48 protein-coding genes, 1 tRNA gene and 1 pseudogene (1 of these 50 only partly in view) are annotated in these 57,261 nt (G+C 72.9%); 23 read left to right on the top strand and 27 right to left on the bottom strand.

Going from position 1 to position 57,261, the window contains the following annotated elements; all coding sequences use genetic code 11:
* Positions 1-1,043, top strand: partial view of a CocE/NonD family hydrolase gene (locus tag CPH93_RS05545; RefSeq protein WP_096215319.1) — the 3' portion only. 772 nt of this gene lie to the left of the window's left edge; only the last 1,043 of its 1,815 coding nucleotides appear in the window; its start codon lies beyond the left edge, outside the window; it ends in the stop codon at positions 1,041-1,043.
* A gap of 118 nt (positions 1,044-1,161) precedes the next feature.
* On the opposite strand, the gene CPH93_RS05540 is transcribed toward CPH93_RS05545, so the two are convergent.
* Complete coding sequence (locus tag CPH93_RS05540) at positions 1,162-1,353, bottom strand: ferredoxin (protein WP_006602133.1); 192 nt, start codon at positions 1,351-1,353, stop codon at positions 1,162-1,164.
* 34 nt (positions 1,354-1,387) lie between these two features.
* Positions 1,388-2,575, bottom strand: a complete 1,188-nt coding sequence (locus CPH93_RS05535; RefSeq protein ID WP_096212144.1) for a cytochrome P450 — start codon at positions 2,573-2,575, stop codon at positions 1,388-1,390.
* Between the two features lie 284 nt (positions 2,576-2,859).
* Between CPH93_RS05535 and CPH93_RS05530 the strand changes: the two genes are divergently transcribed.
* Complete coding sequence (locus CPH93_RS05530; RefSeq protein WP_093489372.1) at positions 2,860-3,411, top strand: GNAT family N-acetyltransferase; 552 nt, start codon at positions 2,860-2,862, stop codon at positions 3,409-3,411.
* A 13-nt stretch (positions 3,412-3,424) separates the two neighbouring features.
* On the top strand, positions 3,425-3,832 hold the full coding sequence (locus CPH93_RS05525) for a glyoxalase superfamily protein (RefSeq protein ID WP_096212143.1): 408 nt from the start codon (positions 3,425-3,427) through the stop codon (positions 3,830-3,832).
* On the opposite strand, the gene CPH93_RS05520 is transcribed toward CPH93_RS05525, so the two are convergent.
* Positions 3,813-4,148 (bottom strand): DUF6204 family protein, encoded by a 336-nt coding sequence (locus tag CPH93_RS05520; RefSeq protein ID WP_093486496.1) that lies wholly within the window; start codon positions 4,146-4,148, stop codon positions 3,813-3,815. The genes CPH93_RS05525 and CPH93_RS05520 overlap by 20 nt on opposite strands.
* 109 nt (positions 4,149-4,257) lie before the next feature.
* On the opposite strand from CPH93_RS05520, the gene CPH93_RS05515 reads away from it, so the two are divergent.
* From CPH93_RS05515 to CPH93_RS05505, 3 genes are all read left to right on the top strand, one after another.
* Positions 4,258-5,163 carry an arginase family protein gene (locus CPH93_RS05515; RefSeq protein ID WP_093486498.1) on the top strand — a complete coding sequence of 302 codons (906 nt, stop codon included), beginning with the start codon at positions 4,258-4,260 and terminating at the stop codon, positions 5,161-5,163.
* 108 nt (positions 5,164-5,271) lie between these two features.
* Positions 5,272-7,293: a DUF5107 domain-containing protein gene (locus CPH93_RS05510; RefSeq protein ID WP_096212142.1), complete on the top strand. Its 2,022-nt coding sequence runs from the start codon at positions 5,272-5,274 to the stop codon at positions 7,291-7,293.
* A 160-nt stretch (positions 7,294-7,453) separates the two neighbouring features.
* Positions 7,454-8,377, top strand: coding sequence for an NADP-dependent oxidoreductase (locus tag CPH93_RS05505; RefSeq protein ID WP_096212141.1), 924 nt, complete (start codon positions 7,454-7,456; stop codon positions 8,375-8,377).
* A 42-nt stretch (positions 8,378-8,419) separates the two neighbouring features.
* On the opposite strand, the gene CPH93_RS05500 is transcribed toward CPH93_RS05505, so the two are convergent.
* The 4 genes from CPH93_RS05500 to CPH93_RS05485 all read right to left on the bottom strand — a co-directional run bounded on the left by CPH93_RS05500 (position 8,420) and on the right by CPH93_RS05485 (position 12,649).
* Complete coding sequence (locus CPH93_RS05500; protein WP_040897981.1) at positions 8,420-8,779, bottom strand: VOC family protein; 360 nt, start codon at positions 8,777-8,779, stop codon at positions 8,420-8,422.
* A 36-nt stretch (positions 8,780-8,815) separates the two neighbouring features.
* Entirely contained in the window at positions 8,816-10,006 is a 1,191-nt protein-coding gene (locus CPH93_RS05495; RefSeq protein WP_096212140.1) for a CapA family protein, read from the bottom strand.
* Between the two features lie 234 nt (positions 10,007-10,240).
* On the bottom strand, positions 10,241-11,056 hold the full coding sequence (locus CPH93_RS05490) for a class I SAM-dependent methyltransferase (protein WP_093486506.1): 816 nt from the start codon (positions 11,054-11,056) through the stop codon (positions 10,241-10,243).
* A gap of 111 nt (positions 11,057-11,167) precedes the next feature.
* Positions 11,168-12,649 (bottom strand): bifunctional phosphatase PAP2/diacylglycerol kinase family protein, encoded by a 1,482-nt coding sequence (locus CPH93_RS05485; protein ID WP_096212139.1) that lies wholly within the window; start codon positions 12,647-12,649, stop codon positions 11,168-11,170.
* A gap of 118 nt (positions 12,650-12,767) precedes the next feature.
* On the opposite strand from CPH93_RS05485, the gene CPH93_RS05480 reads away from it, so the two are divergent.
* The 3 genes from CPH93_RS05480 (at position 12,768) to CPH93_RS05470 (ending at position 15,530) form a co-directional block, all read left to right on the top strand.
* Entirely contained in the window at positions 12,768-13,238 is a 471-nt protein-coding gene (locus tag CPH93_RS05480) for a GNAT family N-acetyltransferase (protein ID WP_096212138.1), read from the top strand.
* Between the two features lie 124 nt (positions 13,239-13,362).
* Positions 13,363-14,577 carry an aminotransferase class I/II-fold pyridoxal phosphate-dependent enzyme gene (locus tag CPH93_RS05475; protein ID WP_096212137.1) on the top strand — a complete coding sequence of 405 codons (1,215 nt, stop codon included), beginning with the start codon at positions 13,363-13,365 and terminating at the stop codon, positions 14,575-14,577.
* A gap of 239 nt (positions 14,578-14,816) precedes the next feature.
* Complete coding sequence (locus CPH93_RS05470; RefSeq protein ID WP_096212136.1) at positions 14,817-15,530, top strand: hypothetical protein; 714 nt, start codon at positions 14,817-14,819, stop codon at positions 15,528-15,530.
* An 83-nt stretch (positions 15,531-15,613) separates the two neighbouring features.
* Here the strand turns inward: CPH93_RS05470 and CPH93_RS05465 are convergent, their stop codons facing one another.
* Positions 15,614-16,258 carry a DedA family protein gene (locus CPH93_RS05465; RefSeq protein ID WP_096212135.1) on the bottom strand — a complete coding sequence of 215 codons (645 nt, stop codon included), beginning with the start codon at positions 16,256-16,258 and terminating at the stop codon, positions 15,614-15,616.
* Positions 16,255-17,034 (bottom strand): MBL fold metallo-hydrolase, encoded by a 780-nt coding sequence (locus CPH93_RS05460; protein ID WP_096212134.1) that lies wholly within the window; start codon positions 17,032-17,034, stop codon positions 16,255-16,257. Before CPH93_RS05460 ends, CPH93_RS05465 begins: the two co-directional genes overlap by 4 nt.
* A 190-nt stretch (positions 17,035-17,224) precedes the next feature.
* On the opposite strand from CPH93_RS05460, the gene CPH93_RS05455 reads away from it, so the two are divergent.
* Entirely contained in the window at positions 17,225-19,357 is a 2,133-nt protein-coding gene (locus tag CPH93_RS05455; protein ID WP_096212133.1) for a phage holin family protein, read from the top strand.
* A gap of 85 nt (positions 19,358-19,442) precedes the next feature.
* Positions 19,443-20,855, top strand: coding sequence for an amino acid permease (locus CPH93_RS05450; RefSeq protein WP_093486520.1), 1,413 nt, complete (start codon positions 19,443-19,445; stop codon positions 20,853-20,855).
* On the opposite strand, the gene CPH93_RS05445 is transcribed toward CPH93_RS05450, so the two are convergent.
* Both CPH93_RS05445 and CPH93_RS05440 read right to left on the bottom strand, forming a co-directional pair.
* Positions 20,785-21,846: a fatty acid desaturase family protein gene (locus CPH93_RS05445; RefSeq protein ID WP_096212132.1), complete on the bottom strand. Its 1,062-nt coding sequence runs from the start codon at positions 21,844-21,846 to the stop codon at positions 20,785-20,787. The genes CPH93_RS05450 and CPH93_RS05445 overlap by 71 nt on opposite strands.
* 198 nt (positions 21,847-22,044) lie before the next feature.
* Positions 22,045-22,521: an SseB family protein gene (locus CPH93_RS05440; RefSeq protein ID WP_096212131.1), complete on the bottom strand. Its 477-nt coding sequence runs from the start codon at positions 22,519-22,521 to the stop codon at positions 22,045-22,047.
* Between the two features lie 450 nt (positions 22,522-22,971).
* Between CPH93_RS05440 and CPH93_RS05435 the strand changes: the two genes are divergently transcribed.
* Positions 22,972-25,431, top strand: a complete 2,460-nt coding sequence (locus CPH93_RS05435) for a SpoIIE family protein phosphatase (protein ID WP_096212130.1) — start codon at positions 22,972-22,974, stop codon at positions 25,429-25,431.
* 248 nt (positions 25,432-25,679) lie between these two features.
* Here CPH93_RS05435 and CPH93_RS05430 read toward each other — a convergent pair whose 3' ends face one another.
* The gene (locus tag CPH93_RS05430; RefSeq protein WP_096212129.1) at positions 25,680-26,273 is read right to left on the bottom strand and encodes a TetR/AcrR family transcriptional regulator; all 594 of its coding nucleotides are present in this window, start codon (positions 26,271-26,273) and stop codon (positions 25,680-25,682) included.
* A gap of 101 nt (positions 26,274-26,374) precedes the next feature.
* Here CPH93_RS05430 and CPH93_RS05425 point away from each other — a divergent pair, with 101 nt between their 5' ends.
* Positions 26,375-27,601 (top strand): alpha/beta hydrolase family protein, encoded by a 1,227-nt coding sequence (locus CPH93_RS05425; protein WP_096212128.1) that lies wholly within the window; start codon positions 26,375-26,377, stop codon positions 27,599-27,601.
* 494 nt (positions 27,602-28,095) lie between these two features.
* On the opposite strand, the pseudogene CPH93_RS37555 reads toward CPH93_RS05425, so the two are convergent.
* Positions 28,096-28,325: pseudogene (locus CPH93_RS37555) on the bottom strand (IS630 family transposase); the annotation flags it as partial.
* Positions 28,326-28,708: 383 nt separating this feature from the next.
* On the opposite strand from CPH93_RS37555, the gene CPH93_RS05410 reads away from it, so the two are divergent.
* On the top strand, positions 28,709-29,125 hold the full coding sequence (locus tag CPH93_RS05410) for a nuclear transport factor 2 family protein (protein ID WP_096212127.1): 417 nt from the start codon (positions 28,709-28,711) through the stop codon (positions 29,123-29,125).
* Positions 29,126-29,220: 95 nt separating this feature from the next.
* On the opposite strand, the gene CPH93_RS05405 is transcribed toward CPH93_RS05410, so the two are convergent.
* Entirely contained in the window at positions 29,221-30,054 is an 834-nt protein-coding gene (locus CPH93_RS05405; RefSeq protein ID WP_096212126.1) for a helix-turn-helix transcriptional regulator, read from the bottom strand.
* A gap of 223 nt (positions 30,055-30,277) precedes the next feature.
* On the opposite strand from CPH93_RS05405, the gene CPH93_RS05400 reads away from it, so the two are divergent.
* Positions 30,278-30,589 carry a 4a-hydroxytetrahydrobiopterin dehydratase gene (locus CPH93_RS05400; protein ID WP_093486543.1) on the top strand — a complete coding sequence of 104 codons (312 nt, stop codon included), beginning with the start codon at positions 30,278-30,280 and terminating at the stop codon, positions 30,587-30,589.
* A gap of 12 nt (positions 30,590-30,601) precedes the next feature.
* Here CPH93_RS05400 and CPH93_RS05395 read toward each other — a convergent pair whose 3' ends face one another.
* From CPH93_RS05395 to CPH93_RS05385, 3 genes are all read right to left on the bottom strand, one after another.
* A complete protein-coding gene (locus tag CPH93_RS05395; protein WP_096212125.1) occupies positions 30,602-31,546 on the bottom strand; it encodes a YihY/virulence factor BrkB family protein in 945 nt (314 codons plus the stop codon).
* A 247-nt stretch (positions 31,547-31,793) separates the two neighbouring features.
* Positions 31,794-33,173, bottom strand: coding sequence for a cryptochrome/photolyase family protein (locus tag CPH93_RS05390; RefSeq protein WP_096212124.1), 1,380 nt, complete (start codon positions 33,171-33,173; stop codon positions 31,794-31,796).
* Positions 33,174-33,231: 58 nt separating this feature from the next.
* Entirely contained in the window at positions 33,232-34,311 is a 1,080-nt protein-coding gene (locus CPH93_RS05385) for a DUF1266 domain-containing protein (protein WP_231977190.1), read from the bottom strand.
* Positions 34,312-34,411: 100 nt separating this feature from the next.
* Here CPH93_RS05385 and CPH93_RS05380 point away from each other — a divergent pair, with 100 nt between their 5' ends.
* The 3 genes from CPH93_RS05380 to CPH93_RS05370 all read left to right on the top strand — a co-directional run bounded on the left by CPH93_RS05380 (position 34,412) and on the right by CPH93_RS05370 (position 39,395).
* Positions 34,412-35,326 (top strand): class I SAM-dependent methyltransferase, encoded by a 915-nt coding sequence (locus CPH93_RS05380; protein ID WP_231977189.1) that lies wholly within the window; start codon positions 34,412-34,414, stop codon positions 35,324-35,326.
* Between the two features lie 164 nt (positions 35,327-35,490).
* Complete coding sequence (locus CPH93_RS05375; RefSeq protein ID WP_231977188.1) at positions 35,491-37,584, top strand: hypothetical protein; 2,094 nt, start codon at positions 35,491-35,493, stop codon at positions 37,582-37,584.
* A 110-nt stretch (positions 37,585-37,694) separates the two neighbouring features.
* A complete protein-coding gene (locus tag CPH93_RS05370) occupies positions 37,695-39,395 on the top strand; it encodes a hypothetical protein (RefSeq protein WP_093486553.1) in 1,701 nt (566 codons plus the stop codon).
* Between the two features lie 55 nt (positions 39,396-39,450).
* Here CPH93_RS05370 and CPH93_RS05365 read toward each other — a convergent pair whose 3' ends face one another.
* The 5 genes from CPH93_RS05365 to CPH93_RS05345 form a co-directional block, all read right to left on the bottom strand.
* On the bottom strand, positions 39,451-40,242 hold the full coding sequence (locus tag CPH93_RS05365) for a VOC family protein (protein ID WP_096212121.1): 792 nt from the start codon (positions 40,240-40,242) through the stop codon (positions 39,451-39,453).
* Between the two features lie 204 nt (positions 40,243-40,446).
* Positions 40,447-41,271 (bottom strand): aldo/keto reductase, encoded by an 825-nt coding sequence (locus CPH93_RS05360; RefSeq protein ID WP_096212120.1) that lies wholly within the window; start codon positions 41,269-41,271, stop codon positions 40,447-40,449.
* A 58-nt stretch (positions 41,272-41,329) separates the two neighbouring features.
* On the bottom strand, positions 41,330-41,602 hold the full coding sequence (locus CPH93_RS05355; protein WP_093486559.1) for a hypothetical protein: 273 nt from the start codon (positions 41,600-41,602) through the stop codon (positions 41,330-41,332).
* Positions 41,603-41,850: 248 nt separating this feature from the next.
* Positions 41,851-43,677 carry an AMP-dependent synthetase/ligase gene (locus CPH93_RS05350; protein ID WP_173909722.1) on the bottom strand — a complete coding sequence of 609 codons (1,827 nt, stop codon included), beginning with the start codon at positions 43,675-43,677 and terminating at the stop codon, positions 41,851-41,853.
* A gap of 309 nt (positions 43,678-43,986) precedes the next feature.
* Positions 43,987-44,850 carry a LysR substrate-binding domain-containing protein gene (locus tag CPH93_RS05345; protein WP_096212119.1) on the bottom strand — a complete coding sequence of 288 codons (864 nt, stop codon included), beginning with the start codon at positions 44,848-44,850 and terminating at the stop codon, positions 43,987-43,989.
* A gap of 164 nt (positions 44,851-45,014) precedes the next feature.
* On the opposite strand from CPH93_RS05345, the gene CPH93_RS05340 reads away from it, so the two are divergent.
* The gene (locus tag CPH93_RS05340) at positions 45,015-46,082 is read left to right on the top strand and encodes a bile acid:sodium symporter family protein (protein WP_096212118.1); all 1,068 of its coding nucleotides are present in this window, start codon (positions 45,015-45,017) and stop codon (positions 46,080-46,082) included.
* A 53-nt stretch (positions 46,083-46,135) separates the two neighbouring features.
* Here CPH93_RS05340 and CPH93_RS05335 read toward each other — a convergent pair whose 3' ends face one another.
* Together CPH93_RS05335 and CPH93_RS05330 are read right to left on the bottom strand one after the other, a co-directional pair.
* Positions 46,136-48,100, bottom strand: coding sequence for a sialidase family protein (locus tag CPH93_RS05335; RefSeq protein WP_173909721.1), 1,965 nt, complete (start codon positions 48,098-48,100; stop codon positions 46,136-46,138).
* Between the two features lie 242 nt (positions 48,101-48,342).
* A complete protein-coding gene (locus CPH93_RS05330; protein WP_096215317.1) occupies positions 48,343-49,284 on the bottom strand; it encodes a quinone oxidoreductase family protein in 942 nt (313 codons plus the stop codon).
* A 155-nt stretch (positions 49,285-49,439) separates the two neighbouring features.
* Here CPH93_RS05330 and CPH93_RS05325 point away from each other — a divergent pair, with 155 nt between their 5' ends.
* A complete protein-coding gene (locus tag CPH93_RS05325) occupies positions 49,440-49,883 on the top strand; it encodes a MarR family winged helix-turn-helix transcriptional regulator (protein WP_096212117.1) in 444 nt (147 codons plus the stop codon).
* Positions 49,884-49,910: 27 nt separating this feature from the next.
* Here CPH93_RS05325 and fdhD read toward each other — a convergent pair whose 3' ends face one another.
* Entirely contained in the window at positions 49,911-50,777 is an 867-nt protein-coding gene (fdhD, locus tag CPH93_RS05320) for a formate dehydrogenase accessory sulfurtransferase FdhD (protein WP_096212116.1), read from the bottom strand.
* A gap of 189 nt (positions 50,778-50,966) precedes the next feature.
* Positions 50,967-52,316: an FAD-dependent monooxygenase gene (locus tag CPH93_RS05315; protein ID WP_096212115.1), complete on the bottom strand. Its 1,350-nt coding sequence runs from the start codon at positions 52,314-52,316 to the stop codon at positions 50,967-50,969.
* A gap of 558 nt (positions 52,317-52,874) precedes the next feature.
* On the opposite strand from CPH93_RS05315, the gene CPH93_RS05310 reads away from it, so the two are divergent.
* Together CPH93_RS05310 and CPH93_RS05305 are read left to right on the top strand one after the other, a co-directional pair.
* A complete protein-coding gene (locus CPH93_RS05310) occupies positions 52,875-53,252 on the top strand; it encodes a chorismate mutase (protein WP_040899731.1) in 378 nt (125 codons plus the stop codon).
* 377 nt (positions 53,253-53,629) lie between these two features.
* Positions 53,630-55,225 carry an aldehyde dehydrogenase family protein gene (locus CPH93_RS05305; RefSeq protein WP_093486573.1) on the top strand — a complete coding sequence of 532 codons (1,596 nt, stop codon included), beginning with the start codon at positions 53,630-53,632 and terminating at the stop codon, positions 55,223-55,225.
* A gap of 236 nt (positions 55,226-55,461) precedes the next feature.
* Here the strand turns inward: CPH93_RS05305 and CPH93_RS05300 are convergent, their stop codons facing one another.
* Positions 55,462-56,796 carry a DUF2254 domain-containing protein gene (locus CPH93_RS05300; RefSeq protein WP_096212114.1) on the bottom strand — a complete coding sequence of 445 codons (1,335 nt, stop codon included), beginning with the start codon at positions 56,794-56,796 and terminating at the stop codon, positions 55,462-55,464.
* 105 nt (positions 56,797-56,901) lie between these two features.
* Between CPH93_RS05300 and CPH93_RS05295 the strand changes: the two genes are divergently transcribed.
* Positions 56,902-56,989 (top strand) — tRNA-Leu (locus tag CPH93_RS05295).
* The last annotated feature ends 272 nt before the right edge of the window (positions 56,990-57,261 follow it).

Below are 57,261 nucleotides of genomic sequence, written 5' to 3'. Positions count from 1 at the left end.
TCGCGCGGGCCTGCGAGACCAAGCGGCTGCTGGACTCCGGCAGATACCCGGCCGAGCGGGCCCGGGCCGTGCTCAGCTATGCACGCAGCGTCTCCCCGGTCTCGTACCTGGCGTCGGTCAGGGCACCGACGCTGCTGGTCCAGGGCCAGGCGGACACCCTGTTCAACCTCAACGAGGCCGCGGCCACCTATCGGACCCTGCGCGACCGGGGCACCCCGGCGGGGATGATCTGGCAGGCCTGGGGTCACAGCGGCGGGATGCGCAAGCCGGCGGACGGGGAACTCGACCTCGCCCGGGGGAACCTGGACACCAGCTATGTCGGGCGGCGGATCCTGGCGTGGTTCGACCGGTATCTGCACCACCGTGCGGTCGCCACCGGCCCGGCGTTCGCGTACTACCGGGACTGGGCGGGCGACGGGCCCGCCTACGGCACCGCGCCCGCCTTTCCGGCCGGTGCCGGCCGGCGGCTGTATCTCTCCGGGGACGGCCGGCTCGTCGGCCGCCGCGGCGAGGTGGTGCGCGGCGACCGGGAGTACCGCAACCTGCGGATGCCCACCAGCCATTCGGAGAGCTCGCTGGCCGGGTTGCTCGGTGTGCCGGACGTGCCGCCGTACGACGCCCGCGGCACCTTTCTGGACTGGACGTCGAAGCCGGTGACGGGCGGGCCGCTGGAGGTGGTGGGTGCGCCCGCGCTGACGCTGCGGGTCGTGGCACCGGCGGCGGCGCGCCGACAGAGCTCCCCGGACGCGGCCGACCGGCTGGTGCTGTTCGCCAAGCTCTACGACGTCGCGCCGGACGGCGGGACGACGCTGCTGCACCGGTTGGTGGCCCCGGCCCGGGTGGCCGATGTGCGCCGGACGTTCACCATGGAACTGCCGGGCATCGTGCACCGCTTCGGGCCGGGGCACCGACTGCGCCTGGTCATCGCCGCGAGCGACGATGCCTATACGGGTAATCGCGAGGTGAATTCGGTGACGGTCAGCGCTGCGCCGGAGGACACCGGGGTCCTCGAACTGCCCGTCACCCGAGGGGTGTTGTCGTAGCGGATGGGTCGATGCCGTAGGGACAAGAGGGAGGGCGGAGAATCTCGGGCGCGTCGCGGGGGCCGGGTGCCGGCCGGGGACCGCGCGCGTCAGCCGGGTCGTCCGCGAGGGCGTCGGCTCAGTCGTCCGTGACCGTGATGGCCTGCACGGGGCAGGCGCGGGCGGCCTCCCGCACCAGCGGGTCGCCCGCGCCGTCCTCACGGCCGGGCAGCAGCTCGCTGTAACCGTCGTCGTCCTGGGTGAACACCCCGGGCGCGGTCAGCGCGCACTGGCCGGCACCGATACAGCTGTTGTTGATCGTGATCCGCATTCCGGAACCCCTTCGTTCGGCTGCCGGCACGGCGTTACCAGGCCAGCGGCAGTTCGATCATTCCTTGCAGAGTGTCCCCCGCCTTGAAGGGGATCTCGGCAGCCGGCACGGCGAGTCGCAGATCCGGGATCCTGGTGAACAGCGAGCGCAGCGCGATCTCCATTTCCGCCCGGGCGAGGTTCTGCCCCAGGCACTGGTGAATGCCGAACCCGAACGCCACGTGGTGGCGGGCGGACCGGCCGAGGTCCAGCTCGTCCGGGGCCGGATAGGCACTGCCGTCCCGGTTGATCAGCGAGGTGGGGAACAGCACGCCGTCGTCGGCACGGATGACCTGACCGCCGATCTCGATGTCCGCCGTCGCCACCCGCAGCACACCGTCCGCGATGGACAGGAACCGCAGCAGCTCCTCGACGGCGGCCGGCATCAGGTCCTCCCGGGCCTTCAGCTGTGCCAGCTGTTCGGGGTGCTCCAGCAGGGTGAAGGTGCCGAGCGAGATCATGTTGGCGGTGGTCTCATGGCCGGCCACCAGCAGGATCATGGCGAGCCGGACCAGGTCTTCGCGGTCCAGGGCGCCGGCCCGCAGCTGATCCTGGATCAGGTCGTCCAGCAGGCCGTCGCCCGGGTTCTTCTCCTTGTGGGTGATCAGTTCGCCGAAGTACTCCTCCAGCTTCATCCGGGCGTCCTCCGCCTCCTCGGCCGTACGGCCTTGCAGGATCCGGCGGGACTGCCCCTCGAAGAACTCGTGGTCGGAGTACGGGACGCCGAGCAGCGAGCAGATCACCATCGAGGGGACCGGCAGCGCGAAGGCGGAGACCAGCTCGGCGGGCGGCCCCTGCGCCAGCATCCGGTCGAGCAGCCCGTCGACGATCTGCTGGATCTCCGGCCGCAGCGCGGCGATCCGCTTGACGCTGAAGCTGGGGATCAGCATCCGGCGCTGGGTGTTGTGCTCCGGGTCGTCGACTCCGACCAGCGGTGCCCTGACCTGGCGGATCGCCGCGAAGCGCGCGAACGGGGCCGGGAAGGCCGGGTTCTGCCGGTCGGAGGACAGCCGCTGATCGCTCAGCAGCGCCCGGGCCTGGGCATGGCCGGTCACCGCCCACACCCTGCGGCCGTCGTAGAAGGTGACATGGGTCAGCGGGCCGGCGTCGCGCAGCGGCTGATAGGTGGCCGGCGGGTGGTAGGGACAGGTGCGGTCCCGGAAGTACGCGATGGCTTCGGTCACGAATTCCTCCCCGTACGAGCGGTTCGGCCCGCTCGCATGTGAGCTGCCAATGCGGAAGCGCGCCGTGTGGGCCGCGCCGATCTCACCTCATGCCTCGGATACCGGGCATGTCTACGCGTAGATCGGCCAACCTCGTTCAGGATCGGTCATGTTCGGTCTCGCCGCTCGCCCGTGGCGGCCGTACGAGGGTGTCGATCACGCCAGCTGAGGTCCCGCCGGTGCGCTACGCGGACACCCGCGCAATGGGCTGGCCCGCCGCCGCCACCCCTCCGTACGATCTGCCGATGACGACCAACGACCGCTATCTCGCGCGCGGCCGGCGGGTGGGCATCCGGCACTTCTCCGCCGCCGACCGGGACGAGTTCACCGCGCGGGCGCGCGAGAGCGCGGAGCTGCACCACCCCTGGCTCGCGCCACCGGCCACGGACGCCGCCTACGACGCCTATCTGCTCCGGCTCCAGGAGCCGCTGCGCGAAGGGTTCTTGATCTGTGAGCTCACCAGCGGCCGGATCGCCGGCTACCTCACGATCAACAACATCGTGCACGGCGCGTTCCGCTCCGGGGCGATCGGTTACGGCGCCTTCGCGCACGCCTCCGGGCGCGGCCTGATGAGCGAGGGCCTGCGGCTCGTACTGCACCACGCCTTCGGACCGATGGGCCTGCACCGCCTGGAGGCCAACATTCAGCCCGCCAACCACCTGTCGACCGCCCTGGTCGAACGGGCCGGCTTCCGCCTGGAAGGCTTCTCGCCGGACTTCCTCTTCCTCGACGGCGCCTGGCGGGACCACGAGCGCTGGGCGATCACGTCCGAGATGGTGCCGGGGACACCGGTGTGATGTCCTGCCGGGCATGGACATCCACTTCCACCGCACCGTCCCGGTCTTCAGGATCTTCGACGTGGCCAAGGCGCATGAGTTCTACCTCGACTACCTCGGCTGCACGGTCGACTGGGAGCACCGCTTCGAGGCCGGCATGCCGCTCTACACCCAGGTCTCCCGCGGTGACCTCGTCCTGCATCTGTCCGAGCACCACGGCGATGCGACGCCCGGCTCCACGGTCTACACCGAGCTGAGCGGAGTGCGGGCGCTCCATGCCGAGCTGGCCGGCAAGGGCTATCCGTATCTGCGGCCCGGTCTGGAGCAGGACGAGACGGGGACCACGCTCACGCTGACCGACCCCTTCGGTAACCGGCTGCGCCTGACCGAGCCGGGCGCCGGCGGCCGGCCAGCCGCCGGTCCTACCGCGACTTGCGGTTGATCTTCATCGTGTCCATGTCGGTGGCCGTGGAGCGCAGTTCGCGGCAGCCGAGTCCGGCGGCCCGCAGGGTGTTCTCCGCCTGCTCCTCGGCCAGCGCGGCCGCCAGCTCCTCGCCGTCCGCCGCGTCCGAGACGATGACACAGCGGTAGCTGAAGGAGTGCAGCGCGGCGTCGTACGCCAGCGAACCCTCGGGCGTGAACCGCATCTGCGACAGCCCGTGGTCGGCCACCTCGGCCAGCAGCTTCTCGCGGGCCGGGGCCGTGAGACCGTCCCACTTGCCGCGGACGATCACTCGGTAGGTGTGCTGGGTCGCCATGGGTGCCGTCTTCCGTTCCGCTGTCCGCCGGTGGGCCGAAGTGCCAGGCTATGTCGGTGAATCCGACGGGGCCTCCCCTTTTTCCGCGGGGCTGTGTGACGATCACGGCATGCGCCGAACCGTACTGATCGATGCGCCCTCCAACCTGGGACTGCGGCCGCCCGCGCCCGGCGTCGTCCCCGGCTGCTACAAGCTCGCGGGCGCGCTGCGCGACCAGGGGCTGCTGCGGCGGCTCGGTGCGCTGGAGGGCGGTGTGGTGGTGCCGCCGCGCTACGACCTGGGGGAGTGGCAGGAGGGCGACGGCGACTTCCACGCCGCGCCCATCGCCGCCTACACCCGCACCCTCGCGGCCCGCATCGAGGGGCACGTCCGCGACGGCGACTTCCCGGTGGTGCTGGGCGGGGACTGCAGCATTCTGCTCGGGGCGGTGCTCGCGCTGCGTCGGCAGGGGCGGTACGGCGTGGTCTACCTCGACGGACACGGCGACTTCCGGCACCCGGGCAACACGGAGGTCTCCGGTCCGGTCGGTGCCGCCGCCGGAGAGGGCCTGGCACAGATCACCGGGCGGGGGCAGCCGGACCTCACCGACATCGACGGGCTGGCGCCCTACGTCCGCGACGAGGACCTGAGCGTGCTGGGCATCCGCGACGCGGACGAGGACCAGCCGGAGCTGACCGGCCTCGGCATCGCCCACACCCCGGTCGGCGGGATCCGGCGGCGCGGCCCGGAGCGGGTGGCGCGTGAGGTCCTCACCCGCTTCCACCGCTCCCCGCTCGACGGCTTCTGGATCCACCTCGATGCGGACGTCCTCGACCCGTCCGTGCTGCCGGCCGTCGACAGCCCCGACCCCGGCGGCCTGTTCCCGGACGAACTCCGCGCGCTGCTCGGCCCGTTGGCCGCCTCGCCGCGCTGCGCCGGCGTCAACGTCACGATCTACGACCCGGACCGCGACCCCGAGGGGTCCGGCGCGGTGCTGCTCGCCGATCTCCTTGAGGACGTCTTTGCGCAACCCTGACCTCCCGCGGCCGCAAGATGCCCTGTGCAGGGCGGCGGGGACGCGGTTCCATGGTCATCAGGAGGCCGCCGCAGCCGAGGTGGCCCGGTCCAGCATTGCGAGGCAGCCGTGGCCACGAGTGTGCGACGCACCACCCTGACCCTTCCCGCCGCGCCCCTCGGCCCGGACAACCCCCTCCCCGCGCTGTGCGCCGGCCACGACCCGCACCACATCGAACTCGGGCCGGACACCCGCCTGCCCGCCGACATGGCGCGGCAGCTCGGCCACGCACCGCTGCGCTCGATCCTGCCGACCCGGATGCGGGACGGCTACGGCCGCGCCCGCCGCAGCACCGACGTCGAGGCGCTGGTGCTGGAGAACGACCGGCTGCGCGCCACCGTCCTGCCGGGCCTCGGCGGCCGGGTGTACTCCCTCCACCACAAGCCCACCGGCCGTGAACTGCTCTACCGCAACCCGGTATTGCAGCCCGCGGCCTTCGCCCTCAACGGCGCCTGGTTCTCCGGCGGCATCGAATGGAACATCGGCGCCACCGGGCACACCACCCTGACCTGCGCCCCGCTGCACGCCGCCCGCCTCCCGGCGCCCGACGGCGGGGAGATGCTGCGGCTGTGGGAGTGGGAGCGGCTGCGCGACCTGCCCTTCCAGGTGGACCTGTGGCTGCCCGACGGTTCCGACTTCCTGCACGTCGGCGTACGGATCCGCAATCCGCACCCGCACACCGTGCCGGTCTACTGGTGGTCCAACACCGCCGTGCCCGAGGACGAGGGCACCCGCGTCCTGGCCCCCGCGGACGAGGCCTGGCACTTCGGCTACGCCCACACCCTGCGCCGCGTCCCGGTGCCCGACTCCGAGGGCGCCGACCGCAGTTACCCGCTGCGCAGCGAGTACCCCGCCGACTACTTCTACGACGTACCCGAGGGCGCCCGCGGCTGGATCACCTCGCTCGGCGCGGACGGCCGCGGCCTGGTGCAGACCTCCACCGGCACACTGCGCGGCCGCAAGCTCTTCCTGTGGGGCGCGGGCCGGGCCGGGCGCCGCTGGACGCAGTGGCTCACCGCACCGGGCACCGGCGGCTATGCCGAGATCCAGGCGGGGTTGGCCCGCACCCAGCTGGAGCACGTACCGCTGGACGCCGGCGGCGAGTTCGCCTGGCTGGAGGCGTACGGGCCGATGGAGACCGACGCCGCGGCGGTGCACGGCGCGGACTGGGCCGCGGCCCGCGGCGAGGTGGCGGCCCGGCTGGAAGCCGTCCTGCCGCGGGCGGACGTCGACGCCGCCTACGCCGCCTGGCGGCCGTACGCCGACCACGAACCGAAGGAGTCGCTGGCCACCGGCTCCGGCTGGGGCGCGCTGGAGGTGGCCCGGGCGGGCCTCGATCTGCCGGGGACGCCGTTCGAGGCGGCCACGCTGGGCGCCGAACAGGAGCCCTGGCTGACCCTGCTCACCACCGGCGACCTGCCGGCCGCCGGCCCCGTGCCCGGACCGGCGCTGGTCGCGCCGGCCTGGCGCGAGCTGCTGGAGTCCGCGGCGCCGGGCCCGGCCACCGACTACCACCTGGGTCTGGCCCAGTGGCATGCCGGCGACCGCGCCCAGGCCGTCCGCAGCTGGGAGCGGGCGCTCGCGCACGGGGCCGGCTGTCTGCCGCTGTACTGCCTGGCCGTCGCCGAGTCCGTGGCGGGCGAGCCGGCCCGCGCCGCCGACCGCTTCGCGCAGGCCTGCGCGGCGGCGGCACGGGCGGCCTCGAACGTGGACGGCCGCGCCTGGCAGGAGGTGCTGCCCGCGCTCGCCCGGGAGGCGGTGCCCGCGCTGCTCGCGGCCGGCCGTACGGCCGAGGCCGCCCAGCTGCTGGCGGGCCTGCGGCAGAACGGTCCGGCCGACGGCCGCTTCGCGTTGCTGACCGCCCAGGTGCTGCTGGCCCAGGGGCAGCCGGCCGCGGCCCGGGAGATCTTCGACGCCGGGTTCGAGATCGCCGCACTGCGGGAGGGCGACGAGGTGCTCGGCGACACCTGGTACGCCATCGCCGAGCAGCTGGTCGCGGCCGGCGGACCGGTCACCGAGGACGTCCGCGCCACGGCCCGCGCCGCCCATCCGCTCCCGGAGCGGTACGACTACCGGATGCGGCCGGTGTAAGGGCGCCGGACAGCCCCGCGGGCGGCAGCTCACTTCAGGGCGGACGGGCGGGAACCGGGCGGCGGGCCCGGCCGACGTGGTCCGTGGCCGCCCGTACGCCGTTGCGGTGACCCTGCCCGCCCGTGGAATGATCCCGGACCGGCACGCGTTATGGCGGATCATGAAGGCAATCAGCACGCAGACCTATGGCGGCCCCGACGTCCTCGCATACTCCGACCTGCCCGACCCCAAGGTCGGCCCCGACTCGTTCCTGGTCCGGGTCAAGGCGGCCGGGGTCAATCCGGTGGACTGGAAGATCCTCGCGGGCTATCTCGACCCGATGCTGGACGCGCATTTCCCGATCGTCCCCGGATGGGACGTGGCGGGCGTGGTGGAGGCGGTCGGCGCGGACGCCACCGAGTACGCGGTCGGTGACGAGGTCATCGGCTATGTCCGCAAGGACGCGGTCCAGCACGGCACCTACGCGGAGCTGGTCGCCGCGCCGGTGCGGACCCTGGCGCGCAAGCCCGCCTCGCTCAGCTGGCAGCAGGCCGCCGGGCTGCCGCTGGCGGGACTGACGGCCTATCAGTCGCTGGCGCGGGTGGATGTGAAGCAGGGCGAGACGGTCCTGGTGCACGCCGCCGCGGGCGGTGTCGGCTCGCTCGCCGTCCAGATCGCGGTGGCCCGGGGGGCCCGGGTCATCGGCACGGCCAGTGAGCGCAACCACGACTTCCTGCGGTCCCTGGGCGCCGAGCCGGTCACCTACGGCGAGGGTCTCGCCGACCGGGTGCGGGCGCTGGCACCCGAGGGCGTCGACGCGGCCGTGGACTTCGTCGGCGGTGGCGTCGTGGACGTCTCGCAGGAGCTGCTCAAGGACCGCAGCCGGGTGGCCTCGATCGCCGACGGCGAGGTCACGGGCAAGGGCGGCCACATGGTGTGGGTCCGCCCGGACACCGCCGATCTGACCGCGCTCGGCGCGCTCGCGGACGCCGGGAAGCTGACCGTGCCGGTCGCGGCCGTCTTCCCGCTGTCCGAGGCCGCCGAGGCGCTGCGGCAGAGCATGGCCGGCCGGACCCGCGGCAAGATCGTCCTTGAGGTGTCCTGACGGCGGGCCCGTCACCGCCGGCGCGCGGGGTGCCGGGGCCGCTCAGGCCTCGGCATCCGGCTTCCGGTCGACGTACTCGAAGATCGAACCGTCCGGGTGCCGGGCCACCAGATTGCGTCCGATCGGCGTCGGCAGCGGACCGGCGATGATGTCCGCGCCGACCGCCTTGAGGTCGGCGACCGCCTCGTCCACATCCTTGACGGCGAGGGTCGCGGTGATCTTCCGCAGCACCGACAACTCCGCCTCGGGGCCGCTCATCAGGAAGAAGCACCCGACGGCAGCGACCGCCACCCCGCCCCGCTGGAAGCGGATCGCCTCGGCACCGGTCAGCCGTTCGTAGACGCCGATCGAGGCATTGAGATCGCTGACGCACACCCGCAATGAGGTCCCCAGAATGTCCATACGGCAACCCTAGTTGGGACGCCCGCCGCTACGCGATCAGTTGGCCATGATCAGACCGCTCCGGCCCGCGCCCCGTGACAGCACGATGGTCCGTATGGCGTCCCGGGCCCGGACGTAGTCGCTGCGTCCGGGCTGCCGGGCGAGTGCCGCGTTGAGGTTCACGACCCTGAACCCGTCGTTGATGTCGGTGAGTTGGGGGAGGAACTCCGCCTTGCGGACCGTCCAGCGGCGGTCGGGGCCGAACGGGCCGGCGAAGGTGAAGCGGGCCATCGAGCTCTGGTTGCCGCGGCCGTCCTGCTGGTTGCTGTGGTTGAACATCCGGCCCGCCAGCTGGTCGCCCATCCCGTAGACGACCCAGGTGCCGTTGACCTTCTCGTACGCCTGCGGGACATGGGCGTGGGTCCCCAGGATCAGGTCGATGTCGGGCCGTCCGGCGGTGCGCGAGGCGGTCAGCGCGCGGGCCAGGGTGCGCTGTTGTTCATCCGGCTCGGGCTGCCACTCGGTGCCCCAGTGGATGCTGACGACCACCACGTCCGCACCCGCCCGCCGGGCCGCCCGGGCATCATCGATGATCTTCTTCCGGTCGATCAGATTGACCGTCCAGGGCGCCTTGCCGGGCAGCGGAATGCCGTTGGTGCCATAGGTGTACGAGAGCTGGGCGACCTTCGCGGGGCCGGCCTTCAGCAGGGCGGGCCGGGCGGCCTCGGCGGCGGAGCGGGCCGAGCCGGTGTGGCGCAGGCCCACCGCGTCCATGGCGCCCAGGGTGCGGCGCACGCCGTCGGCGCCGTCGTCGAGGGTGTGGTTGGAGGCCGTGGAACAGGAGTCGTAGCCCGCGTCCTTGAGGGCGGCGGCGACCTCGGGCGGGGACTTGAAGCTGGGGTAGCCGGTGAACGGCCCGCCGTCCCTGCCGTAGATGGTCTCCATGTGGCAGATCGCCAGATCCGCGCCGGAGACCACCGGCTTGACCCCGGCGAACATGGTGCGGAAGTCATGGCCGTGGCCGCCGGCGTTGCCGCCGGACTGCCGGATGATCTCGTTGTGCGGCAGTACGTCGCCGGTGGCCAGCAGGGTGAAGGTGGTGGCGGCGGCGGAGGCCCGGGCGGCGCCCGGAGCGGTGGGCGCCGGGGAGCGGGCGGGGCCGGCGGACCGCTGGGTGCCGCAGCCCGCCGCGAGCAGGGCGAGCGCGGCGAGGGCGGCCAGGCGCTGTATTCGGGTCACGCCCTCCATCCATACCGGTAGGAAGGGGATTTATCTGCCGGGGGAGGGGTGCGGCTGGGCCGTCAGGGGCAATCGCACGGGTATCGCGGGGCCATCCGCGTCAGTGACGGTGTGGCGGTGCGCCGGGCGGGGCGGGTTGAGCCGGGCCGGGCCGAGCAGGGGATGAGCCGAGCCCGGCCCGGCGGGCAGAGGGCCGTGCCCGTGCCCGGCCCGGGCCCGTGCGGCGGCCGCCGGTGCCGTGGTTCAGACGCGGCACAGGAGCTCGCCGTGCAGGATCGCGAGCCAGCCGTCCTCGTCGGCGCCCCACGCCCGCCAGGCCTGTGCGATCCGGTCCAGGTCCGCCGGCGTGGCGTGTCCGCCGTCCACCGCGGTCCGGGCGTACGAGGAGCTGACCGTGCGGTCCGCCCACAGCTCGCTCCACCAGGACCGCTCCTGCGGGGTGTGGTAGCACCAGGTGCCGGCGGTGGCGGTGAGCGCGTCCGGGGCGAAACCGGCCTGCCGCGCCCAGGCGTGCAGCCGGCGTCCGGCATCCGGCTCGCCCCCGTTGGCGCGGGCCACCCGCTGGTACAGCCGCATCCAGTCGGTCATCCCGTCGGACTCCGGGTACCAGGCCATGGCCGAGTGGTCCGCATCGCGGACGGCGACGATGCCGCCGGGCTTGGTGACCCGGCGCATCTCGCGCAGCGCCTGGACGGGATCGCCGACGTGCTGCAGGACTTGATGGGCGTGCACGACGCAGAAGGTGTCGTCGGGGTAGTCCAGTGCGTGGACATCGCCGACCGTGAAGCTGATGTTGGTCAGGCCCCGTCCGGCGGCCGTGGCGCGGGCCTGCTCCAGCACCTCCGGAGCCCGCTCCAGGCCGGTGACCCGGCCGTCGGGCACCAGGGCGGCCAGGTCGGCGGTGATGGTGCCGGGGCCGCAGCCGATGTCGAGGATCTGCATGTGCGGCCGCAGCGCATCCAGCAGATACCCGGCGGAGTTGGCGGCGGTGCGCCAGGTGTGGGAGCGCAGTACGGACTCGTGGTGGCCGTGGGTGTAGACGGCGGATTCCTGCGGCACGGTCGACTCCTTAGGCGAGTGGGGAGGGCGGCCGCACCACGGCGCGGCCGCCCGTTCGGCATGGTGAGCTCACCGTACGCCTCTATCTCGCATCATGAGAGTCTGATCTCACTATTCGGGCAGCAGGCGGTAGACCGTCAGCGCCTCGCGCTGCTTCTCCAGCGTCAACTCGCTTGGAGCGGGCGCCACTTCACCGTCGAACGCCAGCTGCGTACCCTCGGGGACGTCACTGATCCGCAGCCGCGACAGACGCGCCTCACCGAGCACCGGAGAGCTGCGCGGGGTGCCCATCAACGCCGCGGCGAGCAGCCGGGTGCGGGCCAGCCGGCCGCCGTGCACCACCCGTACGTCGAGCACCCCGTCCGCCAGATCGTGCCGCCGCACCGGTGCGAACCCCAGCCCGCGGTACTGGCAGTTGCCGACGAACAGCAGCCAGACCGCCCGCCGCTCGCCATTGATCCGCAGGGTCAGCGGCGCGGCGGTGCGCAGCACCTCCCACGCCGCCAGGATCCCGGCCGGCCAGGCGCCGATCCGGCCCGCCCACCGCTCGCGGATCCGCACCAGCTCCGGATAGGCGCCGATCGAGAAGGTGTTGAGGAACTGATGCCCCTCCAGATGCGGCCCGGACCGGAAGCGCGCCACGTCCACGGCCACGGCCTCACCGCTCTCCACCGCGCGTGCCGCCGCCGCATAGGTCTCGATCCCCAGGTCGTAGGCGAAGTGGTTCAGGGTGCCGCCGGGCAGCACCGCGAGCGGCAGCCCGTGCCGCGCCGCGACCGTCGCCGCCGCGTTGACGGTGCCGTCCCCGCCGACCACCCCCAGCGCCCCGCCCAGCGCCCTGGCCCGCTCCGCGGCCTCGTCCAGGGCCTTGTCCAGCGGCTCCCCGTCCGGCCCTCCGCACACCGTCACCTCGGCCTCCGGCAGCACCCGGCGCACCTCGCCGACCCGGTCCGGGGCAGGACCGGTGCGCTGGCCCGCGCCCTGGTTCGCCACCACGACCAGCCCGCGGCCGCCCGGCAGCGCGGGGGCCTCGGCGCGGGGTCGGGCGGGCGGCGCCAGCTGGGCGCGGGTCGGGGCGAAACCGCGGACCGCGAGCGCCGCCCCCGCCCCCAGCGCGGCACCCGCCAGCACATCACCCGGATAGTGCACCCCCGTATAGACGCGGGAGAACGCCACCGACGCGGCGACCGGCGCCAGCGCCAGACCCCACCACTTGTTCTCGAAGGCGACACCGGTCGCAAAGGCCACGGCCGAGGCCGCGTGCCCGGACGGGAAGGAGGAGGTGATCGGCTGACGGTGCAACTGCCGTATCACCGGCACCGTGTCCAGCACCGGGCGCTGACGCCGTACGGAGCGCTTGCCGAGCGTGTTCACCGTCGCCGACGCCACGGCCAGGGAGGCCACGCCGCGCAGCGCGGCCCGGCGCACCGGACGGCCGCCCACCGCGGCCGCCCCGGCCGCCAGCCCCAGCCACAGCAGCCCGTGGTTGGCGCTCCGGGTCAGCCGGGGCAGCACCCGCTGGGCGCCCGGCCACTCGCGCGTGGCAATCAGGTTGAAGGTCCGCCGGTCGAGTCGGCTCAGTCGCGTTCGCATGCGCCACCTTGTACCCCGGACCGGCCGGAACAGGCCGGAACCCGCGGCAGGTGCCGCCGGAGCGTCGCGGCCGGGCCGGCGGGTTCCGGGCAGGTGCGGACCGTGCTTCGATGCCCGGATGATCAGGAGACGGTACGACGCCGACCTCGACGCCTGTGCGGCCGTCCTGGCCGAGGTGCACACCCACGGCGGCTACCCGCACCAGTGGCCCGCTGACCCGGTGCGCTGGCTGACCCCCGACGGGCTGAATGCCGCCTGGGTCGCCGAGGTGGACGGCACGGTCGTCGGCCATGCCGCGCTGTGCGGGCGCGAGATCAGCCGGCTCTTCGTCGCGCCCGGCGCCCGCGGCGCGGGTCTCGGCCGGCGCCTGCTGCACACCGTCGAGGCGGCGGCGACGGCCCGCGGACTGCGCCCCGTACTGGAGGTGAAGACCACCGACACCGCGGCCATCGCCCTCTACGAGCGGCTGGGCTGGCTCCGCCGCGGCACCGAGCGGCAGGAATGGGGACCGGGGGAGGTGGTGACGGTGCACCGCTATGAGGCGCCGGCGGCCCGCCCGGCGCAGGGAGCGCCGGTCCCACCCTCCTGAGAGCCGGTGCCGCCCTCCGCTGACGTGTCGTCCCGTCGCCACCCCCGTGATCTGCCAAGGTGGACGGGCCGCCCGTTCTGCGACGGGCCCACCATCGACCCGCCGTTGCGGAGTGGAGGTACGGATGCAGCGGACCGCCCCGGACCCGCGGCCGGAACCGGACCCGGATCCGCCGGTGGGCCTGCCGGTCCTCCCGGACCTCGCCGCCCACCTCTCCGCGGCCGCCGACCGCACCGAGGCCGACCCCCCGGGCGGCGCAGCCCCGCTGCGCACCGCCGCCTGCGGCTACTGGGAACGCCGCGGCCTGGTCACCACGCCCGACCGGGTCCTCGCCGCGCCCGGGGCGCCGGCCCTGCTGCTCGCGCTGTACGCCGCCGCCGACGGGGCGGTGGTGCTGCCGCGGCCCTGCGCCGAGTGGTACGCGCCGCCGGCCCACCTGCTCGGGCGACCGGTGCACCTCGCGCCCGTACCGGCCGAATCGGGCGGCGTGCCCGACCCGTTCGCGCTGCTGGAGACCGTCCGCCGGGCCCGGATGCACGGCGACACCCCGCGCCTGCTGGTCCTGTCCGTCGCCGACGACCCGACCGGCACCTGCCCCGCCCCCGAACAGCTCCACGAGGTCTGTGAGGCGGCGGCGGGAGAGGGCCTGTGGATCGTCAGCGACGAGACCCGCCGCGATCTGCTGCACGATCCGCACGACACCGTGCTGCTCAGCCCCGCCGAGATGCTGCCCGACGAGGTCGTGGTCCTCACCGACCTGCGGGCCACGCTGGTGCCCGCCTCCTGGCCCGCCGCGCTCGCCCGCTTCCCCGACACCGACCGTGGCACCGTCCTGCGGGCCGCCGCGCTGGACGCGCTCACCGCGGTGGGTGCCCCGCTTCCGGGGCCGCTCGGCTGCGCCGTCACCCATGCCCTCGGCGAACCCGACGCGCTGCGCGCCAGGGTGGCCACCGTGGCCCGGGTGTACGGCACCCTCGCCGCGGCGCTCCACCACACCGTCACCGAAGCCGGTGCGGTCTGCCGTCCGCCGCACTCCGGCAGCCATCTCTACGCCGACCTCGAACCGCTGCGCCGGCCGCTGGCCGCCCGCGGCATCGTGGAATCCCATGCGCTGGAGCGGAAGTTGGCGCCATGGGGGGCCCGCGGCGGATACCGCTTCGGCGATGCGCCGGGCGCCCTGCGGGTGCGCCTGAGTGCTGAGGCCCTGCTCGGCGCCGACCGGGAGCTGCGGCAACGCACCCTGGACGCGCCCGATCCGCTGGAACTCGGGCACCTCACCGAGGCGTTGACCGGGCTGTCCCGGGCGCTGACCGGACTCACCTCCGCCACGGACGGCTGACGGCCGCTGCCCGGCCGGGTCCGGTGCGAGGCCCGGGTCCTGTCCAGTACGGGCTCGAATATCGAAGAGCCGTGAACCAGGCGGCCGTGCCTGGCCCTTCGGGATCTCCTTGGCGTCCTTGCACTCCTGACACCGTGTTAGCCGGGTGTTAGCGGAGCGACAGCTTCACGCTAGTGGCCCCGATCAGAGTGGGTGACGTACCGAGAGACAACGACACCGACCGACCCGGGGGACCCGACATGAACTCCAGCACCACTGTCCGCACCGCTCGTCGCCGCACCCTGCGCGTGGCCGCCGCGGCCCTGACCGCGGCCGCCGCCCTTACCCTGACCGCCTGCTCCGGCTCGGACGCCGCCGACGCGAAGCCCGCGAGCCACTCGGAGGCGGCGAAGGCCGCCGTGGAGTTGAGCGGCGCGGGCTCCTCCGCCGGATTACCGGGCACCGACGCCCAGGCGAGCGCTGGTGCCAAGGCCGACGCCAAGACGGGCACCACGGGCAAGCAGCCGGGCAGCGCGCACGCGGCCGCGGCCAAGGCCGCATCCCCGGTCCGCACCCAGCGCCTGGCGGACGGCATCAGCAAGGCCGAGATCTACCAGCTCGGCGACCAGCATTACCGCGCCAAGATCGTCGCCCGCGGTTCGGTCCTGGCCACGATGGAGACGAAGGGGCACGACGACGGGCTCGACGCCAACGACATGTTCGTCACGCTCACGCTGGACGGTCAGGTCCATTCCTGGATGGGCGGCGGGCACCAGGGCCCGGGCACCTTCACGCTCGCGGGTGGCTGGACGGCCAAGGTCACGAAGGTCGGCGAGCTGCGGTACCGCGCGCAGATCATCGGCCACGACGGCGTGGCCGCCACGCTGGAGACGAACCAGCACGACGTCGGGCTCGACGCCAACGGCATCAACATCGTGCTCAGCAGCGGCGGTGTGATCAGCGCCCACGAGTAAATGCCCGCCCGGCCGCGGCGGTGGAGCTGTCTCCGGCGGCTCCACCGCCGCAGTGGCGGAAGCATCGAGTGTCCCTGGAGGGCTCAGAGACGGGCCCCGCCATCCCTTCCGGCCCGCCCGAGGCGCCGTCGGATCGCCGGCGCCGCAGCGATCAGCAGCGTCAGGGCGACCGCGAGGACCACGCCCTGCCACGGCTCGCCGAACAGCGAGCCGCTCAGCAGCCCGATGAGCTGGTACGCCGCCGCCCAGGCCAGACACGCCGCGATATCGCCGCGGACGAACCGTCGCAGCGGCATCGCCGAGAGCAGACACGCCAGCATGACGGGGATCCGTCCGGCCGGCACCAGTCGCGACAGCACCAGCACCAGGACCCCGTGCTTCCGCAGCCCGTCCTGCGCCCGGGCCAGCCGCTCCGGCGCGGCCCGGGCCCGCAGCCGCGCCAGCCAGCGCGAGCCGCCCGGGGAGGTGGTGCCGCGCCGCCCGAGCCAGTACAGCCCGACATCGCCGAGGAACGCGGCCAGCGACGACACCGCGAAGACCAGCAGCAGCGCGAACGGCGAGGTGTGGTGGAAGGCCACCACCGCCGCCGAGCTGACCACCGCCCCCGTCGGCACCACGGGCACCAGCGACCCGATCACCACCAGCAGGAACAGCGACGGAAGCCCCACCGTCTGCTGCGTCGACTCCGGCGGCACGCTCTGCACCAGCTCACCCAGCAGCGTCCTCACCCGACCTTCGGCCGTACCGACTCACCGTGCCCGAGCCGGTGCACCCGCACCCCCGGCGCCACCGTCGCCATCAGCCGCTCGAACTCCTGGCCCGGCGCATGGAATTCATGCGGCCGTACGGCGTCCATCCCGATCGGCCAGTACGTGCCGTAGTGCACCGGGACCGCGCTGCACGGCGCCAGCCGCGCCGCTGCCTGCGCCGCCCGCCGGGCGTCGAGATGCCCGTGCCCGAGGAACGGCCCCCAGCCGCCCACCGGCAGCAGCGCCACCTCGCAGGGGCCGACCTCGTCCGCCATCTCCTCGAACAGGCCGGTGTCGCCCGCGAAGTACGTGCGTGCCGCGCCGTGTATGACATAGCCGAGCGCCGGCACCCCGCGCCTGCCGCAGGGCAGCCGCCGCCCGTCGTGCGCCGCCGGCACCGCCCGTACCGTCACCGCACCGGCCGGGCACTCCTCGCCCGCCCGCAGCTCGGTGATCCGCAGCGCACGGGCCGCCGCCACCCGGCGCAGCCCCGGCACCGCGGCCGTCGCCCCGCGCGGCACCACCAGCCGGGTCCCCGGCGCGAGGTGGGCCAGCGAGGCGGGGTGCAGATGGTCGGCGTGCAGATGGGAGACCAGGACGAGATCGGCCCGGGCGGCCTCCGGCAGCGGCAGCGCGCCCCGCCGGCGCCGCAGATGTGCCAGCCGGCGTACGAACAGCGGGTCCGTCAGCACCCGCACCCCGGAGTCCTCGACCGTCACGGTGGCATGCCCCCACCAGGTGACCCGCACCGACACCGCGCACCTCCCGTCCCGACGCGCCGCACCGCCCGCCTCGGGGGCGCTCCTTCCGATCGTCCACCATCCGGCCGGGAAAGCGGGTGCCGGGGACGGGGCGAGCGGCCCGGGGCCGGGGGCGGCCGGGTGTGCCACGCTGGTCAGCACGTCCGTACGGCCGGTGCGGGCCGGAGCGTGAGGTGGGAGCGGCGTGCGGATTCCACGGTGGACCTCCCTCAGCGGCGCCCTGTTCCGGGTGCTCGCGGTCTGGCTGGTGTCCAGCCTCACCCTGCTCGTCCTCGCCGCCCTGCTGCCCGACTTCCATCTGCAGTCCGCGAACGGCGACAGCCTCACCGGCACCGCCGTCACCGCGGCCCTGGGCGCCGGTGCGTTCGGCCTGCTCAGCGCGGTGGTGTGGCCGCTGCTCGTGCGCGCCCTGCTGCTGGTGCCGGCGCTCGTCCTCGGCCTGCTGGTCTTCTTCCTCAACGGGTCCCTGCTGCTGCTCGCCCTCGATCTGATCCCCGAGGGCCGGGGGCAGGCCGCACCCCAGACCGCGGTGATCGTCGCGGCCGTGATGTCCGCGGCCTCCTCGGCCACCTCCGCCTTCCTCGCGGTCCGCAACGACGAGGCCTACCACCGCCGACTGGTCCGGCTGGCCGGGCGCCGTCACGGCCGCCGCGCCCGCGGCCCGGCCACCCCCGGCACGCTCTTCCTCCAGCTCGACGGCCTGGGCCACGACCTGCTGTGCGAGGCCACCGGGGGCGAGAGGCCACTGATGGAGACCGTCGCCCGCTGGCGGCGCGAGGGCCACCGCCTCACCCCCTGGCGCACCGACTGGTCCAGCCAGACCGGCGCCAGCCAGCTCGCCCTGCTGCACGGCAGCAACGAGGACGTGCCGGCCTTCCGCTGGTACGAGAAGGACACCCGCACCGTCGTCGTCAGCAACCGGCCCAGCAGCGCCGCCGCACTCCAGCGCCGCGCCATCGAGCGCACCGGCGACGGCGGGCTGCTCGCCCGCGACGGCGCCAGCCGCGGCAACCTCTTCAGCGGCGGCGCCGACCAGGTCGCCCTGGTGATGTCGGTGGCCGCCCGGCGCGGCAGACACAACCGCTCCCGCGCCGGCTACTTCGCCTACTTCTCCGATCCGGCCAACGCGACCCGCACCGCCGTCTCCTTCGTCGCCGAGGTCGTCCGGGAGATCGTCCAGTCGCTGCGCTCCCGCCTGCGCGGGGAGGTGCCGCGGGTCGCACGCGGCGGCCTCTACCCCGTCCTGCGGGCCTTCGCCACCGTCGTCGAACGCGATGTGGTGGTCGCCGCGGTCATCGGCGACCTGCTCGCCGGCCGCACCGCCGTCTACGCCGACCTCGTCGCCTATGACGAAGTGGCCCACCACTCCGGGCCCGCCCACCGCGACGCCCGCCAGGTGCTGCGCAGCCTCGACCGGGCCCTGGCTCTGATCGCCAGGGCCGCCCGGCACGCCCCGCGCCCGTACCGCATCGTGCTGCTCTCCGACCACGGCCAGAGCCACGGCCCGACGTTCCGGGAGCGCTACGGGCTGAGCCTGCAGGACCTGGTGCGTGCCGGGTGCGGGCTGCCGGTGCCGCGGCGCGCCGGGCGCAGCCCGAGCGGTGCCGAGGCCAGGGCGGCGGCGCGGGCCGCGCTGCACCGCCCCGAAGAGCCGGCCGCGCCGCGACCCGAGGAGCCCCGGGAGCCGGGCTCCGCCCACCCGGTCGTGCTGGCCTCCGGAAACCTCGGCCTGGTGTCCTTCCCCGACGTGCCCGGCCGGATCACCCGCGAGGAACTCGACCGCCGCCACCCCGCCCTGCTGACCACCCTCGCCGAGCACCCCGGCATCGGCTTCGTCCTGGTCCGCTCAGCCGCCCACGGCCCCGTGGTGCTCGGCCCGGCCGGCGCCGAGCACCACCTCGACACCGGCCGCGTCCTCGGCGCCGACCCCCTCGCCCCCTTCGGCGACGGCGCGGCCGACGCCGTACGCCGCACCGACCGCTTCCCGCACACCGCCGACCTCATGATCAACTCGGTCTGTGATCCGGCGACCGGCGCGGTCCACGCCTTCGAGGAGCAGATCGGCTCGCACGGCGGGCTGGGCGGCGCGCAGAGCCACCCCTTCCTCCTCTGGCCCGCCGAGCTGACCGCGCCGGTCCCCGACGGCGGGCCGCTGACCGGCGCCGAACAGGTGCACCGGGTGCTGCGCCGCTGGCTGGCGGAGGCCGACGGCCCGCAACTCCCCCTCGGACCCGCTGTGGACGAACTGCGGCACGACGAGCCCACGCCCGAAGGTTTTTCACCGCCGGGACGGCCTCCGCAGGACAAAAGCCGCTGATTTTGGCGGGCGGCGCCGATCGCGGACGATGAGCACCGCTCGGTAACCCCGGGTGCACAGCGCACGACGAGAGGCCCGCCACGACATGAACGACCGGCACACCCGCCGCTTCGGTCTGGGAACCGCAACCTGCCTGGTGATGGGCAACATCATCGGCGGTGGCATCTTTCTGCTGCCGGCGTCGGTGGCGCCGTTCGGCACCGTCAGCCTGGTCGCCTTCGGCGTCCTGACCGTCGGCGCCGTCGCCCTCGCCCTGGTCTTCGGCCGGCTCGCCGAGCGCCACCCGGACACCGGAGGCCCCTACGTCTACGCGCGCGAGGCGTTCGGCGACTTCGCCGGCTTCCTCTCCGCCTGGTCGTACTGGACCATGACCTGGGTCAGCAACGCGGCGCTCGCGGTCGCCGCCGTCGGCTATGTCCACGTCCTGCTGCCCGGCCACCCGACGAAGGGCACCGACCTCGCGGTGGCGCTGATCGCCCTGTGGCTGCCGGCCGTCGCCAACTTCGCCGGCACCCGCTACGTCGGCCTGGTCCAGACGGTCTCCACGGTCCTCAAGTTCGTCCCGCTGCTCTTCATCGCCGTCGTCGGCCTGTTCTTCTTCGACCCGCACAACCTCGGTGCGTTCCACGAGGGCAGCGGCAGTGCGCTCGGCGGGATGTCCGCGGCCGCCGCGATCCTCCTCTACTCCTACGTGGGCGTGGAGTCCGCCGCGATGAGCGCGGGCGAGGTCCGCGACCCGGAGCGGAACGTCGGCCGGGCCACCGTCCTCGGCACCATCGGCTCCGCCGTCGTCTACCTCCTGGGCACCGTCGCCGTCTTCGGCACCGTCGCCCACGACAAGCTGGTGAAGTCCCAGGCGCCGTTCTCCGACGCGGTGAACGCGATGTTCGGCGGCCACTGGGGCGGCACCGTCGTCGCCCTCGCCGCTGTCGTCTCGATCATCGGCGCGCTCAACGGCTGGACCCTGATGAGCGCCCAGTCGCCGTACGCCGCCGCCAAGGACGGGCTCTTCCCCGCCGCGTTCCTGACCAAGCGACGCGGTGTGCCGACCTTCGGCGTCCTGGCCGCCGGGGTGCTCGCCAGCGCCCTGACGGTGCTCAACTACCTGACCGGCTCCGGTGGCGTCTTCGAGATCCTCGTCCTGATCACCACCTTCTCGGCGACCGTGCCCTACCTCCTCGCCGCCGGCGCCCAGGTCTACTTCCTGCTCAGCGGCCGCCGCGACCAGGTCCGCCCCGCCCGCTTCGCCCGCGACCTCACCCTCGCCCTGACGGCCTTCGGCTTCACCTTCTGGCTCGTCGCCGGCGCCGGCTACGCCGCGATCTACCAGGGCGTGCTCTTCCTCTTCGCCGGCATCCTCGTCTACGCCGTCATGGCGGCCCGGCGCACGGCCCGGCAGGAGGACGACCGGGCCGCGGCACAACTGCCTACTCCCCGGCAGCCCGAAGCGGTTCCCCCACCTGCCGCAGATGACGCAGCGCTTCCGCGTACGACCTGAGCAGCCCCGTCTCGTGATAGGGGACACCGATCTCGGCGCAGTACGCCCGCACGATCACCTGCGCCCGGCGCAGATGCGGGGTGGGCATGCTCGGGAAGAGATGGTGCTCGATCTGGTAGTTGAGCCCGCCGAGCAGCACATCGGTCAGCGGCCCGCCCCGGACATTGCGTGAGGTCAGCACCTGCCGCCGCAGAAAGTCCGGGCGGGCGTCCCCCTTCAGCGTCGGCATCCCCTTGTGGTTCGGCGCGAACGTACAGCCCAAATACACGCCGAACGCGGCCTGGTGGACGAGCAGGAAGACCAGCGCCTTACCGGGGGACAGCACCAGAAACAGCGCGCTGAGATAGAGCACGATGTGCGCCAGCAACAGCGCCGCCTCGCTTCCCCAGTGCTTCATGGTCGGGGACCGCAGCGCCCGGATGCTCGACACCCGCAGATTGAACCCCTCCAGGGTGAGCAGCGGAAAGAACAGCTGCGCCTGATAGCGCCCGAGGAACCGGGGCAGCCCCGTGGCGGCCCGCGCCTGGTCCTGCGACCACACCAGGATGTCCGGCGCCACATCCGGATCCAGCTCCTCATGATTGGGGTTGGCGTGATGCCGGGTGTGCTTGCCCATCCACCAGCCGTACGACATCCCCACCCCGAGGTTCCCGAACAGCCGCCCCCCGGCCCCGCTCAGCCGGCGCCCGCGGAACACCTGCATATGCGCCACATCATGGGTGACCAGCGCCACCTGCCCGAACACAAAGGCCAGGAACAGCGCCACGCCCGCCTGCCACCAACTGTCCCCCACCACGAAGAACGCCCCCCACCCCCCGACGAACGCCGCACTCACCAACGAGAGCCGCACGCCGTAATAGCCCGGCCGCCGCTTCAGCAGCCCCGCCGCCGCGATGCGCCGCGACAGGCGCGCGAAGTCACTGCCGGGGCCCTCGGCCGCTGGGCCGGCGGGGGAGGAAAATTTCTCACGGTTCTCAAGGCTCGTCGTCATAGCAGCGAGTCTTGTGACCCGTCCCGGCCTACGACAGCCGGTCCGCCCCCGGGGAGAGAGGGGGTTAGCGGTACCGGAGAGGGGTGGTGGCTCTACCCCTGCGTCCTGCCAGTTGCTGCCTCATCAGCCATCAGCCATCAGCCGGTCACCGCTCTCGGAGGTACCGGCGGATCATCCACTCGGGGTCTCTCCGGCCTCTCAGGACTCCCCGGCGCCCTCTCCGTAGCCCTCGGCCCGGCCCGGCTGTTCGGCCTGGCCGTTGCGGCGGCTGAAGACGGGCAGCGCGCGTACCAGGTCCGGGGGCAGGACGAGGCCCTCCTCGGTGGACGGGTTGACCGCCATCCACAGGTCGTCCGCCGGCCAGTTCGCGGCCAGCTCCACGACGGGGAGGCAGAGCGCGGCGTCGGGCTCTCCGCCGGCCGCCAGCAGCGCGTCCTCGGTGGTGAAGACGGGGACGTAGCGATTCCCGTCCTGCTCGATCACCGGCAGGGAGATGGTGCCCTCGGGGCGCTCCTCCTCACCCTCGGCCGGTGGCGTCTGCGGCAGCAGAGCCACGCTGGTGGCGAGATCGATCAGGGCGGCCTGGGTCTCCGCCGCCTCATCCGCGGACGGGGTTCCCTCGGCAGCAGCCGACTCCGTCGGAGGCGCGTGTTCGTCAGGGCTGGAGCTGCTCATGGAGTGTCCTCTCGTCGGCGTTGCTCACCGGCACCCGCCCGACGCAGACGGGACGCGGGTGCCGCAGCCGCCGCCGGATGCTGCCCGGCGACACGGGGGCCGGATGCCGCCCAGCGGCTCGGCCCGGGGCACGCGTGCCAATACCACCCAGGCTATGCCGCCGCACGATCTGTGCAACGTGCTCGATCAGCGCACCGGTGCGGACCGCGGCTGGCCTCCGACCTGGGAGAACTCCTTCCGCTCAGCTCTCACCAGCAGCGGAGCCGACGAGTCCGGCAGCCCCGGTGCGACGTCCCGCCGCTGCGCCGCCCGCCGACCTGCGCTTGCGTGTCAGGAGAGATACAAGTGAGGAAAGGTGCCGACGCGACGGATTCGACGTTTCGCTGCCTGGCGGCGTCTGCTGTGTCTCTATGCCTCAGGCCTGGAGAGTCCGGGCAGGATGGGCGATGAATGGCCATGGGTAATGCCACCCCCCTCGGAGACGGCTTCGGCCGGCTTCCGGATCCGGCCACCTCGGCCACGGCGGTCGTCGACGCACAGGGGATCGTGACGGGGTGGAGTGCCGGCGCTCAGCGGCTGCTCGGGTACCCGTACGAGGACGTGGTAGGGCGTCCCGCGGCGCGTCTGCTCGGCCGGGACGCCGACGCCATGGGGGACTTTTCCGCGGCTCTCGACGGGTGGAGCGGCACGACCCTGCTGCGACACCAGGACGGCCACCGCATGGAAGCCGAGCTGCGGGCGTATGCGTCACTCGACCGCAAGGGCAACGCACAGTGGCTCCTCGTAGCCGAGCCGTCACAGCCGTCACCTCTGCATCAGGAGCCACCTCCATATCAGCGCGAGGCGACGGCAGACAAGGACGAGGCGACGGCAGAGGAAGCGTTCGCCCAGTGCCACCTGCCCTTGATGATCTACGACGCTGACTTGCGGGCCCTGCGGGGAAGCGCCGGCGCGGCTGTCGAACTGGGCCTCACGGAGGAGCAGATGCGCGGTCGGCGGGTCACCGAGGTCCTGCCTCCCCACGTCTGCAACACGGTGGAAGAGGGCATGCGCCGGGTGTTCTTGACGGGAGAACCGGAGCGCTTCCACGTGCACGGCCGGCCACGGCACGCAGCCCACGAACGGCACTGGGCCGTCACTGCGTCCCCCCTCAGGAACCCGGCAGGACAGGTGCGACACGTCCAGCTCATCGCGCTCGACGTCACCGACCAGCACCGGGCCCGAGAGCGGCTGCTCCTGCTGAACGACGTCAGCACACAGGTGGGCAGCACCCTCGACGTGACGCGCACGGCCCAGGAGATGGCCGACGTGGCGGTGGGCCGGCTCGCCGACTTCATCAGCGTCGACCTGCTGGATCCGCTGTTCCGGGGCGTCGAACCCAGGCCTTCCGCCGAGGGCTCCGTCGCCCTGCGCCGCGCCGCCCAGCAGTCCGTCCTCCCCCACGCCCCCGAGTCGGTGATCCAGCCGGGAGACGTGGACCACTACCCGGAATCCTCGCCCCCCGCCCGCTGCCTGGTCACCGGCCGGTCCTCGCTGCACCGCACCCTGGACGAAGCCATCGCGAGCTGGCAGGTGGCCGACCCCCAGCGCGCAGCGAAGGTGCGCGCCTGGGGGATGCATTCGATCATGGTCATCCCGCTCTGCGCCCGCGGCATCACGCTCGGGGTGGCCGTGCTCGTCCGCCACCAGCGCCAAGAGCCCTTCGACGAGGACGATCTGCTCCTCGCCGAGGAGATCGCCGCACGCGCTGCCGTGGCCGTGGACAACGCCCGCCGCTTCACCCGCGAGCGGACCACTGCCCTCGCCCTGCAACAGAGTCTGCTTCCGCAGCGGCTCGGCACCCAGGCGGCGGTGGAGGTGGCCTACCGCTACCTCCCGGCCCGTTCCCGGGCCGGGCTGGGAGGCGACTGGTTCGATGTGATCCCGCTGTCGGGAGGCCGGGTCGCCCTGGTCGTCGGAGACGTGGTGGGCCACGGCCTGCGCGCCTCCGCCACCATGGGGCGGCTGCGGACCGCGGTACGCACTCTGGCGGACGTCGACCTGCCTCCGGAGGAACTCCTCGTCCACCTCGACGACTTGGTCACCCACCTCAGGGCGGAGGAGGGCACCGCCATGGACCCCGAGCTCGAAGTCGTCACCGATCTCATCGCCACCTGTCTGTATCTGGTCTACGACCCGGTCTCGCGCCACTGCACCGCCGCCGGTGCAGGCCATCCCCCGCCCGCCGTGGTCACCCCCGACTGCACCGCGGAGTTCGTCGATCTTCCGGTGGGCCCTCCGCTGGGAGTGGGCGGGCTGCCTTTCGAAGCGGTCGAATGGGAAGTGCTCCCGGGCAGCCTCCTCGTGCTGTACACGGACGGCCTCGTCGAGGTCCCCGATCACGACCTCGGCAGGGGCATGGCACTGCTGCGCCAGAGCCTGGAGCGGCCCGCTCGCTCGCTGGAGGTCACCTGCGACGACCTGCTCCAGGACCTGCTCCCCGCACAGTCGTCGGACGACGTCGCCCTGCTCATCGCACGCACCCGAGCCCTTGACACCGACCAGGTCGCCACCTGGGATCTGTCTCCGGACCCGTCCGCCGTGGCCGGTGCCCGTGACGAGGTGTCCCGTCGCCTGACGGGCTGGGGACTGGACGAGGTCGCCTTCACCGCCGAGCTCGTGGTGAGCGAGCTGGTCACCAACGCGATCCGCTACGGCGGCTCGCCCCTTCAGCTGCGCCTGATCCGCGACACCGTGCTCATCTGCGAAGTCTCCGACGGCAGCAGCACCGCCCCGCACATGCGGCGAGCCCGCACTTTTGACGAGGGCGGGCGCGGCCTGCTGCTCGTCGCCCAGTTCGCGGAGCGTTGGGGCACGCGCCACCGGGCCGGAGGGAAGTCGATCTGGGCGGAGATCGGCATTCCGAACTGAGCGGGGCGGATGCCGCGTTCCCATGCGACTCGCGAGTTCTTTCGAGTGATACAGCAGGCCGCCTCATCAGGGGCGGCAGATCTGGCCGGCCCGGCCGGCTGGAAGGACGAGCCCGGTGGCATCACGGTGGCATCACGGAAAACCTCCGCTCGGACACGCCCGGCCCGTTGACCGGCACCGTGCCCGCCGGCGGTGGGCACGGCTCTCCGACATGAGCGCCAGGGAGCCAAAACCCAGGTGCACATCGCTCAGGCCGTACCAGGCCCGCCCGCGTCGCTGAGGAGTCTGTCCACGAGGAGTTCGGGGTAGCCGGTGGTCGGGGGGTCGATGCCGAAGATCGCCCGAATGTACAGCGGTGCGAGGAGCAGGTCGAGGATCTGTTCCAGGGGCGGGGGGGTCTCGCCGCGGGCCGCGGCCCGCTCACGGATTTGCTCGATGGAGTGCACCCGACGCTGGAAGTGCTGTGCGCGTTCCACCTGTGCCTGGGCGCTGGCGGGCATGGACAGGGCGATAGCGCGTACAAGGAGGCGGCCCTCGGGCGTGCGGAGACTCGCCACCCCCGCTTCCGCCCAGGCGATGAGGTCACCGCGCAGGGTGCCGGTGTCCACGAGCGGCGAGTCGCGTTCGAGGCGGGTAGTGACCACGTCGGCCACGAGCGCCTCCTTGCTGCCCCAACGTCGGTAGATGCTCGTGTGGTTGACGCCCGCACGTTGCGCGATCGCAGGGATGGTCAGGTCGGCTCCTTCCGGGTCGAACAATAGATCGATGGTCGCCTGGTGGACGGCCCGGCGGACCTGTTCGGGGCTCTTGCGGATGCGTGGGGCTGGTTGTTCCTGGGTCATGCCCCCATCGTAAGCACAGATATTTGCTTCGCAGGTCTGATGGGCCTACAGTCCTCTCCGCAAGCACAAATCTGTGCTTGCGATTCTGAGGAGAGTGCATCATGAAGCAGCTGCTGTTCCCGAACAACACCCAGTTCTGGTACGAGACCCTGCGCTCGATGGGCCACATCGCCTACGGTGGCGCCGACTTCGGCGAGGTCGTCTCCACCAGCGAGCGCATCACCGAAGGCGACTACGACAGCTGGTACACCGAGTGGCTCGCCACCGCCGACCGTGTGTCCGCCGAAGCCCAGCAAGCCCTGAAGGCCGGTCACAAGGTCAGCGCCCGGGACGGATTCCTGCGGGCCTCGAATTACTACCGGTCGGCGGAGTTCTTCCTGCACGGCAAGAACTGCGACCCGCGTCACGACCACGCCTACGACCGCTCCGTGGAGTGTTTCAAGGCCGCCGCCGCCTGCTACACCACACCGCGCATCGAACCGGTCGAGATCCCGTACGAGGACACCACGCTGCCGGGCTACCTCTACCGCGCCGACGACTCCGGCACTCCCCGGCCGACGCTGATCATGCACAACGGCTTCGACGGCACCGCGGAGGAGATGCACTTCGTCGGCGCGCTGGCCGGCGTCGAGCGCGGCTACACCGTCCTGGTCTTCGACGGACCCGGCATGCCCGGACCGAGGCATCACCAGGGCCTGGTATTCCGGCCCGACTGGGAGAACGTCATCACCCCCGTCGTCGACTTCGCCGAGACCATCCCGGAAGTCGACAACAGCCGCATCGCCCTGCTCGGCCTCAGCATGGGCGGCGTACTCGCCCCCCGGGCCGCCGCGTTCGAGCACCGGCTGGCCGCACTGATAGCCGTCGACGGCGTCTACGACCTCGGCCAGATATCCGTCCGGAACATTCCCGGCGACCGCGAGGCAGCCGAACGCCTCCTGCGCGCGGAATCCGCCCTCGAACTCGACGCCGCCTTCGAACAGGTCATGGCCAAGGACTCGACCTACCGGTGGGCGTTCAACCACGGCATGTACGTCATGGGCGTCGACACCCCCCGCGCCTTCAACGCCTCCTACCTCGACTACACCCTCGCCGACGGCATCGCCGAACGGATCCAGTGCCCCACCCTCGTCTGCGACGCCGCCGAGGACGAGTTCTTCAAGGGCCAGCCCGAACAGCTCTACAACCACCTCACCTGCCCCAAGACCCTCATGCTGTTCACCGCCGAGGAAGGCGCCGGCGCCCACTGCCATCCCGGTGCCGTACGCCTGTCCCAGGCACGCATCTACGACTGGCTCGACAACACCCTCACCAACACCAGTGCCTGAGGCGCCCGCCCACCAGGCACCACCGCGAATCCCTCTCGTCTGAGTCCGCTGGAAGGACCTCTCACGACCCGCACCGGCCGGCGCCCTGGGGTCCTCCTGGTGCGCCGACTCGTCCGGCGCGGAGCGCGGACGCCCCGCCGACGCGCAACGCCCTTGAGGGCCGCCCGATCCCCCGAGGCTCCACCGCACCAGCCGCCCGCCCTCCCCTTTCCCATTTCTTCTCTTCTTTTCCTGGGCGAGGGTGCTGTGGGGGTGCAGAGGGGGGATGTCTGGCTCCCCGACCACGCCCCAAAGGCGTGGTGGCCTGCGGATACGCCGTCAGGCGCCGGGATGGGGCGGACAGTTGTCGGCGGGGTTGTCGGAGAGGTTCCCGGCGGGGATTCGGGCGTGGTCGGGGGCGGGGTTACCTGACTTCGGCTCGTCAAGGTGATGCTGGTTCGTCGAGAGTCAGGCCGGTGCCCGCTATGAAGCCATCGAGGGTGCCGGGCCGGTACTGCACTGCCCGCTCGGTGGGTGCGCAGGCGGTGGCACAGCCGGGTTCGGGTGCCGGGCCGCATCGCGATCAGCCCGGCCACGGACAGGCGTCCCGAGCGCCGGCCGCTCACCGTTACCTGCGGGGTGTGACCGCGCCGGCACCAGGTGCGTCCTTTGGGCGGCCGGCGGGTGAAGCCTGCCTCGTCCTCGAAGCAGATGTAGCCCCCGCAGGCCGCCCGGGCTCATGATCAGGGCGCCATACGCTGGTTGGCGACTCGGGCAGGCTGAATCGCTGAAGGGCTGGACGAGGCCGGACACGCGGACCAGTTACGTGTCTCTGATGTCGGACCAGGGGATCCCGATCGAAGTAATCGCGAGGGTGGTTGGCCAGGGCGGCCCCGCCGCAACCGAATGGTCTATCGGAAGCAGCTGCGCAGTGATCGCAGAGCAGGTCCCCGTGACCTGCACAGAAGCCTCGCGCAACACCCCAGCGACCATTACCTCCCACGTAATCGCCCCCGTCCCCGCCACCCGGCAAGCTGAAGGCACCGGTTCACGGGCCGGCGCACTCCGGCTCGTGAACTGGGCTGCGGCAAACGGTTGTTGGCGCATCAGGAGGAAGAGGAGAAGGGCATGGCGGAGATCGAGCAGCAGGTGGGGCAGGAGCGCGGCGTGGGGGCAGGAGACCGGTATGCGGAGGCCGTTGGGCGATACTTCGAGGCGTGGAATGCCGCGGGGGAGGAGGCGCTGGGCACGGCCGTTGCCGGGGCCTTCGACGAGGGGATCACCTACACCGATCCGCTGGCCGATGTGGCGGGGCACGAGGGGCTGGCGGCGGTCATCGCGGGTGCGCATGCGCAGTTCCCCGGCTTCGTGTTCCGGCCGTTGGGGGATGTGGACGGGCATCACGACATTGCGCGGTTTGGTTGGGAGCTGGTCAGTACGGCGGACGGTTCGGCGCCGGTGGCCGGGTTCGATGTGGTGCGGCTGGGGGAGGACGGGCGGATCCGGTCCGTCCTCGGGTTTCTGGACCGGGTGCCCGCGGGCTGAGGTCAAGGGAGGGAGGTGAGGGGGCCGGGGGCCGGTTTTGTACGAGCCCCAGCCCGGGAGCCCGCTACGAAGCCGAGCCCCGGCCCCTCCGCCCCCTAAAAGCCCGATCCCCGCAGGTACTCAGCCGTTTCCGGGTTGGCTGGGAGGAAAGTCTCCACCGCCAGTTCGGAGACAGTCACATCCATCGGGGTGTTGAAGGTGGCGATGGTCGAGAGGAAGGAGAGCACGGTGTTGTCGTGTTCGAGCATCAAGGGGAGGGCCAGTGGTGCGTGGGCGCCGAGGGCGGCGCTCTCCTGGCCGCCGGGTGGCAGGGGGTAGCCGCTCACCTCGTCGTAGAGGGCGCGGAGGGGCGCGGAGCGCAGGAGGGCGAGCTGACGTTCCATCTGGGTGAGGAGGTGGCCGCGCCACTCGCGGTAGTTGCGGATGCGGGGGGCCAGGCCGCCCGGGTGCATGGTGAGCCGCATGGCGTTCAGCGGGGGCTCCAGCAGGGCGGGGTCCACGCCCGTCAGCAGCATGGTGATGCCGCGGTTCGCTGCCTGGACGTGGTACGTGCCGTCCATGACGAGTGCCGGGAAGGGCTCGTAGCCGGTCAGCAGGCGTTCCATGCCGGAGCGCAGGGCGGCCATCGCGGGGTCGTCCAGCGGCGTCTCGGGGAAGGTGGGGGCGTAGCCCGCCGCGATCAGCAGGGCGTTGCGTTCCCGTACGGGGACGTCGAGGTGGGCGGCGAGCCGGAGCACCATCTCCTGGCTGGGGCGGGAGCGGCCGGTCTCGATGAAGCTGATGTGGCGGGCGGAGGAGTCGGCGCGCAGGGCCAGTTCCAGTTGGCTGATCCGGCGGCGGACGCGCCACTCGCGCAACAGTGTGCCCACGCCCGTGGTCGAGCCCCCACCCGTGGTCGTCTCCGGTGAGGACGCCGCAGCAGTTGTCATGCGAGGGACGGTAGTCCAGACGCGCCCGAGGCGAGCCATGTGGGCGGGCGCGGTGCGAGGGTCGTGCGGACGGGGTGTGCGTGCCGCGCCCACACGAGAAAGGGCGCCGTGCCACGCTGGAGGTGTCGTGGCTGCCGGGGAAGTGGGGCGGCCCGGCGGGGACATCGATACGCAGCGGAGCCGGCGCACCTGGCGGCCGGCCCATGGTGAGAGGCGAGCGCCCATGAATGCTCAGCTGGAACCGCTCAGCGACACGGAGATCGAGGAGCGCCTCGGGGATCTGCCCGGATGGTCGGCCGAGGGGGACCTGCTGCGCCGCAGCTACCGGTTCCACGGGCACTTCCCGGCGGCCGCGATGGTCATCCATATCGCGCAGATCCAGGAGGAGTTGGGCCATCACGCCGAGCTGACCCTGGGCTACAACCAGCTCGCCGTGGCGGTGAACACCCACAGCATCGGGGGCCGGATCACCCATCTCGACGTCGGTCTCGCCGGCCGTATCGAGGAGATCGCCGCGGCGCACGGCGCGCGCTGACCCGCGGGCGGCTCAGCTGCCGGAGCGCGGGCGTACCACCCGCCCGGCGCGCGCCAGCTCCACGTTGAACTGGGCGCCGGACAGCAGCGACAGGTGGGAGAACCACAGCCAGATGAGGAAGACCACCGGTCCCGCGAGGGAGCCGTAGAGCCGGTTGAAGGTGCCCACGTACGAGGTGTAGAGGGCGAAGGCGGCCGACGAGACCAGCCACAGCAGCACGGCGACCACCCCGCCGGGCGCCGCGCGCCGCACCCCGCGGGAGCTGGGCGGCCCGGAACGGAACAGCACCATCGCCAGCACGGTGGCCAGGAGCAGCAGCAGCGGCCACTTCAGCAGGTTCCAGGTCGCCTCGCCCGCCTCGCCGAGCCCGACCGTCCGGCCCAGCGTGGTCGCGATCGGTCCGCTCACCAGCAGGGCCACCGCGCTGCTGATCAGCAGCGCCATCAGCAGCAGCGCCGTCATGAGGATGCGCGGGGCCTTGCGCCACGGCGGCCGGTCGTCCTGGGTGCGGTGCATCGCGTGCAGCGCCCGGCGGAACACCGCCAGATAGCTGCACGACGACCACAGGGCACTGACCATGGCGCCGCCGACCACCACCCACGCGGCGGTGCGCTGATGCGCCATGCTCACCAGCGCACGGTGCACGGTCGGGCCCGACTGGGCCGGGGCGATCGAGCTGATCTGGTTGATGAGCTGCTCGGTGGCCGCCGGATCGGCGAGCCCGATCAGCGACACCGTCACGATCAGCGACGGCAACAGCGCCAGCACCGAGTAGTACGTCAGGCTCGCCGCCCAGTCCGTCACATCGTCGTGCCACACCGACAGCGGCGTACGGCGCAGCGCGGTACGGCACTGGGCCCAGGTCGGCAGCGCGGCCGGCTGCCTGGGTCCCGCCGCCCCGAGCGCACGGTCCAGCAGCGTCCGGTCCATACCGCGGCGCATACCGCTCCCGCCCATGTCGTATCCGTCCTCTCCGTCGGTCCGTCCTGCATCATCTCCCGCCGGCGGGCCACCCCTGACACACCGGCCGCAACAGCCCCGTCTAGGGGCTGTCGTTTGGATCAGGCCGGGCTCGCGGGGTCTGGCACCGCTCCTCGCCGCGTTGTCGTCGGTCGCCAGGGCTCCGCCCTGACTCCCTCCTCCGCCTTGCGATGCACGGCACCAGACCCCGCTCCCTGATCCGGCCTGATCCAAACGACAGCCCCTACTCCAGCCCGCGGGCCCGCCGGAACCGGGCCAGCCCGTCCGCCAGATCCACCACCGGGTCCGGATAGTCGTACGCGGCGCGCTCGGCCCCGGTCAGCCGCCACGGCCGGTGGACGGCCGGGCCCGCCAGGCCGGACAGCTCCGGCACCCAGCGCCGTACGTAGTCGCCCTGCGGATCGAACCGGCCGGCCTGGACGAGCGGGTTGAGCACCCGGTTGGGCCGGGTATCGGTGCCGGTGCCGGCCATCCACTGCCAGTTGAGCTGGTTGTTCGCCATGTCGCCGTCCACCAGCAGAGCCAGGAAGTGCCGCGCGCCCACCCGCCAGTCCACGTACAGCGTCTTGGTCAGAAAGCTCGCCACCAGCATCCGGGCCCGGTTGTGCAGCCATCCCTCGTGCAGCAGCTGCCGCATCCCCGCATCGACCACCGGGAAGCCGGTGCGGCCCTCCTTCCACGCGCGCACCTCGTCCTCGTCGTGGCGCCAGCGGTCGTGTCGGGTGCGGTAGTCGGCGTGCGCCGCGCCGGGGCGGGCCGCCAGCACCTGATGGTGGAAGTCCCGCCAGGCCAGCTGCCGGACGAACGCCGCGGCGCCGGCGTCCGGGCGGCCGGCCGCCTTGTGCACCAGCTCCGCCGGCGACAGACAGCCGAAGTGCAGATACGGCGAGAGCCGTGAGGTGGCATCGGCCGGCAGATCGTCCTGCCGGTCCTGGTAGTCGGCCATGCCCGAGCGCTGCCAGGCCGTGAACCGGCGGCGCCCCGCCCGCTCGCCGCCCGCCGGCAGCGCGGGTGACGGCTTCCCGCCCGGGCACAGGTTTTCCGCCGACGGCAGCTCCTGGGAACGCGCCCCCTCCGGGACCGGTACGGACCGCGGCGCGGACAGCACCGGCCGCACCCCCTCGGCCCGCCAGCGCCGGAAGTACGGCGTGAAGACGGCGAAGTGGTCCCGGCCCGTCCCGGAGGGCAGCACCGCGGCCGGCGGCAGCGCCGTGATCACCGCGTCGTGCACCACCAGCGTCCGCCCGGCGGCCGCCAGCTCCGCGCGCAACCGCCGCTCCCTGCGCAGTGCATAGCCGCTCACCCCGGCCGCGAGATGCACCTGCCCGGCGCCGGTCTCGGCAGCCACCCGGCACGTCTCGGTGACCACATCCCCCGTACGGATGACCAGCCGACCGCCGCGTTCCCGCAGCCCCGCATCGAGATCCGCCAGCGCATCGGCGAGGAACGCCGCCCGGTTGGGCACCATGAACCCGGCGTCAGCCACCCCCGAGTCCACGACGAACAGCGGTACCACCCGGGTCGCGGAGCGCAGCGCCGCACGCAGCACCGGCTGGTCGTGCAGCCGGAGGTCGGAGCTGAACAGGCAAACCGCTACATCCATGACATACGTCTACACCGAACCCGTACCCCACGAGCCCGCCACCACGGGCGGCCGGCCGTCAGGCGAAGGGTAGACCGCGCCACGGTGAGGACGGGTCCTGGGTCAGCACCCGGTGGAGGTGCAGGGCCTGGGCGTACTCCGGCCCGAACGCGCCGTTGTCGAACGCCAGCATCCGGCCCAGCGCATAGCCCGCGGCGAACTCCTCCCAGCTGCCGTACGCCTCCCGGGCCCGCGCACCGGCCTGCACCACGGCCTGCTCGGCCTGTGGGGGCGCGCACAGCCGGGCGCCGAGGCCCCAGCGGACGAGGCCGACGGCGTGCGCATGGTCCAGCGCGACGAGGGAGGCCACCTGACCGTCCGCCGGCAGCAGCCCGTCCGCGCGGAACCGCTCCTCGTAACGGGTCACCAGCTCCGGGACGGCCGGCACGTCCGCACCCTCGCCCGCCTTCCCGGCCGCGGCCTCCCCGGTGTCCCGGCCGCGGGCCCGGGCGCGCAGTGCCGCCTCCGTCTGTGCGGGGACGAACTGCCCGCCGAGCAGCTGGTCGAGGCGCTGCTGCCAGCCGGCCGGGTCGGTCACCGACCACTGGGCGCGCAGCGTCTCGGCGTCCGCGGCGTGGTCGAGGAAGGCCGTGCCGAGTTCGTTCCAGGGCACGCTGTGGTGCACTGCGAGCGGCGCGCCGCACGCCAGGCCCTGCGCGAGGGGGCCGTGCAGCGGCCCGCCGAAGTGGGTGACCAGCAGCCCGCCGGGCCGCACCCCGGCCCGGGTGCGGTGCTGGAGCCAGCCCATGCGGTGGGCGTGCGACGCGTCCAGATACGCGGCGCACGGCGTCCCGGGGTTGACCGCCAGCCGCCACTTGTCGTTCGGCCAGTCCTGCGCCAGCTCCTCCACCGACACCCGGTCGAAGAACTGCTGGGGCTGCCACGGCGGGAGCATGCCGCGGGTCAGGACGGGGATGCACCTGCCGCCCACTGCCGGGTCGTCGTAGACGGGCAGCGGGTCCTGCCCCTGCTGAGGTACCGCCAGATACAGGTCCTCGCCGGCGATCGCCGAGAGCTGACCGTCCCGGTCGCCGCGCGCCGTCGCTTCGTACAGCCGCCGCTCGGTGTCCGTCGGCGGCATCCATCCCGGAGTAGCCACAGCCAGACTTTACGAGCAGCCCGTGCCCCGCCCGAACCGGGGGTTGCTGAACCGGCAAGGAAGATTGCACCGGCGCCGACGGTGCCTCAGGCTCGCCGTCATGAGTCCTCACGAACACCCCATTACCGGGCATCACCCCGCATCCCACGACAACACCTCCATGGACTGGGCCATGCTCGCCTCGCACCTCGAAGAGGAGGCCGAGCTGTACACGCCGCTCTACGAACAGGCCGCGGCCTGGCTGCGCGAGTTGCTCAGCGACGGGACCGGCGCCGGACCCGACGGCGTGCGCCGGGTGCTCGACATCGGCAGCGGGCCGGGTGTCGTCAGCTGTCTGCTGGCCCGCGCCTTCCCCGCCGCCGAGGTGGTCGCGGTGGACGGCAGCGCGGAGTTGCTGGAGCGGGCCCGTGCCCGGGCGGACGGCCTCGGCCTCGGTGAGCGGGTCCGCACCCATCTCGCCGACTTCCCGGACGGGCTGGACGCCCTGGGCGGCGGCGACGTCATCTGGTCGAGCAAGGTCCTGCACCACATCGGGGACCAGCGCCAAGCGGTCGCCACCCTCGCCGGTCATCTGCGGCCCGGCGGACTGCTCGCCGTCTGCGAGGGCGGCCTGCCCCCGCGCTACCTTCCGCGGGACCTCGGCATCGGCCGCCCGGGGCTGCAGTCCCGGATCGACGCGGCGGCCGATGAGTGGTTCAGCACGATGCGCGAAGCGCTGCCCGGCTTCGTCCACGAGACCGAGGACTGGCCCGCGTTCCTCGCCGACGCCGGTCTGCGCACCCCGTCCACCCGCAGTTTCCTGCTCGACCTGCCGGCCCCGCTGTCCGACGATGCCTGCGCCTTCGTCGTGGCCACCCTGAGCCGCGCCGCCGAGAAGTGCGCCGAACGCTTCGACGAGGAGGACCGCACCACCCTCGCCCGCCTCACCGACCCCGAGGACGCCGCCGGGATCAGCCACCGCCCCGACGCCTTCCTGCTGTCCGTGCAGACGGTTCACACGGCCCGCGCGCAGTAGCCCCCCGGCGGCCGGCTCGCCCACCGCACCGCGGCCGTACGGACCGGCCGGATCCGCGCGGACCCGGTCGGCGCCCGCCGCCCAGGCAATACGCTGGGCGGCGGGCCGCGACGGGGGCACCTCCCGCGCCCTGGAGGCGCGGTGACGGCATGGAGGGAGATCGGGTGGACAGCGACAGGAGCGACGGCGCCGGCGAGACCGTCCGCAACGTCATCTCGGGTGACGCGGTCGTCAGCGGCCCGGTCGTGCAGGCCGACCGGATCGGCTCCCTGACCTTCGCCACGACGCCGGCACCCGCTTCGATCACGCCACGTCAGGTCCCGCCGCCCCGGCCGGGCTTCGTCAACCGCACCGCGGAGTTCGCCGCCCTGAGCGCGGCGCTCGCCTCGTACGGCCCCGACAGCCCGCCCGCCACCATCGTGATCACCGGCCTGGGCGGCGTGGGCAAGACGGAGCTGGTCTCCCAGTGGGTCTGGCGGGAGCTGGCCGAGCGCTTCCCCGACGGACAGCTCTACGCCGACCTCGCCGAGGTGCGCCGGGACGGTGGCATCGACGTCGGCGGCGTCATCGGCACCCTGCTGCGCGCCCTCGGCGTCCACGAGAGCCTCATCCCCGCGGGCACCGCGGACCGGTCCGCGCTGTTCCGCTCGGCGACCGCCGGCCGCCGACTCCTCGTGGTCCTCGACAACGCCCAGCACGCCGCGGAGGTGCGGCCGATGCTGCCGGGTCACGGACTCGCCGTCGTCCTGAGCCGCAAACGACTGGCCTCCTTGGAGGTGGACGGCGCGGTGCCGTTGACGGTGGGCCCGCTCGACACCGATGCGGGCGTACAACTGGTGCGGCGCTGGCAGCAGTCGGCCGCGGAGCCGGACCCGGCGTCCGGGGCGGACCCCGGGGCGGCGGCCCGGCTCGTCGCGGCCTGCGGCGGTCTGCCGCTGGCGCTGCGCGCCGCCGGCGAATGGCTCATCGAGCGGCCGCACATGAGCCTGGAGGCCGTGGTCGACGCGCTGGCCGAGGAACAGCTGCGGCCCGGGGAGGCCGACCGGTCGGTCGCGGCCGTCTTCGACGCGGTCACCGCGACCTTCTGCGCCCACACCCTGGCCCTCTACCGGTTCCTGGGCGCGTTCCCCGGCACCACCTTCACCGCGGACGTCGCCGGGGCCGCGGGCGTGCCCCGGTTCGAGGACGGGCTGCGGGATCTGCGCACCGCCCATATGGCCGTCGGGGCGGGCGCCCCGGGCCGGTTCCGGCTGCACGACGTGGTGGCGGCGCACGCCCGTACCCGGACCGGCACCGAGGAGGACGTACGGGAGACGCAGCGGCGGGTGACGGACTTCTACCTCCTCGCCGCGGCCCGCGCCGACCGGCTCGTCCTGGGACAGCGCTTCCGCCTCCAGGAAGCCCCGCCGGCCCTGCCCGACGGGAGCCACGGGCTCTTCCGCACCGGCGCCGAGGCGCTGGACTGGCTGGACGCCGAGCGGGCCAATCTGCTGGCCGTGCTGCGGACGGCCGCCGAGGAGGGGTGGCACGACGCGGTCTGGCGGCTGTGCGAATCGCTCTGGGCGCTCTACCACGGCCGCAAGCACTACGCGGACTGGATCGAGTCCCACCGGCTGGGCATCGAGGCGGCCCGCTGGGAGGGCCGGATCGACGCCGAGGTCAGGATGCGCAACCAACTGGCACGCGCCCACTACTCGTTGGGCGAGTACGACCTCGCCGACGCCGAGCTGAGCCGCGCCGACGAGCTCCTGGGCGCGGTGGCGGACCCCCGGCTGCCCGGCATCATCCGGGAGACCCAGGGGCTGCTGTGCCTCGCCCGCAAGCGCCCCGACGAGGCCATCGCCCTGTTCACCCGCGCCCTGCACGCCAACGAGGGCGATCCGCACGGCATCGTGGTGCAGAGCTACAACCTCGGCCAGGCGGTCCTCGCCGCCGGCCGCCCGCAGGAGGCCCTGGACCTGCTGGACGGTGCGATGGCGAGGGCCCGGGCCGAAGGCGATGACGCGATGCAGGTGCGGCTCGGCATCGTACGCGGCCGCGCCCACCGGGCGAGCGGGCGCTTCGAGCAGGCGCTGGAAGCGGTCACCGATGCCGCGCTGCTCGCCGAGCGGCTCGGCCAGGTGGTCAAGCTGAAGGAGGCGCTGGAACTCACGGCGGAGCTCGGCGACCGGATGCAGAACCCCCAGGTACAGCGCGCGGCCCGCAGCAAGATGCGGGAGCTGCGCCAACGCGCCGGAATCGGCGAACCGGTGGACTGACCGCGACCTGCCGGGCCCTCAGCTCCCTTCCCCGGCGAGCGAGGTACGGGCGCTACGATCGCCCCGGCCCCGCCGCCGCACCGTCCCGCCGCCCCGAAAGTGGATCCCCCGTGTCCCTGCTGCCCCGCCGCCGTACCAGCCGCCGGCGGTCGCGCTGGAACACCGTGCCGGAGGACGCCCATGTACTCGGCGTGGCGCGCACCCTCACCTCGGCCACCCGGCTGATGGACGTGATGCGCCTGCTGCGCCCGGAGGACGGCATCGCGGTCTCCTACACCGTCAACCCGGGCTCGGTCTTCGCCGACGGACTCGCGGACTACTTCGACGGCCTGGGTGCCCGCGTGCTCAGCTGGCGGGAGGCGACCCGGCAGCGCTTCGATCTGGCCGTGGCCTGCGCCGTGCACCCCTCCATGCGGCAGCTGGACGCCCCGCTGATGGTGATGCCGCACGGCGCCGGATACAACCGGCTGGTCACCGAGTCCACCGGCGATCCCGGTGCGCCCGCGGGGCTGTCCCGGCGGGAGCTGATGCGCGGCGGGCGGGTGCTGCCCGCCGCGATCGGGGTCTCGCACGAGGAGCAGATCGCCCGGCTCGCCCGGACCTGCCCCCAGGCCGTCCCGGTCGCCCATCTGATCGGCGACTACTGCTGGGACCGGATCGAGCAGAGCCGGCCCCGGCGCGACCTCTACCGCGCGCGGCTGGGCGTCGGAGGGGGCCGCCGGCTGGTCGTCGTCAACAGCACCTGGAGCGAGCATTCGCTGCTCGGCCGGCATCCGGACCTGCCCGCGAAGCTGGTCACCGCGCTGCCCGCGGACGAGTTCGCGGTCGCCCTCGTCCTGCACCCCAACGTCTGGGCCCGGCACAGCCGGCACCGGGTCCACCAGCGGCTGGCCCGGGCGATGGATGCCGGGCTGCTCGTGCTGCCGCCGGAGGAGGGCTGGCGCGCCGCGCTGATCGCCAGCGACTGGGTGGTGGGCGACCACGGCAGCACCACCTTCTACTCCGCCGCGCTGCACCGCGTCCTGCTGCTCGCCGCCACCGGGCTCGACGAACTGGACCCGGACTCACCCACGGCCGCCCTCAGCCGCGCCGCTCCCCGGCTCGACCCCGACGGCGATCTCCTCGCACAGCTGCTGGCCGCCGCCGAGCAGCACTCCCCGCAGCGGCTGCAGGCGCCCGTGGACGGGCAGTTGGAGGCCCGGGGCGAGGCCGGCCGGCGCCTCCAGGAGGTGATGTATCCGTTCCTCGCGCACCGGAACATCACCCTGCCCGTGGACCCTCCCGTGCCGGACCCCGTCCCGGAGCCGCGCCCCGAGCGGCACGTGGGCCCGACGGCGTACGACGTGACCGGCGAGGTACTGCCCGACGGCTCGGTGGCCGTGCGGCGATGGCCGGTCCTCGCCCACGACCACGAGGAGTCCCGTGGGTTTCTGGCGGTGACGGAGCAGGAGACCCACCGGCTGTGGCGGTCGTCGGCGGAGGTCCTGGCCCGTACCGTCATCGACGCCGAACTCGCCCCCGCCGACTGGCTGCGCGACCGCATCCACAGCCCCCGGGCGAGCCTCGATGTCGCCGTCGCGGCGCTGGCCGAGGACCGCTGTCTGCTGTTGCTGCGGCGCTGCGGCACCCTGCTCGAAGCGCATGCCCCACGCGCCTACGGCGACCCCGGGCCGCGCCTGGACCCGCTGCTGCTCGGCGCCGCCGTACAGGTGTGGCTGAACGCGCGGCGCACCGCCGGCGAACTCTCCGGAGGCCTGGTCGTCCGCACTGGGCCGCGCACGCTGAACGTGGCCTTCACCTGGCCGCCTTGAGTGGCCGCGCGCCTGTCGTGTGCGCGCGGCCGCCTGCGTACGGCCGGCGTCCCGCTCAGCCCTGATCCATCGGCTTCGGCTTGATCACGGCGAAGGTCGCGCCCTGCGAGTCGGTCACCACGGCCATCCGGCCGGCCATCATGTCGAAGGGCTGCTGCAGCGCCGCGCCGCCGGCCGCGGTCACCTTCTTGACCGTGGCGTCGGTGTCGGTCACCGAGAAGTACGGCAGCCAGTGCGAGGGGGTGTCGGGCGGCATCTGCTCGGACATCGGCTGCATCCCGCCCACCGGACGGCCGTCCACCGTCAGGGCGTAGTAGTGCTCGGCGCCCTCCATGGGTGCGTTCTCGATGCCGAGGGCCGCCTGGTAGAAGGCGCCGGCCGCCGAGGGGTCGGTGGTGTTGAGCTCGTTCCAGATCAGCGCGCCGGGTTCGTTGACGATGCCGGCGCCGGGGAACTCCACGGGCTGCCAGATGCCGCACACCGCTCCGGTGGGGTCGGCCGCGATGGCCATCCGGCCGAGCGTCATCACGTCCATGACGGGCATCAGGACCGTGCCGCCGGCCTTGGTCACCGCCTGCGAGGTGGCATCCGCATCGGTGGCCGCCAGATAGGTGGTCCACACGGTCGGCGGCGCGGGCTGGCCGCCCATCGGGACCGCGGCCATGATGCCGGCCACCGGCTTGCCGTTCAGCTGGCACACGGCGTACCCACCGGTCTCCGCCGGCCCGATCTCTCCGGTCCACCCGAAGACCTGGGAGTAGAAGTCGATGGCGGCTTGCTGGTCAGGGGCCGCGAGATCGACCCAGCAAGGCGTCCCGGGCTGGTAGGGAGCGGTGACTTCAGGCATCGTGGCCTCCTCGACGGGGGCACCTACCCGGCCGTACGGCACAGGGGAGGAGCAGGCGAAGCGGAGGGGTACCGGCCCCGGACGGCGCGCCGCGGGAGCCGCCCCGCACTCACCCTCCACACTTCCTGGCGTCCGCCGTGCCCGCCACTCGGGTACGCCGCGGCGCCGCCCGGCCCGGCCGGGCGGCGCCGGTATCGCGGCAGGTCAGCCCATGTCGAAGGTGTCCGGGTCCGGGCCGAGGCGGTTGCCGGAGTCCAGCCCCGCGAGGGTGGCGAGGTCCGTGTCGTCCAGCTCGAAGCCGAAGACGTCGATGTTCTCGGCGATGCGGGAGGGCGTGGCGGACTTCGGGATGACGACATTGCCGAGCTGGAGGTGCCAGCGCAGCACCACCTGGGCGGGGGTCCTGCCGTGCTTGGCGGCGAGCTCGGCGAGCGTCGGGTGCGCCAGGAGGCCCTTGCCCTGGCCCAGCGGCGACCACGCCTCGGTGACGATGTGGTGGCGGGCGTGGAAGGCGCGGGACTCGGCCTGCTGGAACTGCGGGTGCAGCTCGATCTGGTTGACGGCCGGGACGACGGAGGTCTCGCCGAGCAGCCGTTCCAGGTGGGCAGGCTGGAAGTTCGAGACGCCGATGGCCTTGGCGCGGCCGTCCGCGTAGATCTTCTCCAGGGCCTTGTAGGTGTCGATGTACGTGTCCCGGGCCGGGAGCGGCCAGTGGATCAGGTACAGATCCACGTACTCCAGGCCGAGCCTGCTCAGGGAGGCGTCGAAGGCGCGCAGCGTGGAGTCGTAGCCCTGATCGGAATTCCACACCTTGGTCGTGACGAACAGTTCGTCACGCGGGATGCCGGAAGCGGCGAGCGCCTTGCCCGTGCTCGCTTCGTTGCCATAGGCGGACGCGGTGTCGATGCTGCGGTACCCGGCCTCCAGGGCCTGGTCCACGACGCGGCCGTCGTCGACCTGCCAGACACCGAAGCCGAGCTGCGGCATCGCGACGCCGTTGTTGAGCGTGATGGAAGGAACCTTGCTCACGGGGGAATCGGTCCTTATGTCGACTGGTGCGTGCACGGACATCAACGATCATCCGCGGTCACGCATTCCCGCGCACGTCCACGGGAGGCGCGCAGCGTGCGGCGCAGGGCGGCCCCGGAAGGGGCTCGACTGCGGGCATGGGGCCGTCCGCGTCGGTCAGTTCGCCGAGGGTGAACGCACCGGCGCAGAGCACCACGAGTCCGGTGCACAGCTCCAGGGCGCCGACGAGACCCGGCAGTCCGGCGGGGACCACACCGGAGCCGGGGGACAGGCCGGCGGCGCCGGCGAGCGAGAGCAGGCCCTGGGCCACGTCCGAGGCGGAGCTGAACACGCTTGACGGTGAGGTACGGGAGGCAGGCGGCGACCGCGATCCGGCCGAGGAGCGTGAGGCGGCGGTTTTCCATGACAGGAGCCTCGCCGGCCGGGGCACGGCGGACGTCCGCCCGGCGGACGATCCGGGTCCGCCGGACGGCGGAGCGGGAGGGGGAGCGGGGGCGGTGCCGGCCGGCGTGGGCCGGGTGGTGGTGACGGCTGGCGCGCGGCGGGCGAGCGCAGCGAAGTCCCGGGCCGCCGGGCCCGTCACGCCTGGTAGAGCGCGTCCACCTCGACCGAGTACGCGGTCTCGATCGCCTTGCGCTTGAGCTTCAGCGACGGGGTCAGCAGCCCGTGCTCCTCGCTGAACTGGTTGGCCAGTATCCGGAACGTACGGATCGACTCGGCCTGCGAGACCAGCGTGTTGGCGGCGACGACGGCACGCCGGATCTCGGTCTCCAGGTCGGGGTCGCGCACCAGGTCGGTCGGCGGCATCTCCGGCTTGTCGCGCATGGCCAGCCAGTGCGTGACCGCCTCCGGGTCCAGGGTCACCAGCGCGGCGATGAACGGCCGGTCGTTGCCGACCACGATGCACTGGGCGACCAGCGGATGCGCCCGCACCCGCTCCTCCAGGCCCACCGGCGAGACCGTCTTGCCACCGGAGGTGACCAGGACCTCCTTCTTCCGGCCGGTGATCTTCAGATAGCCGTCCTCGTCCAGCTCACCGAGGTCACCGGTGGAGAACCAGCCGTCGTGCAGCACGGCATCGGTCGCCTTCGGGTCGTTGTGGTAGCCGTGGAAGACCTGGCCGCCGTACAGCCAGATCTCGCCGTCCTCCGCGATGTGCACGGTGGTGCCCGGGACGGGGGTGCCGACGGTGCCGAAGCGGGTGCGCTCGGGCGGGTTGGCGGTGGCGGCCGCGGTGCTCTCCGTCAGGCCGTAGCCCTCGAAGATCCGTACGCCGGCGCCGGCGAAGAACAGCCCGAGCCGGCGCCCCATCGCCGAGCCGCCCGACATCGCATGCCGCACCCGGCCGCCCATCGCGGCCCGGACCTTGCTGTAGACCAGCTTGTCGAAGAGCTGATGCTGCATCCGCAGCGAGGCGTTCGGGCCGGACCCGGTGCCGAAGGCCTTGTTCTCCTGCGCCTCGGCATAGCGGACCGCGATCTCGACGGCCTTGTCGAACGGCCCGAGCTTGCCGTCCGCCTCCGCCCGCCGCCGGGCCGCGGCGAAGACCTTCTCGAAGATGTACGGGACCGCGAGGATGAACGTCGGCTGGAAGGTCTGCAGATCGGGCAGCAGGGCACGGGCCGCCAGCTCGGGCTGGTGGCCCAGCTTGACCCGGCCGCGGACCGCGGCGACCTGCACCATCCGGCCGAAGACGTGCGCCAGCGGCAGGAAGAGCAGGGTGGCCGCCTCGTCGCCCGGCTTGGAGTGGAAGACCGTTTCGTAGCGGAGCACGATGTTGTCGGACTCGGCCATGAAATTGGCGTGGGTGATCACACAGCCCTTGGGGCGGCCGGTGGTGCCGGAGGTGTAGATGATCGTCGCGGTGGCGTCCGGGGTGACGGCCATCCGGTGGCGGTGCACCACGTCGTCGTCGATATGCGCACCGGCCGCGGTCAGTTCGGCCACCGGATCGGCGTCCAGCTGCCACAGTTTGCGCAGGTGGGGCAGCCGGTCGATGACCGAGCCGACGGTCATCGCATGGTCCTCGTGCTCGACCAGACAGGCCGAGACGCCCGCGTTGTGCAGCATCCAGAAGACCTGCTCGGCCGAGGACGTCGGATACAGCGGGACGGACTGGACGCCGATCGACCACAGCGCGAAGTCGAACAGGGTCCACTCATAGCGCGTACGGGACATGATGCCGACGCGGTCGCCGAAGCGGACGCCCTGCGCGAGCAGCCCCTTGGCCAGTGCGAGGACCTCGTCCCGGAACTGTCCGGAGGTGACGTTCTGCCAGTTTCCCGCATCGTCCTTACGCGCCAGTGCGACGCGTCCGGGATCGGATTCGGCATGCTCGTAGACGACGTCCGCCAGCCCGCCGACCCGGGGCGCGGTCGCCAGTGGCGGGACGGTGAACTCGCGCAATGACCCAGCTCCTCGTGGTGCTCCTCACAAGGCCGCGACCGTACCCCACGGTGACCTCTTCCGGCAGGGCCGTACCACGTCGCGAACGCGGCTGCACGGGAACTGGCCAACGGGCGAAATTGGGTTACTTCGGAGAAGCGGGGACATGATCCCGCCGGTTCAACGTCGGACGATCACGACGCCGGGACCATATCTGCACGAAATCTCTGCACGTGACCTTGCGATCTCTCCACGTGACGGCCGAGGGGGCGACGCGTCCGGAGTGGCGCCGGATGACGAGACCGGTTCGGCGGACCGGTCGGTGGCCGGTCAGGGGAGCTGGAGCCGGACGCCGCCCGAGAGGACCGCGTCCGCGAGCGCCTCGGCCGGGCCCCGCGCCGCGCGGTCACGCTGCCCATGGAGAAGAGCGAAATCCACGCTGCCCAGTTCCGGCAGACCGGCACGTGGCGAGATCTGCACCAAACCTGGCGGGATCATGCCCCTCGTATGTGCCATGACGCCCAGGCTTGCCCGGGTTGCGGCGATCAGTCCGTTCAGGCTTCCGCTGGTGCAGGCGATCCGCCACTCCCGGCCCGCGCGCTCCAGCGCCTCCAGGGCCCGGGCGCGGGTCAGCGCGGGCGGCGGGAAGACGACCAGGGGGACCGCACGCTGCGGATCCAGGCGCAGCCGCTCGGCGCCGACCCACACCAGGCGGTCGCGCCACACCAGCCGTCCGTGGGACGCCTCCGGGCGCCGCTTGGCGAGAACGAGGTCGAGCCGTCCGGCCGCCAACAACTCGTGGAGGGTCCCCGACAGCTCGACGGTCAGCTCCAGATCGACCTCGGGGTGGTCCCGCCGGAACCCTTCGAGGACCTCCGGCAGCCGGGTCAGCACGAAGTCCTCCGAGGCGCCGAAGCGGAGCCGGCCGCGCAGCCGGGTCCCCGCGAAGAAGCTCGTGGCCCGCTCGTTCGCCTCCAGGATCGTCCGGGCGAAGCCGAGCATCGCCTCGCCGTCCTCGGTCAGCTCCACCCCGTGGGTGTCCCGGGTGAAGAGCCGGCGCCCGGCGGTCGTCTCCAGCTTCCGGACGTGCTGGCTCACGGTCGACTGCCGCAGCCCGAGCCGGTGCGCGGCTTGGGTGAAGCTCAGCGTCTGCGCCACGGCGAGAAAGGTGCGCAGCTGTACGGGTTCGAACACGGGCCCTCCGTCTCGGCCGCCGCCCCCGGCGTCGTTCATCGCGGAACGTAATAACAGTGACCATGGTAAGAGGGGTTCCCGATCGGTGCAGGTCGCGCAACCCTGGAGCGTGGGCCGCACCCGGCCGTCCTGCCCGCGAGCCGCCCCACGACCGAAGAGAGATCATGCACCGCCCTGTGCTCAAGCTGCCCTCCTGGCTGCCCGTGGACGGATTCATCCTGGCGCTGGTGGGCACCGTCGGGCTGGCCGCGCTGCTGCCCGCCCGCGGACCGGCCGCCACCGTCGCCGAGGGGGCCTCGACCGGAGCCGTCGCCCTGCTCTTCTTCCTCTACGGCGCCCGGCTCTCCAGCCGCGAGGCCCTGGACGGACTGCGCCACTGGCGACTTCACCTCACCGTTCTGGCCTGCACCTTCGTGCTCTTCCCCCTGCTCGGCCTGGCCGCCCGTTTCCTGGTCCCCGAGGTGCTGCCGCCCACCCTCTACACCGGGCTGCTGTTCCTGTGCCTGGTGCCGTCCACGGTCCAGTCCTCGGTCGCCTTCACCGCCATCGCCCGCGGCAATGTCGCGGCGGCGATCTGCGCCGGCTCGTTCTCCAGCCTCCTCGGCATCGTCATCACACCGCTGCTGGCGGGGCTCGTCCTGCACGGCAACGGCGGTGGCTTCTCGGCCGGTTCCCTGCTGAAGATCGTCTGCCAGCTGCTGCTGCCGTTCATTGCCGGGCAGCTGCTGCGGCGGTGGATCGGCGGGTTCCTCACCCGCCACCGGAAGGCCCTGGGCCGGGTGGACCGGGGCTCGATCCTGCTCGTCGTCTACGCCGCCTTCAGTGCCGGCGTCGTCCAGGGCATCTGGCAGCAGGTCTCCGCGCTGCGGCTGCTGTGTCTGCTGGGGGTGGAGGCGGTGGTGCTCGCGGTGATGCTGACGGCCTCCTCGTACGGCGCCCGGAAGCTCGGCTTCCGCCGTGCGGACCGGATCGCGATCACCTTCGCCGGCTCGAAGAAGAGCCTGGCGGCCGGTCTGCCGATGGCGAGTGTCCTCTTCGGCGCCCAGGCCGGGCTCGTGGTGCTGCCGCTGATGCTGTTCCACCAGATGCAGTTGATGGTGTGCGCGTTCCTGGCGAAGCGGATGGCGGCCCGCACCGTACCGGAGCCGCGGCGGGAGGGTGCTCCCGCCGCGACGCCGGCCGGTCCCGGTGCCGCGGCGGAGGCCACGGCGGCGGTGGCGGCCGGGCAGTAGCCGTCCGGGCCGCGCACCTAACGCCCCGGGCCGCGCACGTTGGGGCCGCGCCCCTAACGTCCCGCGCCGCGCACCCGGTCCAGCGGCAGCCCGAGGACCAGCGGTCCGGGCGCCGGGGCGTTGTCGGCGCGGACGGCGGCCAGTTCGGTGTCGCTCAGGGCCCGCCGGTAGACGCGGACCTCGTCCAGCGCGCCGGTGAACTGGACCCGGCCGTCGGGCTTCTGGCCCAGGTGCACACCGAAGACCGAGCCCCGGCTGACCGACCCCGGAACATCGGGCACGACCGTCGTTTCGTCGCCGTCCACGGTGAGCAGCAGCCGGCCGCCGGTGCGGCGCAGCGCCAGATGGTGCCAGCTGCCGTCGTTGTAGGCGGCGTGGGTGACGGCCTGGGCGGTGGCGGCCGGTGCGGCGCCGTCGACGGCGGTCAGCCGGCCGACGAGCCGGCCGTGGGCGGGGTCGCCCTCCACCGCGACCTGCGGGGTCCGGGTGCCCACCCCGCCCATCCACAGCAGCGGCTGTTCACCGGTCGTGGCGTCGTAGCGGAACCACAGACTGCAGGTGAAGTCCTGGGTGCCCAGGGGGAGGGAGGAGCGGAAGGGGAGGCGGACCGCGTCATCGGTGCCGTCGAAGGACAGCGCTCCGCCGAAGCGGCCGTCGGTGCCGCGGGGGCCGCCGAGGACGTGCGCGGGCCGGGCGCCGCGCGCGGTGTCGCGGGTGGTGGGGTCCGGGCCGCGGCGCGGGCCGAGCCAGGTCTCGGTGAAGCGGGCGAAGCGGATCTCGTCCCGGGCGTCGACCGCGCCGCCCTCGTACATCAGGCCGGTGACCTCGGGGGAGATGGCGACCAGGTCCGAGTAGCCGGACCAGTCGGTGGTGACCCGGGCGCCCCGGTCGGCGCTCTCCCAGGTACGGCCCTCGTCCCAGGAGGAGCGGACGGTCATGGTGCGCCGCCGGTCGGGGTCGGCGGGCGCCGCGAAGAGGGTGCGGCTGCGGCCGCCCGCGGCGGGCGAGTGCGGCAGCCGCAGCGCGGAGCCCTGCACCATCGGGGTGTAGAGGTCGGGCAGCGCGCGGAACGGCGCGCTGAACGAGGTGCCGCCGTCGCGGCTGACGGCCGCGGTGCGATGGCCCAGATCGGTGCCGTCCTGTTCCCGGCCGTTGACGTAGACCGAGCCGTCGGAGCGTTCCAGGAGGGTCATTTCGGAGGGCTTTTGCCGGAAGGTGCCGTCGGCGGCGATCGGCCAGGTGTCCAGCGCGCCGACCTTCCAGGTGGCGCCGCCGTCATCGCTGTGGACCAGTGCGGCGTGGTTGGCGGTGACCCGGTTTCCCGCGTAGCTCTCGGAGTTGATGCCGAAGATCAGCCGGCCGCGGTGCCGTCCGTGGGTGAGCTGGATGCCGTGCACGGGACCGGTGGCGTACCAGGAATTCCACTGCGGGGGCCGGATGGCGGGGGTCAGGTCCCGGGGCGTGGACCAGGTCGCGCCGTCGTCGTCGCTGTACTGGAGGTGCGGGGTGCGGTCGCAGGGCACGTCGCAGCTGAGCCCGTCGGTGCGGCCCTTGTTGTAGGTCTCGGCCAGGACGATCCGGCCGGTGCGGCGGTCCACGACGGGCGCCGGGTTGCCGTGGGTGTCGCCGCCTCCGTGGTTGACGACCTGGAGCGGGCCCCAGGTGCGGCCGCCGTCGGTGGAACGCTTGAGGACCAGGTCGATATCGCCCGCGTCCCCGCAGTCGTGCCGCCGGCCCTCGGCGAACGCGAGGAGGGTCCCCCGGGCGGACTCCACCACGGCCGGTATCCGGAAGCAGAAGTAGCCCTGTTCCTGGGACGCCTTGAAGAGGACCTGTTGGTCGAATCCGCCGGCCGGGGAGGACGTCGCGGCGCCCGGGGCACCGGCGGGCGCGGCCTGGGCGGGAGCGGTCGGCAGGAGGGCGAGGGCGGTGGCGGTCAGCGCGCCGAGCAGGGCTGCGGCACGGCGGCGCCGGGGTCTGCTGCGGTGACCGGGGTGTGCGCGGAGAACTGACGTCATGGTCCGGCCTGCCCTTCGAGGCATCGGCGTCGGGTCATCAGGACATCCCACGTCCTATGTGCATCGCGACGGAAGCTACTGCCGCGTGCGGACCGCGACAAGGAGCGTGCGTCGGTTCTCCGCGCCGCAGCCGGAATTCACCCGCCCGGCCCGCAAGTACTGCGCCGGGTGCGCCGGACGGGGCACCGGGGAGGGGAGTGTCGAACGCGCCGGGCACCCGGCACCGCGGCGCCCAGCGCCCCTCACGGCCGCAGGATCACCTTGCCGAGATTGGTCCTCGCCTCGATGATCTCGTGCGCCTTCGCCGCCTCGGCCAGCGGCAGTTCGGCATGGACGGCGGCCCGCAGCCGGCCGGATCCGGCCAGCTCCCACAGCTGCGCATGGTGCTGCGCGTAGCGCGTGCGGTGGACGGCGGCGAAGCGGCGCATGGTCAGCCCGGTGATGGTCCGGTCGCCGGCCAGCAGCTCGTACGCCGGGACCGTACCGCCACCGGAGTTGAAGAAGATCAGCCGCCCGCCGGGAGCCGACGCGGCCAGTGCCCGCGGCAGCAGCTCGCCGCCGACCCCGTCCAGCACGACGTCGACCGGCTCGCCCCAGGACTCCTGGTCGTACGTCACCACCTCATCCGCCCCCAGCCCGTGGAGGAATTCCGCCTTGGCCGCCGAGCTGACGGCGGCCACCACGCGCGCTGCGCCCTGGAGCTTCGCGAGTTGGACGGCGAGATGTCCGGTGCCACTGGCCGCACCGGTGATGAGGACGGACTCGGCGCCCCGCGGCGCGCCGGTGCTGAGCGCGGCGAGCGCGACATGCCCGCTGCGCACCAGGGCCACCGCCTCCACGGAAGTCGCGCCGTCGGGTATCCGGCTCGCCAGAAAGGCGGGGGCGAGGACGAGTTCGGCGTACGAGCCGGTGAGGGTGAGCGAGGTGACGCGGTCCCCGACGGCGAAGCCGGTGACGTCCGCGCCGTGCCCGACGACCACACCGGCGATCTCGCCCCCGGGCATGGCGGGCAGTGGATCGCCGCCGCCGTTGCCGTCGCCGCGCACCCGCCGTACGCACGGCAGCGTGACGCCGATCGCCTCGGTGCGGACGAGGAGTTCGCCGGGGCCGGGCACCGGCGCCTCGGCGTCCTCGACGCGCAGGACCTCGGGACCGCCGTAGGCATGGAATCGGACTCGGCGCATGGGGCACACCTCCAGGAGGATGTCTCCGGTCGGCGCGCACGCCTCCCGGATGCCATCGGACGTCATTGGGCTCCCCAACGATAACCACAAAGTCGTTGGAGGCGCCTATGTTTTTTCATGGGGCATCCCCAACGGTTTACGGGTACGGTGGGCCCATGGCCGACACCCCCTACGCCCCCAGCCGTATCCGCGGGCTCCCCAGCTGGCTGCTGGGCCGCGCCGCCGCCCGGGGCCATCGCCTCGTCGCCGATGCCCTGGCCACCGAAGGCATGCGGATGATGCATCACGCCGTGCTGTCGGCCGTCGCCGAACTCGGCCCGGTCTCCCAGGCGGAGCTCGGCCGGACGCTGGGCATCGACCCCAAGGACATGGTCGCGCTCGTCAACGACCTTCAGCGGGACGGGCTGGTGACCCGCACGCCCGACCCGGGGGACCGGCGCAAGAACGCCGTCGAGATCTCCGCCGACGGCCGGCGGCGGCTGCGCCGCACCCAGCGGCTCGGTGACCGGGCCAACGCGGAGCTGACCGCGGCCCTGACCCCGGCCGAACGCGAGCAGCTGATTTCCCTGCTCACGCGGATCGCGCTGCCCGAGGAGTAGCCGGCGGCCCGGCGCCGGGCCGCCGCTTCAGCCGGCCGCTCCGTCCACCGCCAGCCGGTGCGCGCCCGCATACACGTTCATCGAGGAGCCGCGCAGAAACCCGATCAGGGTCAGTCCGGTCTCGGTGGCCAGGTCGACGGCGAGCGAGGACGGCGCCGAGACCGCGGCGAGCACGGGAATGCCCGCCATCACGGCCTTCTGCGCCAGCTCGAACGACGCCCGCCCGGAGACCATCAGCACGCCGGAGGACAGCGGCAGCCGCCCCTCCTGGAGCGCCCGCCCGATGATCTTGTCGACGGCGTTGTGCCGCCCGACGTCCTCCCGGATGTCGAGCAGTTCGCCGTCCGCCGTGAACAGCGCCGCGGCATGCAGGCCCCCGGTCCGCTCGAACACGCGCTGGGCGGCCCGCAGCCGGTCGGGCAGCGCGGCGAGCGTCGCCGGCTCGATACGAACGGGGGTGTCGGGGCCGGTGTCCAGGGGCCAGCGGGTGCGGGTGCGCACCGCGTCCAGGCTGGCCTTTCCGCACAGCCCGCACGACGACGTCGTATAGACGTTGCGCTCCAGGGTGATGTCCGGGACCGGGACCCCGTCCGCGAGCCGCACATCCACGACGTTGTAGGTGTTCGTGCCGTCCCCGTTCCCGGTCTCGCCACCGGTCGCCCCCGCGCAGTAGACGATGTGCGTCAGCTCGTCGGCGCGCGCCAGGACGCCTTCGCTGACGAGGAAGCCGGCGGCGAGCGCGAAGTCGTCCCCCGGAGTGCGCATCGTGATCGCCAGCGGCTTGCCGCCGAGCCGGATCTCCAGCGGCTCCTCGGCGACGAGGGTGTCCGGGCGGGTGCTCACGACACCGTCGCGGATGCGGATGACGCGGCGTCGCTCGGTGACCCGTCCCATGTCTGATCAGTCCCGTCCTCACCGGCCCTGGACCCGGTGGTGTAGCTGCGGACAGCCGAAGCGGCCCTGGCGGCAGAGGCTGTCGGGGGCCACCGGGGGCGTGGTGCGCCACGGCGCCCTCGACCTTCCCATTCTCCTGCACGGGCCGGGCGGGCCCCTACCTGGGCGGGGCGGGCTCCTGCACGGGCCTCAGCGCCCCGGCCCGGCGGGCCCCGCTTCCTTCCCGGCGGGCCCCGCCTCCTTCAGCCCGCGGCCGCCGAAGGCGCCCGAGCCGTCGGCCGCGGCCCAGGCCGCCTCCAGTCCGGCCTGGTCCAGCGTCCGCCAGTCCGGGGTGTCCTGGACGAAGGTCCGCCCCAGCCGCCGTCCCAGCTCGACCATGCTCCGGCCGGTCCTGCCGCGCTCGGTGCCGTACGCCTCCAGCGCATCCGGCCGCTCCGGCAGGGCCCGCAGTGCGGCCTCCAGCGCGACGGCGTCCTGGAGCGCCTTGACCGCGCCGCCGCCGGTGTGCGGACGGGCGACGGTGGCCGCGTCGCCCGCGAGCACCAGCCGGCCGGCGGTGTAGCGCGGCGCCGTGAAGTCGTACATGGGCTGGAGGAACCGCTCTTGACGAGTCGTCAGCTCCAGCAGCCCGCCCCAGTACGGCGGCAGCAACTCGCCCGTGACGTAGCGGAGATGGGCGTACAGCGCATCGGTGAGGGCGCCGGGCGGCAGGCTCGCGGGGGCGTTGGGTCCCAGCGCGGGGCCGCCGGGCGGTGCGGTGTACAGCACCCAGTTGGCGCGCCGGCCCCCGTGGCCGTCGGGGATGCGGTAGATGATGACGTGGCCGCCGGGGAAGACGCCGTAGACGCAGTCCTCCTGCGCCCACGGCTCGGACGGCAGGCCGGGCAGGTCCAGCGCCGCCAGCCGGTCGGCCGGGACGGTGCCCCGCCAGGCCAGATAGCCGGCGTAGTCGGGCCGTACGCCGGGGAACGCGGCGTCGCGCACCACGGAGCGGTAGCCGTCCGCGCCGATGACCAGATCGAAGCGCTCCGTACGGCCCCCGGTGCGGGCGCGGTCCCGCGGCCCGGCGGCCATCTCGCCGTCTCCCGCTACGTCGCCGTCGAAATGCAGCACCGCACCGTCCGCGTCACCGTCGACTGCCACCACCCGGGTCCCCGGCCGGAACACCGTGTCCTGCGGCAGCCGTTGCCGTAACTCCCGCCAGAGCGGCCCCCAGCAGTACGAGCGGAACGGGAAGGGCTGGACGGCGATCTGGCGGCCGAGCGGAGCGGCGCCGTCCCGGACATACCAGCGGCGGGTGGTCAGCTGTGCCCACGGCATCGCGGTGTCCAGATAGCCGGCGGCCGCGAGCTCGGCGTACCGGGCGTCGTGCACCACGAGGCCGACACCACGGTCCGCGAGCAGACCCGCGGTGCGTTCATGGAGGGTGATCCGGCCCGCGCCGGCGCGATGCGCGGCCAGTGCTGCGGCGCATCCGGCGATACTGCCGCCCACGACGGCGACATCGGCCCCTTCGATCGTCATGCGGTCCGTGCCCATACGGTGCCCCCTGCGCTGTCCCGCAGCCGAGGGTCGGTCGGCCGCCCGGTCCGATCGGGCGCATTGTCGCAGGAGTTCCCCTTCCACGCCCGGTAATCAGGGAACGGGAAGAGAATTCCGTACATGTGGAGCAGGAGGGATGGCCGGGCGTCGGCCTGGGTATATGCCTGAGCCGGGGCCGGCGCACACTGCGGCCCCGCGTCAAGCGGCCCGGTGGCGGGATCTGTGGGGGGTCCCGCCACCGGGCGTACGACGAGTCTTCCGACGGACGCCGGTCGGCTGAGCCGGACCGCACGACACCACCGAAGCCCGGCGCACGCTCCGCTCCCGCCGCATCCACCGCCCGGCCGACCGCCGCGCCCCAGTTCAGGACCGCTTCGCGCCCGCGTCGTCCGGTGCGGATTCCCGCCGGTCCGCTCCGTGAGATCAGCGCCGGTCGACGGCCACCGTCCGGGTAATGTGCGTGTCGATCACCCATGACATACCCGGCCACCCCTGACGTACCCGAGGCACCCCAGGGCACCGGGCACCCGACCGATCACGAATGGCGAGACGCACATGAGCGAAGGGACAGCACCGGCGGCCGGCGACGCGACCTCCGTCGCGGACGAGGCGGCCCGTGAGCGGCTGCGCTACCTGCGCGGCAGCATCGACAACCTCGACGCCGCCCTGGTGCATCTGCTCGCCGAGCGCTTCAAGTGCACCCAGCAGGTCGGCGAACTGAAGGCCCGGCACCACCTGCCGCCCGCCGACCCGGCCCGCGAGGCCGCGCAGATCGAACGGCTGCGCCGACTGGCCGAGGACGCCAAGCTGGACCCGGCCTTCGCCGAGAAGTTCCTCAACTTCATCATCGGCGAGGTGGTCCGCCATCACCGGGCGATCGCCGACCGTACCCAGGAGGGGGCGGCGGAACCGGCCGAACCGGCCGCGGGCTGAGTCCCGGCACACGACGTACGAGGGTGGGCGGGCCGTGCGGGCCCGCCCACCCTCGTCGTGTTCCCGTGTGCGGCGGACCCCGCCGTCCCGATGCGCCGCCCAAGTGCCCACAGTGGAGGGGCACTTGGACGTCCCGGGGCCCAGTGCACCTTCTCTCGGGCGGACCCGCCCGAAACCGGCCACCCGGCCGCCCCGCCCACCGGTCGCCTCACCCAGGTGGCCCCGTCGCCCGCGCCGAGTGACACTCGCCATACCTGACGCCGGACCGTCCCGCAGTGCCCCCTTGCCCACTACCGTCCAGTAACGCGGTTCCCCGGGGACCGCCCGAGCGCCACCACCCTGCCCCTCCGGCCGTGCACCGAGAGCGGAGACAACCGATGGCACCCACCCCCGAATCCACCTCGAACCCGCAGCGGAACGCGCGCACCACGCCCGCTCCGACGCTCGCCCTCAAACCCGGTACGTCCTGGCAGGACGCCTGGCAGCGCAGTCTGGCCGCGGCCCCCGAAGCGTTCCGCGACGACCGGGCCCTCAATCTGTGGGCCGGCGCCTGGCACCCGGACGGCGCTCCGCTGCCCGCCACCAGCCCCGTCGACGGCACCCCGATCGCCGGCCCGCCCCGCCTGGACGCGGACGCCGCGCTGCATGCCGTACGGGCCTCCCTCGACCAGCACCGGGCCTGGCGTCAGGTCCCGTTGACCGAGCGCAAGGCCAGGATCTCCGCCACCCTCGACGCCCTCACCGAGCACCGGGAACTGCTCGCCCTGCTGCTGGTCTGGGAGATCGGCAAGCCCTGGAAACTCGCGCAGGCCGACGTCGACCGCGCCATCGACGGCGTCCGCTGGTACGTCGATGAGATCGAGCGGATGCTCGCCGACCGCGCCCCGCTGCCCGGCCCGGTCAGCAACATCGCCAGCTGGAACTATCCGATGTCGGTGCTGATCCACGCGATGCTGGTGCAGGCGCTGGCCGGCAATGCGGTGATGGCCAAGACCCCCACCGACGGCGGCCTGGTCACTCTCACCCTGGCCTGCGCCCTGGCCGCCCGCGAGGGGGTGCCGGCCACCCTCGTCAGCGGCAGCGGCAAGGAGCTCTCGCCCGCGCTGGTCCGCTCACCGGAGATCGGCTGTGTCTCGTTCGTCGGCGGCCGGGACACCGGCGGCCGGGTCGCCACCGCCGTCGCCGACCTCGGAAAGCGCCACATCCTCGAACAGGAGGGCCTCAACACCTGGGGGATCTGGAACTTCACCGACTGGCCGGCCCTGACGCCGCTGCTGCGCAAGACCTTCGACTACGCCAAGCAGCGCTGCACCGCCTACCCCCGCTTCGTCGTCCAGCGCGAGGCCTTCGCCGACTTCCTCACGGCCTATCTCCCGGCCGTGCGCAGCGTCCGCTTCGGACACCCGCTGGCCGTCGCCGATCCCGCGGACCCGCTCCCCGAACTCGACTTCGGCCCGCTGATCAACGCCGGCAAGGCCAAGGAGCTCGCCGACCTCACCTCCGAGGCGATCACCCGGGGCGCCGTCCCCCTGCACCGGGGCAGCCTCGCCGACGGCCATTTCCTGTCCTCCCAGGACACCTCGGCCTACTTCCCGCCCACCACGCTGCTGGGCCCGCCCTCCTCCTCCCCGCTCCACCACGCCGAGCCGTTCGGCCCCGTCGACACCATCGTGCTCGTCGACACCGAGGCCGAGCTGCTCGCCGCCATGAACGCCAGCAACGGTGCCCTGGTCGCCAGCCTGTCCTGCGACGACAAGGACACCTACGACCGCCTCGCCCCGCAGATCCGCGCCTTCAAGGTCGGCCATGGCAAGCCCCGCTCCCGCGGCGACCGCGACGAGCTCTTCGGCGGCTTCGGCAACTCCTGGAGCGGCGCGTTCGTCGGCGGCGAACTCCTGGTACGGGCGGTGACCGAGGGCCCGGCCGCCGAACGCCTGCCGGGCAACTTCCCGGACTATCACCTGATGCCGTAGCCCGGACCCGGACCCGATCAGGCCCGGCCCGCCCGGACCGGCGGGTGGCAGACCGGGTGGGCACCCGCCCCTAGGGGCTGTCGTTTGGATCAGGCCGGATCAGGGAGCGGGGTCTGGCACCGCTCCTCGCCGCGTTGTCGTCGGTCGCCAGGGCTCCGCCCTGACTCCCTCCTCCGCCTTGCGATGCACGGCACCAGCCCCCGCTCCCTGATCCGGCCTGATCCAAACGACAGCCCCTAGCCGATCCCCTGCCGGTCCGGAGACGAGGCGAACCGCCGGTCCGCCGCCGCCGGCACCGCACGCGCAATGGCTTGCAAGAGCAGCGTGCGGTGCCGCAGCAGCGGCTCCTGGCGTCTCTGTGGTGCGAGCAGCAGCAGATCCTCGATCCCGGCCAGGATCCGCCGGGTGAGCTGCGGACTGTGCACCGCGGCCGCCCGGATCTCGGTCAGCCCCAGATCCACCAGAGCCGTCCAGTCCGGAATGGACTGCGTCAGCCGCACCGCACCCCGGCGGTCCCGGTGGTGCACCGTCCCGAGCGGCCGCCGGGCCACCGCCGCCAGAATCTGCACGATCCGGTCCAGGCACTGCACGGCCGTGGTCGGATCGTTCACCGCCGGCGACAGCGCCCGCAGCGCGATGTCCGACAGCTGCCGAAGTCCGAGCCCGAGGTCCTGGTGAAAGGTGCGCTCCGTCCCCACCGACACCGTGTACCGCAGCGCCCGCCGTGGCGGCACCGTCCCGCCGTGCACCGCGAGCACCGGTGTCCCCGGCAGGACGAAGTCCCCGATCCGCGGGATCAGCCGCAGGACGACCCCGTGCCGCCGCGCCACCCGTACGAGGCGTGCCACATGCACATCCAGCACCACACCGGCCCGCCCCTCATGCGCCACCCGCCCCGTCTCGGGCGCCGACGGCCCCCCGGACCCCGCGCCTTCCGCCCCCGTCCCCTGACGCGCCAGCATCCGCAGCGTCTCCTGGGTGATCCGGTCGACCACCGGGCCCACCTGCATCAGCCGCAGTGTGGCGGACACATAGGCGACGAACAACACCAGGCTGAGCCCCACCAGCATCAGCGTCAGCACGCTCTGCACCACAGGCACCGAGGTCACCTGCCGTGGGTTGGGCTCGCTCTCGTAGGAGGTGAGCACCAGCAGCGAGAACAGAAAGGTCGCGAGGAAGACCGTGAACGTGAGCTTGCTGATCCGGCTGCGGATGAAGATCCGCACCACCCGCGGTGTGCGCTGGCCGCTCGCCATCTGCAGCGCAACCAGCGAAATGCTGAAGACCACACCGATGAAGGTCAGCATCGCCGAGCTGATCGTCGTCACGATGACCTTGGTGTCCTCGGTGAGCGAGACCAGCTCCCGGACCTCTGTGTAGGCATGCTCCTGCTGGAGGCTCGCGATGATTTCAAGATCGAGCGAGCTTGCGGCCCACCACAGCAGGAACGCGCCCACCAGTCCCGCCATGGGCGCGAACCAGAACGTGTCCCGCAGATGCTCCCGCAGCGGGGAAAACGCTTTTGGCCTGCGTGGACCATCGGTATGCGAGATATGTCCCTCATTGCCCATAAATCGAGGTTATGTGGCGGGCGGATATGCAGGTGAAAGGCACTCCGAAACCTTGGTATTGTTGTCCATGTCGCCGCGGGGAACGCCCCGTGAAGATCACACCTAGTCCGGGTGGCGGAATGGCAGACGCGCTAGCTTGAGGTGCTAGTGCCCTTTATCGGGCGTGGGGGTTCAAGTCCCCCCTCGGACACCAGCGAAAACCCCTGTTGACCAGGGGTTTTCTGCATTTCTGGGACATCGTGCAACCGCGACGCAATCGATGTCCAAATTACCCCTTCCATCCTCTTTGTTTGGGAGTATCCTGGAATCCGGCCTACGGGGCGAGCGAGGGAGTTTGACCGGACATGCCTCGGGGAAGGGAGCTCTGGCTCTCGCCGAGGAGAAGGACGGAAGGTCAGGCTGAGAGGCTGAAAGGTCGTAAGACCGGACGGCGACCCCTAGCACCTGATGCGGACAATGCCGACG

This window comes from Streptomyces sp. 2323.1 (genome assembly GCF_900221035.1).
GTDB lineage: Bacteria > Actinomycetota > Actinomycetes > Streptomycetales > Streptomycetaceae > Streptomyces > Streptomyces sioyaensis.
This window is presented reverse-complemented; position numbering and strand designations above follow the sequence as displayed.

Coding starts and splice junctions, on each gene's coding strand:
- CPH93_RS05540 (WP_006602133.1), bottom strand. CDS start 1,353: ATGCGGATCACGATCAACAACAGCTGTATCGGTGCCGGCCAGTGCGCG.
- CPH93_RS05530 (WP_093489372.1), top strand. CDS start 2,860: ATGACGACCAACGACCGCTATCTCGCGCGCGGCCGGCGGGTGGGCATC.
- CPH93_RS05525 (WP_096212143.1), top strand. CDS start 3,425: ATGGACATCCACTTCCACCGCACCGTCCCGGTCTTCAGGATCTTCGAC.
- CPH93_RS05520 (WP_093486496.1), bottom strand. CDS start 4,148: ATGGCGACCCAGCACACCTACCGAGTGATCGTCCGCGGCAAGTGGGAC.
- CPH93_RS05515 (WP_093486498.1), top strand. CDS start 4,258: ATGCGCCGAACCGTACTGATCGATGCGCCCTCCAACCTGGGACTGCGG.
- CPH93_RS05505 (WP_096212141.1), top strand. CDS start 7,454: ATGAAGGCAATCAGCACGCAGACCTATGGCGGCCCCGACGTCCTCGCA.
- CPH93_RS05500 (WP_040897981.1), bottom strand. CDS start 8,779: ATGGACATTCTGGGGACCTCATTGCGGGTGTGCGTCAGCGATCTCAAT.
- CPH93_RS05495 (WP_096212140.1), bottom strand. CDS start 10,006: ATGGAGGGCGTGACCCGAATACAGCGCCTGGCCGCCCTCGCCGCGCTC.
- CPH93_RS05485 (WP_096212139.1), bottom strand. CDS start 12,649: ATGCGAACGCGACTGAGCCGACTCGACCGGCGGACCTTCAACCTGATT.
- CPH93_RS05480 (WP_096212138.1), top strand. CDS start 12,768: ATGATCAGGAGACGGTACGACGCCGACCTCGACGCCTGTGCGGCCGTC.
- CPH93_RS05475 (WP_096212137.1), top strand. CDS start 13,363: ATGCAGCGGACCGCCCCGGACCCGCGGCCGGAACCGGACCCGGATCCG.
- CPH93_RS05470 (WP_096212136.1), top strand. CDS start 14,817: ATGAACTCCAGCACCACTGTCCGCACCGCTCGTCGCCGCACCCTGCGC.
- CPH93_RS05450 (WP_093486520.1), top strand. CDS start 19,443: ATGAACGACCGGCACACCCGCCGCTTCGGTCTGGGAACCGCAACCTGC.
- CPH93_RS05445 (WP_096212132.1), bottom strand. CDS start 21,846: ATGACGACGAGCCTTGAGAACCGTGAGAAATTTTCCTCCCCCGCCGGC.
- CPH93_RS05440 (WP_096212131.1), bottom strand. CDS start 22,521: ATGAGCAGCTCCAGCCCTGACGAACACGCGCCTCCGACGGAGTCGGCT.
- CPH93_RS05435 (WP_096212130.1), top strand. CDS start 22,972: ATGGCCATGGGTAATGCCACCCCCCTCGGAGACGGCTTCGGCCGGCTT.
- CPH93_RS05430 (WP_096212129.1), bottom strand. CDS start 26,273: ATGACCCAGGAACAACCAGCCCCACGCATCCGCAAGAGCCCCGAACAG.
- CPH93_RS05425 (WP_096212128.1), top strand. CDS start 26,375: ATGAAGCAGCTGCTGTTCCCGAACAACACCCAGTTCTGGTACGAGACC.
- CPH93_RS05410 (WP_096212127.1), top strand. CDS start 28,709: ATGGCGGAGATCGAGCAGCAGGTGGGGCAGGAGCGCGGCGTGGGGGCA.
- CPH93_RS05405 (WP_096212126.1), bottom strand. CDS start 30,054: ATGACAACTGCTGCGGCGTCCTCACCGGAGACGACCACGGGTGGGGGC.
- CPH93_RS05400 (WP_093486543.1), top strand. CDS start 30,278: ATGAATGCTCAGCTGGAACCGCTCAGCGACACGGAGATCGAGGAGCGC.
- CPH93_RS05395 (WP_096212125.1), bottom strand. CDS start 31,546: ATGGGCGGGAGCGGTATGCGCCGCGGTATGGACCGGACGCTGCTGGAC.
- CPH93_RS05390 (WP_096212124.1), bottom strand. CDS start 33,173: ATGGATGTAGCGGTTTGCCTGTTCAGCTCCGACCTCCGGCTGCACGAC.
- CPH93_RS05380 (WP_231977189.1), top strand. CDS start 34,412: ATGAGTCCTCACGAACACCCCATTACCGGGCATCACCCCGCATCCCAC.
- CPH93_RS05365 (WP_096212121.1), bottom strand. CDS start 40,242: ATGCCTGAAGTCACCGCTCCCTACCAGCCCGGGACGCCTTGCTGGGTC.
- CPH93_RS05340 (WP_096212118.1), top strand. CDS start 45,015: ATGCACCGCCCTGTGCTCAAGCTGCCCTCCTGGCTGCCCGTGGACGGA.
- CPH93_RS05335 (WP_173909721.1), bottom strand. CDS start 48,100: ATGACGTCAGTTCTCCGCGCACACCCCGGTCACCGCAGCAGACCCCGG.
- CPH93_RS05330 (WP_096215317.1), bottom strand. CDS start 49,284: ATGCGCCGAGTCCGATTCCATGCCTACGGCGGTCCCGAGGTCCTGCGC.
- CPH93_RS05325 (WP_096212117.1), top strand. CDS start 49,440: ATGGCCGACACCCCCTACGCCCCCAGCCGTATCCGCGGGCTCCCCAGC.
- fdhD (WP_096212116.1), bottom strand. CDS start 50,777: ATGGGACGGGTCACCGAGCGACGCCGCGTCATCCGCATCCGCGACGGT.
- CPH93_RS05315 (WP_096212115.1), bottom strand. CDS start 52,316: ATGGGCACGGACCGCATGACGATCGAAGGGGCCGATGTCGCCGTCGTG.
- CPH93_RS05310 (WP_040899731.1), top strand. CDS start 52,875: ATGAGCGAAGGGACAGCACCGGCGGCCGGCGACGCGACCTCCGTCGCG.
- CPH93_RS05305 (WP_093486573.1), top strand. CDS start 53,630: ATGGCACCCACCCCCGAATCCACCTCGAACCCGCAGCGGAACGCGCGC.
- CPH93_RS05300 (WP_096212114.1), bottom strand. CDS start 56,796: ATGGGCAATGAGGGACATATCTCGCATACCGATGGTCCACGCAGGCCA.